Genomic DNA, 57,671 nt, shown 5'->3' with positions numbered 1-57,671 from the left:
AGGAAAACCGAGAAAAGTCACTTTGGAAAAGAAGTTATTGATCGAATAATCCATAGAATGGATTAGCCCTATCGCGGCTTGGTACCCTCCTAAAGCATTAGGATCACTGGCCACCACGGAATGACCAGCAAGATCTTCTACACTAAACAAATGGCTGTCTTTACGGACGATAATAGTCGCACCTATCGCAAAGGTGCTGCCATTATGTTGATTGCTCTTCATGGTTGCCAACCAAGAAATAGGATAGTCGCCACTCATATTAAAGTAATGGCCAGGATTGGTGACAACAAACTGTATGTCGCCACTGATTAGCTTTTGATTCATGTTGTTGAAGTCTAACGGCACAACTTCAAAGCTGGCATTGGCAACATTTTGGCTTAAATAGTCCATTAATGGCTGCCAGCGTTCAATACTTTTAGCCACACCATAATTGGCAAGCACTGCAACTCGGTAATGTACTTCAGCTTGAGTCGTAATGGGTTTTTCAATGTCCGCAACTGGCATTACAGGCTGCGCACTTGCTTGAGTTAAATATCCAGCAAGAATTAATGAAAGTGCTCCAATCAGCAAAGTTTCAATTCGCATCCGTAACCTTTTAGCCATCTAACAATATTTAGTTAATCGGTACTTAGTAATAAACAAAGCAACCCGTTTTTATGCAACAAACTCAGTGTAGTGCAACTTAATTAACAAAACAGATGCATACAGCACAAAAGCAACCGAACAACTTGATCCACAATCAACAATGCTTACACTGTATTAACATTTAATGAATTGATACTACATATGCACATGCTTAAAGATATTTATATGGTGGATGATGACCTAGCAATTCTTGATTCTATGCAATTTATGCTATTGCAATATGAATACAACTTACAGGTATTCAATAGTGCCATTTCGTTTATTAATACCATTGATATTACCCTACCAGGTTGTCTTATTGTGGACAGCAAAATGCCAGAAATTACAGGCCAAGAACTACAACAAAAATTAATTGCCGCGAACAGTCCGTTAGGCATCATTTTTTTAACAGGTCACGGTGATCTGCCGATGGCGGTAAATGCATTTAGACAAGGGGCCTGTGATTTTTTTCAAAAACCTGTGAACGGTAAAGAGCTGGTTGTCGCTATAGAAAAGGCCTTTACGTGTAGTCATAAGATGTTTGAATCTATTCTACTAAAACAACGATATAACACGTTAACAGAGCGTGAAATCCAAGTATTGCATCTATTAATTGAAGGTAAAACTAACAAACAAATGGCAGATGAATTATACCTTTCTCTGCGCACAATTGAGGTGCACCGCTCTAAAATTATTAAAAAACTAGCTGTGCATAATGCTGCTGAACTGGCTAAATTCAGCCCTTTATTAGCCTAGTTTTTACTAGCTTATGACATGTTCAATTGTGTTTACACTGCCCATAGCCCTATGTTTTTCAAGCAAATTGCAACGCAATTTATATGATACCTTTTATAAATGTTGTCCCCGGTTATGAATTCCAACTTTTGAGTGGTATTAACAGTTATTAAGTTTGCTATCACTTTTATTTAGCTTATTAAGCACTGTACATTTTAGTGACCCTTGATTGATACCCTTCTTAAGTTGATTTTATAAAGCCGTACACTGTTAATCCTCACAGCAAGCTAACCCTCAATCAGTCTGTTCATAATCTTTCATATATTGTCTACGTTCATTCATCCACGGTCTGAGTGCCATTAACAATTGTTATCTAATATAGCTGTCATCAGCAAAGGTAATTTTTAAGCGAGCAAGCTATGACAACAAAAAACGTAGTAGATCCCCAAAGTAATGTGAAGTCTAAGGAGCTGAAAGCTCTTGGATTTATCATTTTTTTATTCTTTCCCATTATCACCGTAACCAGCATTAGTGCGTACGGTTTTGTCATTTGGATGATCCAAGCATTTGGTGGCGTTGTTGCGCACTAATCCTCAAACAAATTATGAGTCAATCTTATAAAGGATGCTGTTATGAAATGGTTTATTAATACCTGGCGGACGCTAAACCAGCCTGCCAAATACCTTACTTTAGGCACAATTAGCCTATCGGCTTTTTTAATGGGGATTATATTCTGGGGTGGTTTTAATACCGCACTGGAAATGACCAACACTGAAGAGTTCTGTATTAGCTGTCACAGTATGGAAAGCAAGCCCTACCAAGAGCTACAGCAAACGGTGCATTGGTCTAATCACTCTGGCGTTCGGGCCACTTGCCCTGATTGTCACGTGCCTCATAACTGGAGTCGTAAAATTGGGCGCAAGATTGAAGCATCACATGATATGTGGGGCTGGTTGATGCAAACTGTTAATACTGAAGAAAAATTTGAATCAAAACGTCTAGAGATGGCTAGCCGTGAGTGGAAACGCTTCGACCGTGATAACTCTTTGGCGTGTAAAAACTGCCATAACTATGACTCGATGAAATGGGATGACATGTCAAAGTTGGCGCAAAAACAAATGAAGCGTGCAGCAGAGATAGACCAAAGCTGTGTTGATTGCCATAAAGGTATTGCTCACAAACTTCCTGATATGGGGACTTCTCGTGCACCAGAACTCATTGCACAAGTAGGATCTGGCGAAACTGGTCTTGTGGTTGGTGCTCAGTACTTTACTGCCTTGACTAAACCCCTTTATTTTAATCAAAAAACAGATGTTGAAGCTGGCACGTTAAACATTGCCACTAAAGTGACGGTACTTGAAATCAATGGCAGTCGTGTACTAGTTGGTATTAATGGTTGGCGTAAAAAAATTGGTGCTGGTCGTGTTATCTATTTCGATTTTGGTCTTAACATTCTGTCGGCTCAGTTGTCAAAAGATGCTGCGTTAGAAGAAGGCGTAATGAATGTTTTTGAACAGAAAGAAGACCCCATGACCGGATTAACATGGCAGCGTGTTGAAGCCAAAATTTGGACAGATGCTGACTACCTAATTAACGATTTACAGCCACTTTGGGATTATGCCCGCACCACTTATACCAGAAGTTGTAGTGTGTGCCATACCCAACCAGCAGAAGCACACTTTGACGCTAACAGCTGGCCTGGAATGTTTAAAGGCATGATTGCATTCGTCAACATGGACCAAGACACTCAAGCGCTTGTACAAAAGTACTTACAAGAGCATTCATCTACTTTCGATAAGTCGGCGCATTAATAGGACATCATCATGAACAGAAGACATTTTCTTAAAGGCTTAGTGGCGACTTCTTATGTTGGACTAAGCAGTACATCAGTTTTGGCACCATTCAATGCCCTTGCAGCTGCGGGCACTAAAGCAAATGACGACTGGTTGACTACCGGTTCGCACTTTGGTGCATTCAAGATGAAACGTAAGAATGGCGTGATTGACCAGGTGATTCCATTTGAGTTGGACAAATACCCTACCGATATGATTAATGGCGTTAAAGGCTTAGTCTACAACCCATCACGGGTTCGCTACCCTATGGTACGCCTAGATTTTTTATTGAAAGGTCATAAAAGCGATACCAGTCAACGCGGTGATTTTCGCTTTGTCCGTGTCACTTGGGACAAAGCATTGACCCTGTTTAAAGATTCACTTGATGAGGTGCAAACTCAATATGGCCCATCAGGACTGCACGCGGGTCAAACTGGCTGGCGCGCCACTGGACAACTGCATTCGAGTACCAGTCACATGCAACGCGCTGTTGGTATGCACGGTAATTTTGTCAAAAAAATTGGTGACTACTCAACGGGTGCTGGCCAAACTATTTTGCCTTATATTTTAGGTTCTACTGAAGTTTATGCCCAAGGTACTTCATGGCCGTTGATCCTTGAGCAATCTAAAACCATCATTTTGTGGTCAAATGATCCCTATAAAAACCTGCAAGTGGGTTGGAATGCCGAAACCCATGAATCGTTCGCTTATCTAGCGGAGCTTAAAGAAAAAGTAAAACAAGGTAAGATCCGGGTGATCAGTATCGACCCGGTGGTCACTAAAACCCAAAAATACTTAGGCTGTGAGCAACTTTACGTCAACCCACAAACTGACGTTGCGTTAATGCTGGGCATTGCCCATGAAATGATCACCAGTAAGTTACACGATGAAAAATTTATTGAGGGCTACAGCCTAGGTTTCGACAGATTCGTACCTTATATTTTAGGCGAGTCAGATAGCGTAGCTAAAACACCAGAGTGGGCCAGTAAAATTACTGGTGTTAGCCCTGAAATTATACGTGATTTAGCTAAAGTGATGACCAAAGGTCGTACTCAAATCATGATGGGTTGGTGTATTCAACGTCAACAACACGGTGAACAACCTTATTGGATGGCAGCTGTACTTGCCACTATGATTGGCCAAATTGGTTTACCTGGTGGTGGTATCAGCTATGGCCATCATTACTCAAGTATTGGTGTTCCTTCATCGGGCGCAGCTGCACCGGGCGCGTTTCCTCGTAATCTTGATGAAGGCCAAAAGCCATTATTCGACAGTAATGATTTTAAAGGCGCGAGCAGCACCATTCCGATTGCACGTTGGATTGATGCCATTTTAGAACCGGGTAAAACCATCGATGCCAACGGGGCTAAGGTCACTTATCCTGATATTAAGATGATGGTATTTTCAGGTAATAATCCATGGAGTCATCACCAAGATAGAAATAAGATGAAGCAAGCATTTCAAAAGCTTGAATGTGTGGTCACTGTCGACATTAACTGGACAGCAACGTGCCGTTTCTCAGACATCGTTTTACCCGCTTGTACTACATTTGAACGTAATGACATTGACGTTTATGGCAGCTACGCTAACCGTGGTGTTTTAGCGATGCAAAAAATGGTTGAACCATTATTTGATAGCTTGTCTGATTTTGATATCTTTACCCGCTTTGCCAAAATAATGGGTAAAGAGACAGAATATACCCGTGGTATGTCTGAATTTGACTGGATTAAGAAACTTTATAACGACTGTAAAGCCGATAATGCCGGTAAGTTCGATATGCCAAATTTCGACACGTTCTGGAAACAAGGTTATGTACATTTTGGTGAAGGCCAACCTTGGACTCGCCATGCCGACTTTAGGGATGATCCTGAAATGAATCCATTGGGTACACCATCGGGCTTAATTGAAATTTTCAGCCGTAAAATCGCCCAATTCAATTACGATGACTGTCCTGGCCATCCTACTTGGATAGAAAAGTCAGAGCGCAGCCATGGTGGTCCTGGTTCAGATAAATACCCAATGTGGATGCAATCTTGCCACCCAGATAAACGCTTACATTCACAAATGTGTGAGTCGCAGCAATATCGGGAAACCTATACGGTACAAGGTCGTGAACCCGTGTACTTGAATCCTACCGATGCAAAACAGCGCGGCATTAAAGATGGCGATGTTGTTCGTGTGTTTAACGACCGAGGTCAACTGTTAGCGGGTGCAGTGGTATCCGACAGCTTCCCTACTGGGGTTATCCGAATTCATGAAGGGGCTTGGTATGGCCCAGTCGGTAAAGATGGGGCTAAACAAGGCGGTAGTGAAATTGGGGCGTTGTGCAGCTATGGTGACCCTAATACGTTAACGCAAGATATTGGTACATCAAAGCTTGCCCAGGCTTGCTCCGCATACACTTGCTTGGTCGATTTCGAAAAGTATCAAGGTAAGTTACCTGACGTCAGTTCTTTTAATGGCCCAATAGAAACGCAGCTATAACGTGTAAGTATTATCACTGTGCGCCAAGCGATTTAATTCTTGGCGCTTAAGTTAACAGCCATAATAGGGTCAGGAGATAACATAGATGAATGACAAGATATTGTATAACACGCCAATGAACCAGGGTCGTTCGATGGTGTATAAGCTGCTCTCATCACTGTTTGCAAAAGAGCTAGACCAACAGCTATTACAAGAGCTAACGGCAAGTCAGGCTCAGGCATTCTTTGCTCAACTGGCCAGTGACCCGTTATTGAGTCAAGACATTGAAACCATAAACTCAGAGCTTAATTCAACCCTTACCAGCGTCAATACTGATCATGCTTTATTAGAGCTTGCTGCCGATTATTGTGGCCTATTTTTAGTAGGTACAAAGCATAGCGCCAGCCCTTATGCCAGTTTCTATCTTAACGATAATGCAGTTGCCAAGGACGATGTACTCTTATTTGGTGAACAGCATCAGCAAATGCAAACATATCTAAAACAAAACCAATTAACGGTTCAAAGTGAATTTCCTGAACCGTCTGACCATATTGCCGTTATTTTGGCTTATGTCGCTCACCAAGCTTGTGCTTGTGACGATAGCGCTCAGCTCAGCTTTATTAGGCAATATCTCCACGCTTGGTTACCCCGTTTTGTAGATAGGCTTACCTCTGTGGATACTGGTCAGTTTTATTCAGCCATTGCTCACCTCACTCTGGCTTGGGTTGAAAGCGATTGTGAAGGACTAAAAGGTGCTCAGTAACAGGATATCTATCTGACTAAGCGATAATTCATCCATATAAAAACACCGAGCAAGCTCGGTGTTTTTATCTAATCCGTCGAGAAAACCCCGTGATCCGAGCATAGCGAAAGTCGCGGATTAGTTCACAAGTAATGTTTGAACTTAGGATAAATAGAGTGACTGTTATCCACACTGAACTACATTCCAGGACCATGATTTATAACAACTTAGCTGACTAGTTTTAACTCAAGTGCGTTAATAGATGCTTGACACATTTGTTTAAGCAGCTGATATGAACCATCACTAATGCCATCTTTTTCTAATTGTTTGCACAACTGACTCAACTGAATAAAGCCAATACTGGCACTACTGCCTTTAAGAGCGTGTAACGCTTTTGCCCTATCAGCAGGTAAAGCTGCCAGTGCATTGATATGTTGTGTACTACTGACTTTAAATAGCGCCAACATCTCTTTAACAGCTTCTGTACCAAGATATTGTAAGTCTTCATTAATTTGCTTTTCATCGAGTAAAGGCTGATTGTCTTCATTACAAACTGAAAATTTTTGATCTATGGTCGTTTGTGTAAAGCCTTTGTGTTTATCCATCTTAGTTAACTTATTCGTGTTGTCGCTGTTGATTGCTGACTTGTCACTTGCATCACCAATCCAATTGGCTAAAAACTTCATATTAAGCGGTTTGGCTAATACGTCGTCAAAGCCCGCTGCTCGATACTCGTTTATGTCATCATGTTGAATTTGTGCCGTAAAAGCGGCTATGCTGATGTTTTTTTGGGCTGCATTAGCAATATTCTTCAACTCTACCAATAACTCAATTCCTGAGCCATCACCTAATTGAATATCAAGCATAATGCCGTCAAACTGCAACGCACTATCGACGTTAAACAACGCTCTTGCTTGAGTACAACTAGCAGCCAGTACGGAATGATGTCCAAGATGTGCTAAAAACCCTTGGGCCACCATGGAATTGACTTTGTTGTCTTCGATAACGAGTACACATTTAGGATCAACTTTAGGTAATGTTGCACAGATAACCTCATGTTCTTGCTCACAGATGTGCAATGGCAAACTAAAACCAAAGGTGGAACCCTCACCCACTTTACTATTGACCCAAATAGAATCATTGGCAGTATTAACCTCATTCATTAACGAGACTAATTCTTTACAAATTGCGAGCCCGAGTCCTGTGCCTCTGGTTCTGCCTTGATTAGGCTGTGCACCATAGGCGATAAACAATTGATCCATGGCCTTTTTACTTATGCCAACGCCAGTATCTGCCACTTCAAAGGTTAATTGTTTTTCGACCACATTTACCCGTAATGTAACCTCTCCTGCTGGAGTGAATTTAATGGCATTGCCGAGCAAATTAAACAACACTTGGCGCAATTTGGGGCCATCTACCGTTATCCATTTAGGTAAATTACCGCGAACTAAATATAACGAGATACCTGACAATCCCGCACCAGCTAACATGATTGCCATCACTTCATCGAGCAGCTCATTAAGCGCAACAGCCCGTGGTTCGTTAGTTAATTTACCTTGCTCCAAACGGGAAAAGTCCAAAATATCATTAAGTACATTTTGCAGTAAGGTGCCGCTGTATTGCGATAATGCCAACATTTGTTTTTGTGCTGGAGGTAATGGCGAGTGACTCAGTAAAGTCAGGGTGCCTAAAAGACCATTTAGCGGAGTACGGATTTCATGGCTCATGGTCGCTAAAAATAGCGATTTTGCCTTGTTAGCTTGTTCTGCCATCACTCTAGCCGTCGAATGCCCTTTTGCTTCAGCGTCTAGTTGACGGTTGGTTTCAGCCAGTTCGAGTGTACGTGCCTGCACGGTACTTTCAAGTGAGGCTTTATGGGCAAATAATTCTGATGCCGTTTGTTGTAATTCAGATTGCAGTGCTTGATTGTGCGCGGTTTTTTGTTTAAAAGCTTCAATGGCAGAAGCCATCGCGGTGAGTTCATCGTCTCCGTGAGGATCAAGTACTACTTCGGTATTGCCCTGACTTAATTGAGATAATGCTGCAGTTGCTTCACTTAGGCGTAAAGCGATACCTTTATAAATAACTCGATAAACCACCAACAGCATAATGATTAACATCAAAATACCTGTCGCCCACAGTCCTGATTTAGCCCACAGTAATTGCTGTAAAAAATTACTTCGGGCATGTTCTGCCTGTAGCTGTTGTGCTTTCATTGCGCTATCGACTGACTTATTCAGTTGGCCTAATTTATCCGTCAGCGTTAACAGCTGCGCATTTTGTTTCGTTAGCAATTGAGCATATTGCTGCTGCAAACTTAAGCCAACATTCACCTCCCTTAACATTATCAATTGGTGCTCAAGCTCTGTCGCTCTAACCGGATCTCGAATTAAGCCTTTAAGTAATTCTAGAGGCATTAAATCAATTTGCCCACTCGTGCCTGAAGCAGTATAAGGGCTCGGTATTTCATTACCGTTTTGGGAGTTATCGCGAGTAGAATTAATGGTATAAGTCGTTGGAGACAGTACTCGAGCCATATTGTCGAGTACGTTATTTAATCCAAGTTGTTGTTCTGGAGACTGTAATAACTGCCCTACTAACTCAATGTGATGGATCAATCCCAAAGCTCGATTTAAACGTTCACGGACATCCAAGTCTTGTTCTATGATGGAGTCCAAAAGTTGGGCACTTTGTTCAGCACCAACCACTTGAGGGTAAGCTAAACTCAACTTGGCCAGAATGGTTGAATCGACCACAGCTTGTTCTGCTTCAAGTAAAACACTACTCTTACTGGCTGCTTCCGCGAGTGCGCTTCCTTTATTATTCAATTGAGCCGCCAACACTAAACGTTTACCCACTTGGCGGCCGAATACCGATAAGTCATGGATAATTTCACCAGCTAATAGCGCTAATTGCTTATCTTTATCGACACCATGATTTTGTAGATTTAACGAATTGAGTCGTTCAATAGCGGAAAGTAAATTAGTGCTTTCGAGTGACAACTTACGCCCAAGGAAAACGCGTTGTGCCTCTTGTTCCACTCGTTCCAGCGCTTGGGCATTGTCGAGCAAGCCATTAGAAGACTGCATCAATTGCCTTGCAGCCTCAGATGCGGGTAACGCCTCTTCATATAAATATTGGTCAGCAAGCTTTACCCAATAAAGCGAAATGCTGCCAAGGCTAACTAACATTAACAATAACAATCCGAGCAGACAAAATGCCAACATAAGGCGACCCACTAAGCTCTTGCCTGATAGTGATAAAGTGCTCACAGTCATTCCTTAAAATGTTATAATTACAAAAAATCTTAGTGTTCTGTTTAGAAACCTTAATCGAGACAATATAATGCGCCGACTTATTTATTTGCTCATAGCTTGCTTAGGGACAATACCATTACTTGCTGAGGCTACATTAGATTCTAGCTGGACATTACAACAGCGGACGCCATTTAATGCCAAAATTCAAACAGTAAAAGCGATACAATATAATCAACTGACTTCGGCCAAAAAGCCTTGGCAGATCTGTGCCTTAGTACCTCACCTCAAAGATGCTTATTGGATCGGCATTGATTACGGTTTGGTGTCAAAAGCCAGCCAATTAGGCATTAATTTAGAATTATTTGAAGCCGGCAGTTATTACAGAAAAGAGCAACAACTAAAACAACTTGAATACTGCCTTAATCAGCCGTTCGATGCCATCTTACTCGGTGCCGTGGCCCCTAATTTACTTGATAACTATCCGGGACAGATTAATAAACCCATCATAGCGTTAGTGAATAGACTCGATAACCCCATGATAACGACTCGTGTAGGCGTTAATTGGTATCAAATGGGCTGGGAAGCTGGCCACTTTATTGCTAAAGCTGTTAAAAAAATACCGCCATCATCTCCAGTAACACTCGCACTACTAACTGGTCCAGAAAGTGTTGGTGGCAGCGATTGGGTTGAGCTCGGTATTCAAGATGCTATTGCCAATAGTCATATTGAGATTACATCAATTCGCCATACCGATAATAATCGTGACCTTTATCGTGACCAACTTCATAATCTGCTTAATGATCATATTCCTAGCTATATTATAGGCAGTGCTGTTGCTATCGAAGCAGCAATTGGAACATTGCAACATAAACAATTAACTGGCCAAGTAAAGCTTGTGAGCAGTTATCTATCGCCAGCGACATTGCGAGGACTGCATCGTAATAAAGTCGCTTTCAGCAGTGATGATCAAGTGGTGTTACAAGGTAAGTTGGCAATAGACATCATGGTAAAACTACTTGAGGGAGCACAATCATTTGGTGATATTGGCCCACAAATACAGGCGTTAGAACAAGGAAAGGTGCAACTCGATATGTTTAATAACAGCTTAGCCCCTGCAAGTTTTTACCCTATTTACCGCGTGACGCCAAAAACTAATCTTTAATCTTTGTCGCAAACAAATAGCCTTCGCCATGAACCGTTACAAACAGGTCAGCCTGTAGCTTGTTTCGTAATCGACGAATAATGACATCAATGGTTCTATCATTTACATCTTCATTACGGTGGCTTGTTTGCTGCATTAGTCGCTCACGAGATAGTACTTGCTGCGGATGCAATGCAAAGGCGGTAAGTAATTCGAACTCTGCTTTAGTCAGCTTTATCACCTCGTCACCACGACTCAGTTTTCGGCTGTTTAACTCAAGAATATATTTATCGAACGCAATGATATCGTCACACTGTTCAAATTGTTCTACAACGTCTTGCTGTGCTTTTTTAACTAATGAAATTCGCCACAACAAATTTTTAACTCTTACTAATAGTTCTCTTAATTCAAATGGCTTAGTCACATAATCATCAGCGCCCATTTCAAGACCAACGATTTTATCAATGGTTTCATCACGACCTGTGACTAAAATAATGCCAACGTCCGAACGACTTCTCAGTTCACGTGCCAAGCTCAAACCATCGGTACCGGGTAAGTTAATATCTAACATCACCAAATCGATATGTTGATTTGTAAACTGTTGCCACATCTGTTCGCCGTCTCCAGCTTCAAGCACCCGATAACCTTCACGCTCAAAATAACCTTTTAATCGAGCTCGGATCACTGCTTCATCGTCAACGACGAGTACTGTATTTGTTAAACCAGGATGTGCCATCGTCCAATCCAGATAGTGTTGCTAATAATGGTCGTTATTATTCATAACTTTTCATATTTTCCTATAAAGATATACAAGGAATGAGTGGCAGCTAGCAAAATTGGTTTATAAAAAAGGACCTAGATCACATAATGGGGATATGTAAAACAAGATCCAATTATATTTGTCGTTTAGCAATAAAAGACGTTATGTTTTTATATTAGAAACTTTTGCTGATGCCGACAACCACTCGGTCATCAAAGATTTTTGTTTGAGTGCCATAGACCTTATGATCGCTATCCATGGTACTTCCATGATAACGAACATCAAAATTGAGGCCGGCATAGGCTTTACTCACTCCCAAATTCCAGTGTCCCCAACCTTCTGCTCCATTACCATCTAAATCTTGGTAGCCGATACTTGCTGAAACATGTAAACCATTGTCAAACTGATAGCTCGGATGAACGGCATAGTTAACACCTTGCCAGCCCTCTACGCCAAACCAATCGTCGATTGTTGGAGTCACTTCTAATTGCACATTTGCATGACCAAATTGTTTACCGACTTTTATCCACAGTTCGGTATAATTTGAATATGAGGCACCTGGATACAGGTAAGAAAAAACCATAACGTCGTAACTGATACCACTATCGCCAAACTCACCTGCTTTACCTATATAAGGTGCAGTAACAATTTCTAAATTTGGGTCTGCAAATTTGATATTGGAAGCAAATACACCGGCATACCAGCCCAGATCATTACTCCACCCTAGAGTACCTTGTACCACTGGTACTTCTGCATCCATCGTTTCTGATTCGCCGCGGAAAACATAATCTGAAGCAAAGGTTAATTTACCAGTTATGGCTCCATCGAAGACATTATCATCTGCAGCATTGGCAAAAGAGGTAGCCGATAAGATTAGACTGCCTAACAAAATTGACTGAGCTAGTTGAGTTTTTCTAATGTTCATATTCATTACCCTAAAATATATGTTCTTGTTGATAGGGTGACTATATTCAAAACTTATGAATGGCTGTTGAGTGGGTTATGAACTGATGGGAAACAAATATGAAAAAATATGAACACTAAGATTTAACATCACTCAAGCCTTGTGGGTAACTCTATTAAACGATCTGTATAATCAAAAGTGTCCAGATGGCAAAGCTGGATTTCGATGTGCTTCACAAGGTTAAATCGATAAATACTCACATTTATGTAACGCTCAACTTTTACAACATTTGAGCTATTGTGCTTATCAGTTTTTAAACAACAGGGTTACAATTGAGTCTGCTGTTGCTGGAAGGGCTGTTGATAAAACTGCAGGGTTTTGCCTACCGTCAACTTGTCTTTGTCCGTCATTTTGTTCCAAGCGATAATTTGTTCAACACTGACCTTATACACTTTGGCAATACTCCAAAGAGTATCGCCATATTTTACCGTGTGATCGCTCCGAACTGCTGGCTGATTAGATGTGGTGATGGTCCTTGGTTGTTTGTTTGGTGCAGCTTGCTTTTTGCTTGATACTTGAGCTGTGTTTGTTGAAGCGAGTTCGACCTCTGGTGTCATGCCCGATACGCCTTGTGGCATATACAAAAATTGACCCGCAACGATCTTATCGCCATTAATGTCATTCATCGCTTTTATTTCAGACACCGTTGTAAGGTGATGTTTTGCAATGACACTAATATTATCGCCAGATCTAATCTGATATTTAAACCATTTCACTCTAGCGCTAATATCAGTATCCGCAAGAGCTTGTTTAAACTCACTGACTTTACTCACTGGTACTATCAATTGATGCGGTCCATCGGGTGATGTTGCCCAGCGATTAAACCCTGGATTCAATTTTTGTAACCGAGCAATGGATATATTGGCTAGATCGGCAGCAACTGCGATGTCAATTTGGCTACCGACATCAATTACTTCAACTAGTGGTTTATTAGGAATGGATTTAAGACTGATGCCGTAGCTTTCAGAATGTTTAATCACGTCTGCTATTGCCAGCAATTGTGGTACATATTGCCGAGTTTCTTTAGGTAAGGGTAAAGACCAAAAGTCGGTGCTTAGCCCTCTGGCTTCATTATATCTAATCGCCTCACGCAAGCGCCCTTCACCGGCGTTGTATGCAGCTAATGCATATAACCAGTTGTCAGTTTTTTTATACAGGTATTCGAGCATATCTAATGCAGCGGTAGTTGCAGCAGGCACATCCCTTCTGCCGTCATACCACCAATTCATCTCTAGGCCAAAATGGCTGGCCATTGGGGAGGTAAATTGCCACAGGCCTGATGCGTCGGCACTGGAATAAGCGAAAGGATTAAATGAACTTTCTACCATAGGGAGTAAGGCGAGTTCGATGGGTAAATCTCGATGTTCAAACTCTTGGACGATTAAATATAAAAACGGCTTGGCGCGCTGAGATATCTGCTCAAGATGCTGTGGGTTATTAATATACCAATCACGGTATTGGTTAACTAATTGTTGGTCTGGAATGGGCATGTCCATTGAATAACGAATGCGTTCCCACACATCACCGCTGTCTTGATAATTGCGCCGAGCTAACAATTTGGGAACTTTCAATGATGTTAGTTTATTCACACCATTAAGACTTTTTTCTGCTTCGGCGTCTTCTACAGCAACAGTTTGGCAACCACTCAACAGGATAAAACCTGTCGCAATAAGGAAGATTGATGCTCTCAATTAAAGGTGTTCCTCAGTGATTACGCTGCTTTGTTAGTGTTATAGCGCGAGTTATTTCAGAAAAAGTTGTACATTGTAATTTAGTTTTATTTTTCTATCCATCTGTTTTAAAGCGTCTGTTTGATCAACTCATGGTGCTAACTTCTTTTATTAAGCCGTTATTAGACAACGCTAGCCTACTTCACGCCCTTTTAGGGATATATAGGTATAGCAGTGTTCATTGTGTATACTTCAACCGTGGTGTTAACATTGTTGTAACTATTGGGATCCAATCAGGTTTACCCACATAAGAGATTATGCTCTTTTGTTGTGACTCATAACGAGCAGGTTAACAATTTGCTTTTACCTTAACAAATTGTGCTCAGGCTATTAAAAAGTTTATTCTGATTTTCAGAGTGTCGGTATTTTACTTTTATCCGTTAAACATCTACTGTTTAGCCAATAAATCCAGCAGGTAGTCATTATTGGTCACCTGATAAAAATGGAAAAATTATGTCTCATTCAAATGCTGTTCTTGTTAAAAATAATGTTAAATTAATCGGTAATGGTAGCAAAACCTTAGTTCTCGCACATGGGTTTGGTTGCGATCAAAATATGTGGCGTTTTTTAACCCCAGAACTGATGAAGCACTTTACTATTGTTCTATTTGATTATGTTGGTTCAGGTGCTTCCGATATCTCTCAATATAGTAAAAAACGTTATGGTCAACTTGAAGGATATGCAGAAGACATCATCGAAATATGTGATGCTTTACATTTATCTGACGCCATTTTTATAGGACATTCCGTTAGTAGTATCATTGGTGCGATTGCTGCAATTCAAAAACCTAAATTATTTTCTAAGTTGGTAATGGTGTGTCCTTCACCCTGTTTTTTAAACTTCCCTCCTGATTACTTTGGCGGATTTGATAAGGAAGACTTACTCGAATTGTTAAATCTAATGGACAAAAATTATATTGGCTGGGCAAATTATTTAGCCCCGTTAGTAATGGGAACAACCAATTCGGATGAACTTATTGGTGAGTTATCAGGCAGCTTTTGTTCTACCGACCCTGTTATAGCGAAGAGCTTTGCTGAAGCGACTTTTTTATCTGATTACCGTTACCTGCTAAAAGAGATTACACAACCGTGTTTAATTTTACAAAGTGAAAATGATGCCCTGGCAGCAACATCTGTTGGTGAGTTTATTGCTAGCGAAATAGCCCATAGTGAACTTAACATTATCGCTGCCCATGGCCATTGTCTGCATATGACTCACCCTGAAGCAATCTTAAAATCGATAATGAAATTCGCTAAATGATCACCACGCTAAAGAGTAAACTCAACAGTCATACAGCATTCGATTACTCTCCGGATAATTTTCAGTGCGGTGCTTTAGTCACCAATGCATCAAACATTATTATTTATGTAAACACATACTTTACCGACGAACTATTGTGGAAGCCGGGGCAACTTATTGGCAAAAATGCTGATATCATTTTCACCCAATCTTCCAGAATATTTTTTCAAAGTTATTTAATTCCAACACTTTTACACGAACAAATTTGTGAAGAAATGCAGCTGATTATTTTTAATGCTGAAGGCTTACGAATTCCGATAACGGTAAATGCTCGTTTAAGCGATGACGGCTGTATTTATTGGAGTTTTTTCAATGCCTCCAAAAGAGACCAACTTTATGATGAGTTAATAAAAACAAGAGAAAAACTTGAGGAGCAAGCTGAAAAATTAAAATTGCTTGCTTCAACTGACGAGTTAACACAGTTATTAAATAGAAGAGAAATGAAATATCGTAGTACGTTAGCACTTGAACAAGCGACTCGATCGGAACAATCTGTTGGTTTATTACTGTTAGATATCGATCATTTTAAAATTATTAATGACAGCTTTGGTCATTTAGAAGGCGATCGAGTACTGAAAGAGCTCGGGCATATTTTGAAGAATTTTTGTAGACAAACCGATCTTGTCTCTCGCTTTGGCGGCGAAGAATTTTTGATATTGCTACCCGATACGAACAAAAGTGATACTTTATTATTTTGTAACAGACTCCAAGACAGCATCTCGCAAATTAAAGTGGGTGACGACGCACTAACTGTCAGTATTGGGGTCAGCATTTGTGATGATAAAAGACAATTTACAGATTTATTTACTCAAGCGGATAAAGCTATGTATAAAGCAAAAGCACTTGGAAGAAATAGAACTGAAATTTATTGTTTGGATTAAGCCTGTTAGTTTTGCTACAAAACCAGTAACACCCTACTTAAAAAGCGTTCGTCACACTATCCCAACAATTTCAAGTTTGCCCGCTCAGCGCACAGCAACGTAATAACGAAGTAATGTAATAATCTAATAACGTTGCTCTTTATCGATTGCGATTTTTCTGCCTCTCATTGTTTATTGGGTTCATTACTCACTAGTCCACATGTTCTGTCATTTGGGATGTGATCTTCATCATCGGATTTCGATTTTATCAATGCCAACGTTGACTATTTTCACTGTTTAAACCTCCTACCTTTCAGTAGATTAGTTGTTATCAAGCATTCATCTATAAAAAGTGAGTTTCATCATGACATTACAAGATAACATTGAGAAAATTGTCACCCACCCTCACCTTTCTCCAAAGCAAAAATCGAATTATTTAGCATTAGAAGCTGAAAACAGTCTGCCTTATGTGGCGGTGTCTGAACGGTTAAATAATGCCATGAAACAAGGTATTATCTGCGATATGTTTGAAGGTCATGCGCCATTTAAACCGCGTTATGTGTTGCCAGATTATGCCAAATACCTGCAGCAAGGATCTGAGTATTTGGAGCTGTCGCCCGCCGAAGACTTTGATGACGCCTTAAATGCATTAACCATTCTTTATTTTCATGTGCCATCGGTGACGAATATCCCAGTTTACTTAGGCCAATTAGATACGTTATTAATGCCTTTTACACAGGGGCTTGATGCTGAAGCCATCTATCGTAAGCTCAAGCGGTTTTGGATATTACTCGACCGCACGTTACCCGATGCGTTTATGCATGTGAATATTGGCCCAACTGATAACATTATTTGCCGAACCATTTTGCGTATAGATGCAGAATTACAACAAATTGCCCCCAATCTAACCTTCATGTATGACCCTGCCGTAACGCCAGATGATTTATTATTTCAGGCCACCAGCAATATTTGTCAATGCGGTAAACCTCATATTGCCAACTATCCGCTACATGCCGACGCCTTCGATGCTCGTGGTTTTGGGATTGTAAGTTGTTATAACGCATTACCGTTAGCTGGCGGAGCCAATACCTTGGTGCGCGTTAACCTCAAAGAAGTCGCTCTAAACGCTAACAGTATTGATGATTTTTTTGCCCAAACGCTGCCATATTACAGCCAACTCGCATTTGAGCTTATTGAAGCTCGTTCGGCATTTTTACACCAACAATCTCATTTCTTTGACAGTTTTTTAGTTAAGGAACAGTTGATCGATGAATCTCGCTTTGCACCTATGTTCGGTATTTATGGTATGGCTGAAGCGGTCAATATTTTACAAGCCTTACTACCTAATGCTGCTGAGATTACAACTACCAATGTCGCAAGCAAACCCAATACAGGCTACGGCCATAACCCAGATGCAAATGAACTTGGACTCAGAGTATCTGCAGCTTTAGACAACATAGTAAAGTCGACACTGGTCACTTATGGTTATAACGGTCGCGCCTTATTGCATTCTCAAAGTGGCATTAGTTTGGATAAAAATGTCACCCCTGGCGTGCGTATTCCCTATGGCTCAGAACCAGACCCTATTAGTCATATTCAAGCACTAGCTAAACATCATCAATATTATACTGCCGGAATAAGCGATATTTTAACCATAGATGAAACCGTTAAAGCTAATCCTCAAGCGATGTTCCAACTCTGTAAAGGCGCTCTTAGTTCAGGTTTTAGAGAGTTTAGTGCCAATGTTGCTAATAACGATTTAGTCCGTGTTACTGGTTATATGGTTAAACGCTCGGACATTGAAACTTTTAAGCAATGCGGTTCACGCACCAACACCACAGGACTAGCTGCTGAAGCCGCAATCAATACGGGGATATTTCAACGTCAAGCTCGGGTAATTGCTCACGAACAAGCTCCTTTTATTCATGAGTAAACATGCCGTTGTCAGTCAAATACTGCCATTTTCCTGTGTCGACGGGCCTGGCAGTCGTTTGGTGATATTTTTGCAAGGCTGCAACTATCAATGCAAAAATTGTCATAATCCTCACACGATCAGTTTGTGTGATGCTTGTGGTGACTGCATTGATAGCTGCCCTGAACAGGCGTTGAGTCTTATTCATTCACAAGCTTTGCCGTTACCCCAAATGCGGTCACAAGAAATGTCGTTACATGGAGATCCAATACCAGTTAATCATTCACCATGTAGTTCGCCATGTAGTTCTCCAAGTAAGCCCCATATTGTCTGGGACAGCACCAAATGCAGCCAATGCGATACTTGCCTTGCGGTATGCCCTAGACAATCGACGCCTAAAACGTCTCATTACACCGTTGAGCAAATGCTAGAGGTTATCTACGGACAACGTCATTTTATCAATGGCATTACACTCAGTGGCGGCGAAGCGAGCTTACAATTGCCTTTTATTATTGAGCTTTTTAGTGCGATAAAGTCCTCAGAACATTTATCGCATCTAAGTTGTATGCTCGACACCAATGGCAGCTTGAGCTCAACAGGTTGGCATAAGCTACTGCCATTTTTAGATGGCGCAATGGTTGATTTAAAAGCATGGCAACAAGATACCCATCATTACATCACAGGGCGTGATAACCAGCCGGTATTTACGTCAATCGAGTTACTGACTCAGCACAATAAATTGTATGAAGTAAGACTGTTACACATTCCCGGCATCACGGATTATGAGCATGATGTTGACGCCCTGGTCGGGTATTTATCCAACCTCCCCACAGAGACTCGGGTGAAGTTAAATGCGTTTCATCATCATGGTGTTAAAGGCATAGGCTCTACATGGCCACAATGTACTCAAGCGGATATAGCGCGTTTAGCAAATCAACTTACTCAGCGAGGAGTAACCAATATCGTCTTACCGTCGCTGTACATCTAATCTCTGTATTTAGCACCTATATTTAGCGTCTATAAGTAACGTCTATATGTAACTGAGGTTGAATAAATGACTAAGAAGGGTTTTCTTGGATTTAATGCCGAATCAATCCAATGATAAAGTACCATTTAATCAATACATAAAATCACTACATAAAATCGTATTGGTGCGGTTAACGACTGCAAAGCAATATTTGTTCATACAGCCAACGATGAGCAGGATCGTTCATACTTTGCCGATGCCACACAAGGCTATAAGCAACTTTGCCATAATCGATCGGTAACGGTTTGATCAGTAATCCTTTGGCTTGCTTGGCTATTGAGGCCCAGTGGCGCGAACAGGTAAATAGCAGTTCACTGTGATGGCACATTAACGCTGCGCTGCCAAAGTCAGGTACCGAAATCGGTATCGCCCGTTTCTTTGATTGCTGTGCTAGTAAAATATCAAAAAACGGTGTGCTCAAATCAGTATCAGTTATGCCGATATGGCTGAAATTTAAGTAGTCATCAAGGCTAATAGTCTGCTGTAACGCCAGTGGATGGCTAGCACTCATTAGGCAGACCATTTCATCGTTGATTAAGGTTTCCCAGACTAAGTCTTCATCGATATTGGTTGGTTGGCTTAAGTCATGTGGCAAAAGAATAAAATCCAACGAGCCCTTTACTAAGCCGTCAAAGCCGATGTTGTCTTTATTGTAAATATCGATATGGATATTGGGCGCTAAGTTGAGAATATGTGCCGTTAATGTGGCGGCTAACAACTCAAATGTACTTTCGCGCATCGCCAGCGAAAAGCTACCTTGATAATGTTGTGGCTTGAACACATCCTGGTTCATGATCTGATTCATATCATTAATCATCTGCTTAACACTTGGGCCTAGTCGTCGTGCTAATGCAGTGGCGATGAGTGAATTGCCATGACGATAGAATAATTCATCATGCAAACTTTCTCTTAGCTGACTTAAGGTTTTACTCACCGACGATGGGCTTAGACATAACCGTTCAGCACAGGCTGTGACACTGAGGGTTTCAAGCATCACATGCAAAGTGATCAAGTGTTTCATACTGATACGTGAAAGCTTGGCCAATTCCATTGCGATTTACTCTTTATAAGTCATGTATTTGTTTACGAAAATATAAACCTAAATCACTTTGCGGTATACGCTTCACAAGCATAATCAAGACCCGCTTCACATTGCTAACGGTTAAATATAATTTCTTCCGAAATCAGCTCTATTTTTTAATCCATATAATGTGGCTTTATGCACAGACTTGTTGATTACACGCTCAAAAACCTTACTAGTAACACCAATATTGCTTAGTCGGTTTAGTGATTGTGACAGTTAACGTGGTCATTTTTGTCTTTTGCGCCATTTATGACACGGTTAAAACATGACTTATAGTGTGGCTAATGTAAATAATCATCTAGCAACTAATCACGCCTTAAACTTTTACACATAAAATCAAACACTTATGATTACTTATGTTGTTTGCTATCATCTAACCGATATTGGCCTAGCTATTGCTATTACTAAGTATGCTTGCAATCTATTTTACAGATTAACGCTAACTTAACTTAATCATTATTGGAGTAATAACATGACTGACTCTATTGTTTCTTTCCCGCAATTAAACCGCCCAGCCCCTGCGTTTAATGCAAAAACAACACATGGCATGCGTTCACTTACAGATTATAAAGGCAAGTGGCTAGTGTTGTTCTCTCATCCTGCAGATTTTACCCCTGTTTGTACTACTGAGTTTATTGGGTTTGCTAAACGAGCTGAAGAATTTGCTCACATCAACACAGAATTATTAGGTTTATCCATCGACAGTGTTCATTCTCACATCGCTTGGGTACGTAACATTGAAGAAAACTTTGGCGTTGACATTACCTTCCCGATTATTTCCGACTTATCAATGGAAGTGGCTAAAGCTTACGGCATGATCCAACCTGGTGCGAGCGACACATCTGCCGTTCGCGCAACCTTTATTATCGATCCCGAAGGTGTGTTACGTGCCATGGTGTATTACCCAATGAGTAATGGTCGTTCTATAGATGAATTTGTTCGATTAGTAAAAGCGCTGCAAACCAGTGATGCAAATGGCATTGCGACTCCAGAAAACTGGCAACCTGGCGATGACGTTATAGTGCCACCGCCAGCAACTACTGCTGACGCTAAAGTACGATTATCCCAAGGCTACGATTACGTAGATTGGTATTTCAGTAAGAAGTCTCTTTAACACGTGGCAAGCTCAGGGACGCTTAGTCCCTGTGCACTATTTAACAGGAGCTTGTGATGATTTCAACATTTAGTGTCCATGAATTTTTAGATGAAGACAGTGAAACGTTCACTTATGTCGTTGCTGATAATACAACATCGTTTGCTGTCATTATTGACCCTGTTTTAGATTTTGATTATAAATCAGGTCGAACAGACACACGAAATGCTAATCGGGTTTTACATTGGATTGAACGTCAAGAGTTAACCGTAAAATGGATACTTGAAACCCATGCTCATGCCGATCATTTATCTGCAGCCAGTTATTTACGTGACAAAATTGGTGGCCAAATTGGTATTGGCGAGCACATCACCAAAGTACAACAGACCTTTAAAAAAGTTTTTAACCTAGACGCTAGCTTCTTGCCTAACGGCAGCCAATTTGACCATCTATTTAAACATAATGAGCTGTTACAAGTCGGTAATATGACCATTCGTGTTATGCACACACCGGGTCACACTCCGGCTGATCTTGCTTATATTATTAATGAGCAGGCCGCCTTTGTTGGAGACACCATTTTTATGCCCGACGTGGGTACCGCCAGATGCGATTTCCCTGGCGGGGATGCCAATACTTTGTACGATTCAATTCAAACATTATTTACCCTACCAGAAAGCACTGATCTCTATGTGTGTCATGACTACCCTACTGAAGGGCGCGGACATCAATTTAAAACTCAAGTCATCCAACAGAAACAGCACAATATCCATGTGAATGACACAATGACCAAATCTGCTTTTGTGACGCTTCGTCAACAACGAGACGCCACATTGCCCATGCCCAGGCTGATATTGCCCGCGATTCAAATCAATATTCGCGCGGGGCAAATGCCTGCACCTGAAGACAACGGCACTGTGTATTTAAAAATCCCGATTAACCTGCTTTAAGTTTAAGAGTAATCATGATGATACAAGCAATCATTGGCGCATTATTAATTGGTTTAGTGCTGAGTGTATTAGGGTCTGGTGGCTCCATTCTTACTGTTCCGGTGTTGCTTTACCTTATTGGAATGCAACCCCAATTAGCTATCGCTTCGTCATTGTGCATTGTGGGTGCCATCAGTTTAATCAGCAGTATGGGCTTTATTAAGCATAAAAAGGTCTCTTGGCCTCATGTGCTTTTGTTTGGTTTACCGGGCATGGCAGGCACCTATTTAGGCGCATGGTTAAGCAGCTTTTTTAGTAGCGACATACAACTCACTGTGTTTGTCATTTTGATGCTCATTGGCGCGGTGATGATGTGGCGAAATCAATCTAGCCGCTACCAAGCTGGCAAACTGAATATTGCTAAAATCTTGTCGCAAGGATTAGCGGTTGGTGTTGTCACCGGTTTTGTGGGTGTAGGTGGTGGTTTTTTAATTGTGCCTGCACTGGTGTTACTTGGCGGCATTGAAATGTCGCTGGCGATTGGTACCAGCTTACTGATTATTTCAATGAACTCACTGGTCGGTTTTGCTAAATATTACTCATTACTTTCAAGTAAAGGGTTTGAGTTCGATTGGTCGATTATTGCCATCATGATTGCTGGCGGACTTGTCGGCAGTATTGCCGGCCAATGGATAAACCAATATTTACCCAAAGCGGTTTTACAAAAAATATTTGCCGTTTTTTTAGTGCTAATGGCGCTATTCATTGTAACTAAATCCATTATTTGACATCACGAGGTACACATGAAAACTGCCCAGGAATACATAAGTGAGATTAAAACCCACATTATTGAAGTGAGTACCCAAGAATTGCTGACGGCAATGCTTAACCCTGATGTGATCATTATCGATGTTCGTGAGCATGATGAGTTTACGACGGGCCATATAGAAGGCGCAGTGAATTTTCCTCGTGGCGTATTAGAGATGAAAATACACGAACATCCTTTAGTCAGTCATCACTGTGAGTGGGTATTGGCATTAAATGAATTAGCTGATAAAGACATATACCTTATTTGTCGAACCGGTGGCCGTTCTGCACTGGCTGCTGCATCATTACAGGATATGGGCTTTAGCAAACCTATGTCTGTCGCCGGTGGCATGATGCAATGGCAACAAGATGGCTTTCCATTGGTGCCTCATAAGAAATAAATTAACTTAACATGAGTCAGCGTTATGTGGCTCATGGCTTATTATTTACTGATGGCTGCGGTTAATGGCTAACGGTATTAATTGTTAACGGTGCTAATTGCTAACAGTGCTAATGGCTGATTGTGTATTCACTTTTAGAGTTGGTTAAGCGGGATTTTAAGATAGTAGTTATCCCTACCTTCAGCTATTGGCATATTACCCGCACGAATATTAATTTGAATTGCGGCTAATAATAGTTGTTGTATCTCAGAGCCAATATGGCGTTGTTGATGCCGTTTAATAAACTCTGCTAGAGTGACTTTCCCCCCTACCACACTGTTATAGCGTTTTTGCGCAATCACCGATGTTTCTAACCCATTATCTGCACGTTTTTGTGCATGTGGATCATGGCCAACAAACACCCTAGTGCAATTTGGTAATGCCAATATTCGTTGAATTGAATGGTACAAGGTTATTGCGCTGCTATTAGGGAAATCAGCATTAACGGTGCCTAACTCCGGCGTAGACAAAGTGTCGCCTACAAACACAGCATCTTCAATAAGATAACTCACGCAGATTGGTGTATGACCCGGTGTATGCATAATGTGAATATCTAAATGCCCCAGTTTAATGAGTTCTTCATCCACAAATAATTGTTCAAATTGCTCGCCATTACATTTAAAACTATCATCAAGATTCAGTAATCGCTTAAAGGTATGTTGAACTTTGGTGATGTGCTCGCCAATTCCGGTCATCCCTCCGCGTTTTTTCTTGATATAACAGGCCGCAGAAATATGGTCGCTGTGGGCATGGGTTTCTAAAATCCATTCAACTTCAAATCCATGTTCATCGATATGCTCAATGATGCTATCAGCAAAACTCGTGCTTATGGTGCCAGACGCCATGTCAAAATCTAAAACAGGATCAATAATCGCACATTGACGGGTAGCAATATCTGTCACCACGTACGTAATCGTATGGCTAGCTTGATGATAAAAAGGATCGATACGGATTCTACTCATGACACATTAACTCCCAACACAATACACAGGTATTTGTCAGATAAAGCCTCAGATTAATATTGGTAATATTATCAACATCATTGAGTCAATGACTGAGGAGGGTTAATCACTACAGCATGATGTTAAATTAAACCATCAATGTAAACTGCGGATTAAGTCGCAACAAACAGCGAATTAATAAGCATTATTTGATTTAAGCTCCGAAGAATAAGGCTTAATGATAAAGCCCTATTCACGCGGTGGTCTGCTAGTGTTCATTTTCGGCTATGGCTTAGCGGTAACCGATGATGCAGGTGTTTCGATATCTTTTTTCAGTGAAAATGCGCCACGAATATCACCAAGGGCAAAGTTAACCGCTTTATCATCTGGATAGGTTTTGCTAAGCAATGCACTCACTTGCGGTTCAATATTACTTCCATGGCAACCTAAACATAATTGTTGCGCTGGTATGGCCTTCATATAACGAAACTGAGTGTTGCCATCATTGACGATAAACTCACTCGCCACGATTGGCTTATCTGCAGGTTGTTGTCCGGAGGCATTCACCAGCTCAAATTGCTGTAATTGCGATAACTCCCATTCATCTGGCGTATTGTCTGAATTACGCACACGCAAACTTGTTCGAGTCAGTGTCCAGCCCTCTTTCGAGTTTTCAGCGGCAATGGCTGGTGCAACCGATTTACACACCGACACCGCATTGATTAAGCCACCTTGTTTAATTGCGGCCTGTAACTGACCTTTTAACGCTTGGCTAAATTCGGCAATACGTTGATTAGCCTGTTGCTCAAGCACCTGCTGTTGCGTGAGTGATTCAGCATGGCAAAGGCTGCTCATGCCAGCAATCACTAATAACGCACTGATGTTACGTGCATTTAAAACCGTTTTTTTGTGCTTTGATGTTAATTTCATTATTTGTCATCCTCGTCTTCAAGTCGGGCAATTCCCATTAACTTCAGGGCATAATTTTCGTACATGGGTTCACTACTGCCAGTGCATCGTTCGGTCGTAAGCGCTATAACACAATCAATACAAAGCTTGTGCCATATCACGCTAGTAAGGTTTAATCGCTCAAAATCATTAGCTTAAACAATATTGAAATTAACAGGATACCCATGCTAGGTTGTTGAGTGACAAATGAGTGACAAATGAGTGACAAATATGACACCGTAATGACATTTATCGTGCTATTAATGTCATTATAAAGGTTGGCCGATTAATATAAATTGCAAGCGAGAGTAACCAATGAACAACACCACCGTTGTACAATCTATGATAAACGCCATTGATAAACCGGCGATTTTTATTACTCCCGATTATGTGATCCATGCGGTTAACCAAGCCTATAGAGAAACCTATGATGCCGACGTCATTTTAGGCCAAAGTAAATGCCATCAAATATCTCATCACAGTGACCAATCTTGCGATAAACACGGTGAGGAATGCCCGTTATTACAATGCCAGAGTACTAACCGAGCTGCCAGTGCAGTGCATATTCACAGCACGGTGCAAGGTAAGTCTTACTGCGACATTTTAATGAAACCCATAAAAGATAACAGTGGCATGGTATTGGGGTTCCTAGAGATTTTAGATGCTATAGATTACGCATCGACGGAATCAAAAAAAGGCACTATGGTCGGTCAGTCAGCGCCATTTAAGCTGATGCTCAACAGGATTAATCGAGCATCTCAATCCAATATAGCGGTACTGTTACAAGGTGAAACTGGTTCAGGTAAAGAATTAGTCGCTAAAGCGGTACATCAGGCCAGCAACCGAAATGATAAACCATTTGTGGTGATTGAATGTACTGGGCTGAGTGAAAACCTGTTCGAAAGTGAGCTGTTCGGTTATGAAAAAGGTGCATTTACAGGGGCGACAAGCAGTAAAAAAGGCTTGATTGAAATAGCGCACGGTGGAACGGTGTTTTTTGATGAAATTGGCGATGTACCGATGAACATGCAAGTGAAGTTACTCAGGTTACTTGAAACCCAGTGTTATCGTGCCGTCGGCGGATTAAAACAGAAACGTTCTGACTTTAGGCTAGTCAGTGCCAGCCATAAGAATTTACTCGATTTAGTTGAAAAAGGTGAATTTAGGCGCGACCTGTATTACCGCATTGCAGGATTTCCGATTTACTTACCCTCGTTACGTGAGCGCTATGATGACATTCCAACGCTGGTGAATCACTTTATTAAATATTCTGATTACAAACATAAAAAGTTTTCGAGCAATGCATTAACTCTTTTGAGTCGTTATGCATTTCCGGGAAATATTCGCGAATTGAAAAATATTATTGAGCAATCGGCACTTATCGCCAATGAGGATGTTATACACAGCAGTGATTTGCCTGAAAGCGTTCAACTTAGTCGCACATCTACGGATGAAAAAATTGCTGTAAAACTTAACACCGAACTGATGACGTTAGATGACATGGAATGTGCGTACCTTTCGCAGGTATGTGAGCAATATGCAGGATCGCCAGCCGAACTAGCGCTCACGCTTAATATCAGTGTGCGTACCTTATATCGAAAATTACAACGCTATGGTTTAAAGCTTAGCTAGCCACCACAACGCTGTGACAAAACATGCCTAGTGATCATTAATGAGCAATTAGTGGATGTTTTTTATTACAGCAACGTTTCATTGTAGCTGTTTCATTCGCCAATTCAGATTTAGACTCGCAGCAACGTTTATGTACCCCCGAGTCAGATTGGTTATGACAGTCTTCTTCACCATGAGCGTGTTGATGATCATGTTCATGGTTACAGCAACCACCATTGGCTTTCTTAGCAATATTATTGATTGATGGTCGCCCCTGACTTGCCTCGGTAAATGGCTCACAGTCCGCTAAATGACCACTAGCAAAATACTCTATTGCTGTGCGACCATTTTTTGCGTGAAATACACTCAACTGTTGGCTTAATAACTTAGATAAAAGCTGTTGGCCAATGTTGCGTACGATGACGCGATCCGCTCCATTTGCCAGTATCATACTGACCAATTGTTGTTTACCTTCACATCCTTCTGTTAATGCTGGGTTTGCAAAGCGCCCTTTTACTTGGCCTTGCTCATCAATGAATAGCATCTCATCGGCACGGCTAAAGTGGTTGGCAATATGTTGGTCTTTCATAGGTATGGCAGTAATCATCATGTCTCCTCATGTGCATTTTTAACAAATCGATTAAACGCAGTTGTTCCAACTTGGTTTATCGACATGCCACTGGGCTTAAAACAGCTTTTGCCGAGAGCGTCCTAGAATCTTCGTTTATTTTTGGAGGCTTGACATTATCTGCTTAAATTAATCGAATAATAGTAATTGGCATATGCAATATATACTCTTATTATTAGCATATGCCAATAATAATTTCGATTCTGGTTTGAGTTTTGTGACGCGTGACATTATTTATGATGACAAGTATTTTACCTGTCATAAGGCGTGCGAGGATTAAACAAAACGATGAAGGATGGTGAATGGATTGACTTAAAAAAGAGGAAATCCTTTTCCATAAAATATCATGTTATTACATGATATGAGTCTTTGTGGTTTTCTTGGGAGCACCTACAAAGTGGCTCGAGATAATCCTTTATCTACATGATGAACTTGTTATGTTTACGACCAGTGCACGTGGGTTATTTTCCAATGACCATCCGCTTGTTTAATTAACACAAGCGTTTCCATGGTCATTGAGTCAATACTTTTACCTTTATATTCACCTTGGGCGTGACTTATTGACGTTGAAATAGCAATGTCACCTGTAATCGTTATTTGGTGTTCTTTTGGCGTTATGGTTAACCCTTTTAAGTAGGCCATATCCGCAAGCATGTGATGATTGGCATACTCCGTAAGTGAACGTTCTACTTTTCCACCTTCATAAATTTGCACATTGGCTGCTAATGACTGCCTAACAATAGCCTCATTGCCCATTTGTAATGCAGCATGAAATTGTTTGACGACATTACCCGCGGCGGAATCAACACCGATAAACGCTTTTTGTTCTATAGGGTGAGTTTCATCACCATGGGCGAAGCTCAATGAGCTTTGTCCTGCGGACATCAGTAATATCCCGGTTGTTATGAGTATTGTTAAAGGTCTATTTTTCATTTTTATCTCTCTGTTAATTTATAGTGATTATCCAAGGCTCATAGGACCTAGCACGCTCGAAAGTACCGCTGTTGTCGCTAATATCAGTACTGCTATTAATGCTTCTAATCCAATCGATTTTTGTAGTTTTTGTTTTGCGAGTGATGGGTTCGCAATCGTTAATTTCGGTACTAAAACCAATTTATGCCATGCTGCTATAAGCAAAATGATAGCCACCAAACAGAGCTTGATGGTGACCGCAATACCATAATCGGAACTGAATAATTCAGTGGGACTATCAAACAACATCCACACCATTCCCATGCCTGAAAGCAACACTAGAATGACAATCACTATGCCTAAACGACCAAATGTATCCATGACATTTTTTATGACGATGTTGTCATCACTGTGGTCATCGGTGCTGCATAATTTCCATAATGGATAAAAAGCCCCTATCCAACTGCCAATGATCAACACGTGTATCAATATTAAGCCTTGAGCAAGCAATCCCAGTTCAGTGCTATGGCCAATAAAAGTAAACGTGACAGCAATTAACAGACAGCTGATAATCGCTAATACAGCTGAAAACGTTTTGATATAACGGTTCTTATGTAACAGTAAACCACTAGCCACTAGCATTAACCCAAAACCGATTAAGCGCCAAAGCACCGTTTGCCCTACCTGGGTTGGCCACAGAAAAGCATGCATCTGCGCATCAAATATTCCCATCAAGCCGTTTTCTGCAAAAGCCCCTACTTGCGCAAAATAATTGATACTGACGGCAATCAACCCCAAAACAGCACCTAGGCCGGTATATTTTGTAACGCTAATGCTCAGATTAAGTTGACCCTTAATGAGGTATTGCATCAATGTGCCGCCAATAACGGCGGCAACACTCAGATAGATAACCCATTTAGATATCAACACCGATATTTCAAATACGGTTAATATCATGTTTACTCATCCACTTATTGATGTGCAGTGTGCTCGCTAGTCTCATGCTCCATTGTCATAGGCGGTGCACTGCGAGTGTTCATGCCAGAGTCGTGAAGCATAAAGCTCATGTTGCCTTTCATCTTATGACCGTCGTCACCCATGATCATCCAGTTAACCGTGTAATTAGCTGCGCTTAATGCTGGTAGAGCGAATGAAAATGCTGCTTGGCTGGTCGCACTTGAAGGTAATGTTAGCGGTACGCTTTGTTGCTTCTCATCTTGCATTGTTAATTTGACCAAACGTACCGGAGCCGTAAAGGTCAGTTCAAGCGTTGTTGGGGCTTGACTTAGCATGGCACCGTTAGCGGGCATAGAACTGCCCAGTCCGACATGAGCAAATGCTGAAGCACTAAGGAATAGACTTGTTACGACTAAAACGCGGTTAAATAATTTCATGATATTTCCTTTTATATTGTTTTTAACGATCGAAAAACGGTTTACATAAATGATTAAATATTGGCTTAGCTAACATCTTGGCGCCAAGCTTATAACTCAGTGTACGAACGAGGACTTAGAACCACGCGCTAAAACCAATAACAAACTGGGTTTCTTGTGTATCTTCCCCTTCACTTCGGGCGTAATCGGCGGTATTACCGAGTTTCTGACGCCAATCAACACCGATATAGGGTGCGAACTCTCGAACAATCTCGTATCTCAATCGCAGCCCTGCACTGACGTCAGATAAGCCTGAGCCTATTCCAAGTTCAGCATCGTCTTTACCAAATAAATTAACTTCTACTTCAGGTGTGAGTATCAATTTTTGAGTGATTAACAGTTCATATTCCGCACTCACACGCATAGCCGTACGGCCTTGTTCACCGATGAATAAGGCCGCATCAATATCAAAGAAATATGGCGCTAACCCTTGAACCCCAATCACAGCCCAATTACGGTTCGGCGTCGGTTTGATATCGGTTTTAATACCGAATTGTACATCCCAGTATGGTGCGATGGGCTTACTGTAAAGAGCCTGAATTTCAAGGTCTTGCTTATCACTATTTGAATATTCACCTTCGGTTTTAAGCCACAACTTATTCAAATCGTAACCTAACCATGCTTGTGCACTAAACTGGGTAGGATCTTGCGGATCGACGCCTTTTTCAAATTGATCCAGCATGACTTTTGTTAATAGAGGGTCATCATTACCGCCGGCAAACACAGCTGAGCTAGTCAATGTGGCGCTCAGACTCAACAGTCCCAAGGCCATTAAATTCGTTTTATTCATCTGTATTCCCCTTATTTCACCACGACTTTTCTGAACATGCCTGGCATGTGGAATAACAAGTGGCAATGATATGCCCATTGCCCTTTTGCATCGGCGGTGACTAAGTAACTGATCTTAGAACCCGGCTGAACTAATACCGTGTGCTTACGGGGAATAAAATCAGCATCGCCTGTCTCTAACTCACTCCACATACCATGCAAATGCATAGGGTGAGTCATCATCGTGTCGTTCACTAAGGTGATCCGCAGTCTTTCTCCGTATACAAACTCTAATGGCGCGGCGTCCATAAATTTCACCCCATTCACAGACCACATATATCGGTTCATATTGCCGGTTAAATGCAGTTGAATTTCGCGGCTAGGTTGGCGTGTGTCGTAGGTAGGATGTAAGCCTTTAATATCGCCATAGGTTAATACTTTGCGATTGAATTGTTGTTGATGGTCACGCAATCCAATCCCAGGATCGTGTAAGCCACTTTTTGGCGCATCGGCACGCATATCCACTTGTGGGCCGAACTCGGTGTCAATGTGTTTAATTTCATTGTTACTGCCAAAGCCTGCAAGCCCTAGTCCTGAGACTGTCGCTTTCGCAGCGTCCATGGCCATTTTGCTGTGATCCATGCCTGACATATCACCGCCACCCATAGCCATCTTGCTGTGACCCATGCCAGGCATATCACCGCCGCCCATAGCCATTTTGCTATGATCCATGCCAGGCATATCACCGCCGCCCATAGCCATCTTGCTGTGGTCCATGCTTGGCATATCACCGCCACCCATGTCCATTTTGCTATGATCCATGCTAGGCATATCACCAGCGCCCATAGCCATTTTGCTATGATCCATACCGCTCATATCCATACCACTCATATCCATACCACTCATATCCATGCCCATATCACTGTGGCCAAGGACTGGCCTTGGATCCATTGGGGGAATAGGAGCATGTAAACTGGCATCTGAAGTAAGGTTACCTACCGTAAAGCCGGTACGGTCAATACTTTGAGCGAAAATACAGTAGGCATTATCAACCTCTGGCTCAATAACCACATCATAGGTTTCAGCAACACCTATTCGAAATTCATCCACAGAAACCGGTTGAATGTTCTGACCATCACTGGCGACAACACTCATCTTAAGGCCCGGTATACGCACATCAAATATGGTCATAGCAGAACTATTTATAAAGCGTAAGCGCACCTTCTCACCTTGTTTAAACAACCCTTGCCAGCCCTGTTGCGGTGGATTGCCATTCATTAAATAGGTGTAAGTTGAACCCGTAACATCAGATATGTCGCTGTCACTCATGCGCGCGTTATTCCACATCGAACGAGCGTTCCACGTATTGGCTAAGCCATTTTTATCTACGTCAGAGAAAAAATCCATTACCGTACGCTCACGGTAATTATAGTAATCGGCTTGTTTTTTTAATTTGGCATAAATATTTTCAGGGGCTTCGTCAGACCAATCAGACAGCATGATCACATAGTCACGGTCATATATGACCGGATCGGGGGTCGCTGGATCAATCACAATAGCGCCGAATAAACCGATTTGTTCTTGATAGCCTGAATGACTGTGATACCAATATGTGCCACTTTGCTGGACGGTAAATTGATACTCAAATGTTTCACCGGGTTTAATACCATCAAAGCTAAAGCCAGGCACACCGTCCATTTCGGTGGGTAAAATAATACCGTGCCAGTGAATAGAGCTATCATGGTCGAGATTGTTTTTTACTCTTAAGGTGACTGTTTCACCTTCTTTCCAACGTAATAACGGCGCGGGCAGTAATTGGTTTACCACAGTGGCCCGAGCAGATTTTCCGGTAAAATTAACCATTTTATAATCAATTGATAAGTCGAACACTTTGCCAGAAAGCTGGCTCAACGATTGGCTTAACGCATTGGCAACGGCATTTTTAGGGAAAGGGATCGACATCAATGCCAACATGGCGGATGCACCAAACACAAACCGGCGTCGGCTGTTGTTGAGTTCACTGTTTGTCGTTTGAATCATCGGTTTTATCATGTATTGAGATTTCATTGCACAGACTCCTCAAGCGAGTTCACTTGGGCGTAAACCTGGCTACTGCCATCATTTTTCAACAGTAAGACTTGGTATGGCATAAATTTATCTTGGTACTCCATACCTGGGCTGCCCACAGGCATAGCCGGAACGGTTAGGCCGATAGCATCTTTAGGGGGGGAGGCTAAAAAACGACTAATGAATTTTGCAGGGATATGCCCTTCAAACACATAACCTTGAGATGACACTGCGGTATGACAAGATTGCATTGAAGCAGGAATACCCTTTGACTGTTTAAACTCATAAAGGTTGTTAATATTGTGGGCATCAACATTAAATCCACGCTCACTAATATGAGTAAGCCATTTCTCACAACAGCCACAATTGGCATCTTTATAAACAGTGAGTAATGGCGCCGTAGTGCCGGGCTCCGCTGCATGGGCAGGTAACATCCCTCCCATAATTTGCAGAATAAAAATAGTACCTATGACACGAAAAAAACGAATAGAATTGCGATATAGAGCAGACATAATATTGCCTCCAAATCAAATTTCGTCACATTAAACAACGCAGTTTAATGTCAGTTTATTAACCGAAAAAAAGTTAAAAAATTGAAACTACATGATTGGCTAGGACAGTTAGCAAAAAAAAGGCGTAACTGTGCCTATGTTAGGCAAATATTGGAGGACGGTATAAAGATGAAAAATACTGAGGCATTAGTGCTGAGGTAAACATTGTTGCAGAATTAACTAAGCTGACTTCTGATTTAAGCGTTGGCATTGCCATCGTTAAAGCGACTGATAAACATGAGCCGACAGGACAATGGCAAGTTTGAGCACAACAATTATCACTCTCATTATCACTCATTTCACTCATGTCACTCATATTATTCATGGCATTCTTTTGCATATTCATGTCATGACAAGCATTGTTATTATCTGTCGATAATGTTGACTTTGTCATTGAGCTCATTGGCATATTAGCTGACATAATCACAGACGAAAAAGCCTGACCGACAAACGTCAGTAAGACAAACATCATGATTAAGTGGGCTTTACGCAAAATATACTCTCCAAAAACAACAGCAAACAGAATAGTGAAATGTATTATCTTAAACAAGGGTTATTTTAACTTGTTTTACTTAGTATTGACTATAAACCCACGTGCAGCACATAGGTCAAGCAGGTTTTTATAACGATAGAGCGCTATGTAAGCGCCCTATCAATTTTACTATTGTTGCATCATTTGACTGTGTTGTTTCATGATAATAGCCATTAACTCTTCGTGATTAACTAATTTCACGTTTTCACCTTTTACGCTGGCGCGGTCTAAGGTTATCACCGGTGATGCAATAAATTTCTTTGCATTGGTTGAAGAGAAAATCTCTTTGCTACGCACTTGAATATCTTCATCTTTGGTTAGATGTAGACTCCAATATAACGCATCGGACTTAATAAAATTCGTATCATCTGCTCCTGATGAAAACACATCATAAAACTGTAATTCTATTAAATGTTGACCAGGAGACACCTCCATTTCACTTTTATTTGATGTCGATTTGCCATCGACCGCAGTAAAGATTAAATAGTCAGGTAATGAAATAGTGGCAGCCATTGCTGCTGAGCTGGCTAAAGATAATAGTGTGATCGCAATGAATTTTTTCATAATAAACTCCGTTAACTTTTGATACTTATAGTTTTTGATGCTTATAGTTGAAGCAACAAAAATCTTTATAAATTAATGTGGGTAACTAATAAAAATAAAGAATTAAGCTATCGGAGGTGGATTTTGGCTTACTAGAATGGTGGGAGTTGATGCCCATAAAGACGAACTCGCTTTAGCACTTGTTAGTGGAGCATCGGTGAGATTTGTTGCTGATATCAAAAATGCATTCGCGACAGCATGACAATGGCTAATGCATTGACTCATATCGTTTAAACAACAGTCACCGTTAGTGCCGCAGTCACCTTGCATCATCGTTGATTGCTGCATGCTACTCGACTGCATATCTGACATAGTCATTTCATTAGACATAGCAAAACTTGGAACAAGTAATTGTCCAAGTAGTGAAATTATCATTGCTATGTTTAACAGCGTATTTCGCATTATGTCGGCCATATGATGAGTACGATTTAACATTAACAATTTAACTAGAGTGATAATCAGAGCTGAATCACATTTTAAGGTTTAGCCATAGTTGAATGCCCCAACCTTGCATGTGTTATGGCAGAGCAATACCATTGTTATAATAAACCTTAGTAATAAACCTTAGTAATATAAAACCTTAGCATTTAATGCTGGGTAAGCATTTCCATTGGGTTGAATATTGAGGTGTGAGTAAATCACGGCGCATGGCCCATTTTTGTTCTATTCCTTGTGCAGCCAAAAACACTGTATCGCGGCCATATCGTTGATTGATGCCGTCAAGCGTATCCATCAAGGCATAATTGACCTTAGCGGTATTAAATAAATCAAATTGAAAATGTTTCTCGCTGGTTAAATCAACTAGGCCTACACCAATTTTGTAATAACGAACACCATTGCTAAATAATCTCGGGGCGGCGTCGGTCATGGCTTTGGTGAGTTCAATGGTGCAATTGGTTGGACATGGAAAATGGACGATAACTTTATAACTCACAGGCCGTTCGTCGTGGGGCGAATTACTGGCAAATAACAACATGGTTTTACAATGTGAGCCTTGTTGACGAGCTTTACTTGCTGCGATGCCAACATGTTTACTCAATGCCTGTAATAGTGATTCAAAATCGCAAATACGTTCGCCCACACTGCGGGTGGAGAAAATTTGTTTTTTATCTGCCCTAGCCTCATCCCATTGTTTACACGCTTCGCCGTTAAGTTCGCGTACCGTGCGTTCAATTTCAATACTAAATTGTTTTCTGGCCAAACTGGGTGGCATAGAGGCGAGATCGTATGCACTGCGAATATTCATCAATTCAAGCTTTTTACTGATGCGCCTGCCAATCCCCCACACCTCTTTTACGGCAAGTTGGCGTAAAATATCATTGCGTTGATGCGCAGTGTCGATAACGCACACTCCTTTGTATCCCGGGATTTTTTTAGCGGCGTGATTGGCTATTTTAGCTAAGGTTAACGTTTGCCCCATGCCCACACAAACCGCCAGGCGGGCTTCTTTCCAAACTGCGCGACGAATTAACTGACCCTGGGTATACAGGCATTTGATAGCAGGATAACTGTGTTTAAAAGACAGAAAGCTTTCATCGATGGAGTACACATGTTGTTCTGGCGCAAAACGGCCTATTATTGCCATCATCTTTGCCGATAAATCGGCATACAATTCATAATTAGATGAGCACACAATGACATTGCGCTGAACGCATAATGCTTTAGCTTGAAAGTAAGGCAAAAACTTCTCAATACCCGCCTCTTTTGCTTGCCGATTAGCAGCAACAATACAGCCATCGTTATTGCTCAGCACAATAATCGGTCTGCCGCGCCAGTCAGGGCGAAAAACCTGTTCTGCACTGCAATAAAAAGCATTGGCATCGACTAAGGCAAACATTGTTACCTAACCTTTTTTGCTGATAAGCAGTGGGCTTTGACGATGACAACGAATCGAGCGAATCACCACACCTTCAATACTAAAGTCATCATAGTCGCAGATGGTCACAGGTAAATGTTGCTCATTAGACGACATCAGCATTCGCCGATGCATGTCGAGAATTTTACACACAAATTCACCATTAAAATTAGCCACTATCACGTCGCCATTTCTAGCCGTTTCATGGCGGTCGACAATCAATAAGTCACCATCATATATTCCCACTCCTTGCATCGACTCACCTTGGGCTAAGCCGATAAAAGTGGAACTTGGATGCTGGATTAATATCTCATCAAGGCTGAGGCCTAACTGAAGATACTCAGCGGCAGGTGATTCGAAACCGGTAATGCCGGCGCTGGCTGCAATGGGAATAACGCGCATATGACAACCTCTAATATAATATATACTGTATAAAAAAGAACTGTATAAATAAACAGTATATATTAGCGTTAAATTTTGTCAGCGCAAGTTTATTTGCTTTAAATCGCGACAAGCGGCAGTTATTTTCAATTGTTAGCGTCATTTTTATTGCCTCTGCACAACAACATCGGTCCATAACTAAAGCTTCTTCAATGTAGCAAAGCGTCAATACATCAAAGTGATAGCTTCATTATTGATGAAATAATATGTCCAAGGTCAAAATATAATCAGTAAGCTTGGTCTACACTGTTAACAGGAGCAAAAATCAAGCTAACCTGTTTATAAAACAAACGAATATACTTATTTCATATTGGCTCGGGGGTCTAGCATGACACTCGCAACATTCCATATCGACATGCACGATGATAACTGCATACTGAACCTTGCTGGTGATTGGCAATTAGGCCAAGCACCGCTAGGCGCAGATATTTGTGCTGAGCTGCCATCCAATTGCCAATCTATCACCTTAATCACCACAGAATTATCCCACTGGGATTCAAGCCTCGCCATTGCCTTATTACAATTATCTCGTTGGTGTGAGCGGAAAAAAATACCACTAGACACTCAACAAACACCTCAAGGATTGCAGCAATTACTGCAACTGGCTACCGATGTTCCTGTTTATCAACCCACTAATGAAGGTGCTATTGGCGGATTGTGGCCGACCTTACGTCGAGGATTGATTAGCCAAGGTTTACAGGTGCACGATGGATTAGTATTCGTTGGCGACTGCACTTTGGCATTAGGGCGTTGGTTGGGTGGCAGAGCGAGAACTCGCCGAAGTGATATCGTTTTTTTTATCGAACAGGCGGGGCCTAAGGGGCTTGCGATTGTTACCTTAATTAGCCTGCTCGTGGGAATGATTTTGGCTTATTTAGGTTCTGTACAACTGCGTCAATTAGGTGCCCAGGTATATGTGGCTAATTTAGTGGCTATCGGAATGGTGCGTGAAATGGGTGCTCTAATGACAGGCGTTATTATGGCTGGCCGAACCGGAGCCGCTTATGCGGCGCAGTTAGGCACCATGCAGGTTAATGAAGAAATTGATGCGCTGCGAGTAATGGGCATTCCTACCATGGAGTTTCTGGTTTTACCGCGGTTATTAGCATTAATTTTTATTATGCCGCTAATGTGTATTTATTCGGATGTAATAGGCATGATTGGCGGTGCGTTAGTTGCTAACGGTATGGGCGTGAGTTATACCCAATATATTTTGCAAACCCAGGTTGCGATTGATTGGGTAGATATTTCCACTGGTTTAATAAAGAGTTTAATTTTTGGATTTTTAATTGCGATTGCGGGTTGTCAGGCGGGACTGCTTTGCGGACGTGACTCGAATGCCGTTGGTTTAGCGACGACCCACGCTGTGGTTAAGGCCATTGTTTTTTTGGTTGTCTCCGATGCAGCGCTTAATATCTTATACGATAAATTAGGGATCTAACCATGGTTGATGATGCCTTTATCAGTGTACGTAATCTATCAGTCGGCTACGGCAGTACCGAGGTGCAAAAAAAACTCAACTTCGACATTAACAAGAATGATATCTTTTTTGTCATTGGCGGCAGTGGTTGTGGCAAAACAACCTTGCTGAAATCGATGGTGGGATTACTCACGCCACTACAAGGCGAAGTACTCTATCAAGGCAAAAACTTTTATGAAGCAAATGAGCCCGAGCAGGTAGCAATGCTCAAAGATTGGGGGATTACCTTCCAAACAGGCGCATTGTTTTCGAGCATGTCGCTTGGCGAGAATGTGGCGTTACCCCTGCAGCTCTATACCGACCTTTCGGAGCGACAAATTGCCGAAGCCGTCGCCTATAAACTGGCACTTGTCGGCTTAGCGGGCTTCGAGAAATTTTATCCTGCCGAGTTAAGCGGCGGTATGCACAAACGCGCAGGACTAGCACGGGCGCTGGCATTAGACCCTCAATTGTTATTTTTTGATGAACCCTCTGCAGGTTTAGACCCTATTAGCTCGATGCGTTTAGATCAATTGATCGTGCAAATATGCCAGGCCCTAGACTCTACCGTGATCATTGTGTCCCACGAGCTGCCCAGTATATTGTCAATCGGCACTCGTTGTGTATTTCTGGATAATGAGACCAATACTATGCTCGATTGTGGTGACCCACGAGAATTAAAAATACACAGTAGCCAGCCTAGGGTTCGTCAATTTCTCAATCGTACCGAAAAATCGGAGATCTCATGAGTAAAAGCCAACGACTTCCGCTCGCGATTGGTGCCTTTATATTTGGCGCAATTATCTTAGTGTTTATTGCATTACTGTTCTTTTCCGGTGGGCGTATATTTGCAGAGAAAGCCCCGGTAGTGATGTTTTTTAACAGTTCTGTGCAAGGGTTACAGGTAGGCGCACCGGTAAAATTAAAAGGGGTCATAATCGGTGAAATAAGCGATATCAGTATCGATTTCCCCAACGACAGTAGCCAGGGTGTCACGGCTGCGGTTCATGCCGACTTATTGTTGAAACGTATCAATATAAAAGGGATTCAAGTAGGTGAAGAGTTTTTTTCACACGCCATCGATAACGGCTTACGCGCCCAGCTGAATTATCTGAGTTTACTCACCGGACTACTGTATGTTGAGCTGGATTTCTTCCCCAACACCTCGCCAGTATTCCATGGAGAAAAAGACCAATTATTAGAATTGCCGACCATCGCGACTGATTTCGAATCGTTGTCCAAAGACCTGCAATCGTTAAACTTAAAAAGTTTAGTCAACAATGTCGATAATTTAGCCCAGCAGCTCAGTGACATTGCTGCCAGCGGAAAAATACAGCAAGCACTGGATAATTTTGATAATGCAGCCAAAGCAGTTAAAAGCACCGCGATTAACTTAGACAACACTCAGGCAGCATTAGGTAAAAATGGGCTTGAAGTGCTGCTAAAACTCGATAATTTACTGGTGCAATTAAATCATGATGAACCCAAGCTCGTTGAATCGCTAAACCATAGTTTAACTGAATTACGCAGTACACTATTAAGCATTAATCAGCTTGCAAACCAAGCAGGAAACACACTCGACCAAAACTCACCATTGTTGATAGAACTCACCAATACATTGGAAGAAATCCGCCGCACAGCTCGATCGCTACGAAGCTTGAGCGAAACCTTAGATGAACAACCTGAGGCCATCATACGTGGCAAAAAAGCCCTACCTTTAGGAGAATAATGTCATGGAAAAATATGGAGTTTGGAGCATTAACTGGGGGATCGGTTTACTGCTATTGAGTTTAGTGAGTGGCTGCCAAAGCTCTCCCGAAAAACAATACTTTGTGTTAACGGCAATGCCCAGCCAAATGGTATCTGGCAGTACTGCGTTAGAGCATGACATTGGTATCGGGCCAATTGACGTAGCCGAATACCTACATTTTACGCAACTGATGTATCAACTGGATGATGGTAGCCTGCAACGATTTGCCAATAGTTATTGGGCTGAACCGCTTGAGCAAGGTATCAGCCGAGTCATGAGTATCAATCTAAGCCAAGGAGATCGCCGTCGTAATCTGGTGTTATTTTCTTGGCGAGCAAACAACACTCCCCAGTACAGCATTAAAATCAAGGTTACTTCCCTCAACCGAGATGGCAATAACGCCAGACTCAATGCCAACTGGGAGCTAACAAACAATTCATTACACCAAACGTTGGCAAAACAAAATTTCATCGCGGTCACTAACGCTGGTTCGACGGCTGCGGAGTTGGTCAGCGCGTACAGCAACTTATTGACTCAGTTGGCTAAGGAAATTGAAAAATCATTACCACAAAATTCAGATTAAACACTCCAGCCTACTGTCAGCATTCTCGCGTCAGAGTTGTTGTGCAAGCTTTGTTTTATGAGCGGTGGTGTAAATCATAAACCTAACGATTAAGCTGATTTACAGGGTATTGAGTAAACAAACTCAAACAATAGCGCTATCAATACAGATGCCAGTCCCAAGAAAAGTAACAATCAAAAATGGTTGGGTAGCTTAAGCACTGGCAGCGTTAATATTACAAAGCCTAACTCACTTTTATTCCACGTTTTGGTTAATTATGCTGATGATAATCAACTGCCCTTATCTGTGCCTCTCAAATAAACAATACATCTAAATAAAATCAAACCAGCGCATATTCTGCCGATCATTTCATTGATTAACTCAGCGTTGGTTAAATTTGCTAACAATTCGAACGTTGACATTTTTTGTCAGTCTTTCAATATGGCTAGGCAAATAATTCTGTAAAAATAGACCAAGGAACACGATAACAATGAATAAATCCTTAATTGCGATTGGATTAACCACAGCACTATTAAGTGGTTGCGGCGTATCTGATACAAATAACACTAAACTTGCAACCGTGACCTCACCAGCCCCCGCTAAAGCAGAGTTAGGTACTTTTGGGGTGGATTTAGCTGCACGTAATGAAGCCGTTAAGCCTGGTGATGACTTTTTTATGTATTCAAGTGGCACTTGGTACGACAACTTTGTCATGCCTGCCGACAAAACTCGTTATGGCGCATTTAATGCTTTAGCTGAGCGCAGTGAAAATCAAGTGAAAGCCATTATCGACGATATTGCCAGCCGCAGCGACTTAACTGCCGAAGAACAATTAATTGCTGATTTTTATCATGCCTATATGGATACCGACACCATTAATAAGTTGGGTATCACGCCAATTAAAGGCACCTTAGATCAAATTTCTGCGATTAGCTCAACACAAGATTTAACCAAAGTATTCGGTGAAGCATGGCTTACTGGTGCATCATCACCTATTTGGGGTGGTATGTGGTTTAATCGCCTAGATCCAGATCAATATGAAATGACTATTGGTGCTGGTGGTTTAGGTCTGCCCGATCGCTCGTATTACCTCGAAGACAGCGAGCGTTTCGTTAACATCCGTAAAGCGTATGTCGACCATATCGCTAAAATGCTGGCCTTTGCTGGTATAAACGACGGTGCAAAACGTGCCCAAACTATTTTGGCACTCGAAACAAAAATTGCACAGGCACAATGGCCTAGAGAAAAGCGTCGTGACCGTGATTTAACCTTAAACCAACTCAAACGTGAAGAATTGGTTAAGCAATATCCTGGATTTGATTGGGATATCTATTTTGCACAAACCGGTTACCAAGTGCCGAAACTAAATATTTCGCAGCCAGAACCCGTTAAAGCAATGATTGACTTAATTAACCAACAACCACTCACTGTGTGGCAAGACTATTTAACCTTCCACACCATTAGTAATAATGCAGGGTTATTGTCAGAAGACATTTTTAATACCAATTTTGCTTTTTTTGGCAAAGAACTCACTGGGCAAGAGCAACCTCGTCCACGCTGGAAACGTGCAGTTGAAGAGATGTCAGGCACTCAATCTCTAGGTTTCGCTATTGGTAAAGTGTATGTGTCGCGTTATTTCCCTGAGTCGTCTAAACAAAAAATGGCTGAGTTAGTTAACAATCTGCGCACAGCATTAGGTCAACGCATTGATGGTTTAGATTGGATGGGCGCAGAAACCAAGGTGAATGCCCATGCTAAGTTAGCAGCATTTAATCCAAAAATTGGTTATCCCGATGTATGGCAACAATTTGATGGCTTAACCCTCACTAAAAATGATTTAGTGGGTGATATTAAGAATCTACGCAAATACTTCCAAGCCGATAGCGTAGCAAAAGAACTGGAAAAAACGGACCGTAATCGTTGGGGGATGACACCGCAAACGGTCAATGCCTATTACAACAGCTCGTTTAATGAAATTGTGTTCCCTGCGGCAATTTTACAACCGCCGTTTTTTGATCCAAACGCAGATGCAGCGGTTAACTATGGCAGTATCGGTGCCGTAATTGGTCACGAAATGGGCCATGGTTTTGATGATCAAGGTTCTAAATCAGACGCCAATGGCGTTCAGCGTAACTGGTGGACAGATGAAGATCGTGCCGCATTTGATGCTAAAGCCGATAAGCTCGCGGCACAATATAACCAATATGAACCTATTCCTGAAAACTTTGTTAACGGCCGCAACAGTCTCGGAGAAAACATTGGCGATGTTGGCGGTTTATCAATGGCATACCACGCTTACAAATTAAGCTTAAACGGTAAAGAGGCCCCGGTGATAGATGGCGTTACTGGCGATCAACGTTTCTTTTTAGCTTGGGCTCAAGTGTGGAAAGAAAAACGTACCGAACAAAGTATGTTAACTCAGTTACGTGCAGGCACTCATGCACCAGGTCGTTACCGTGCCCTCGCCCCGCGTAACCACGATGCTTGGTATAAAGCCTTTGATGTTAAACCAGGTGATAAGTTGTACTTGCCAGAAGATCAGCGCGTACGTATTTGGTAATTTAGTGCGTAAATAGCTGCAATAATGTGCCGCGATAGCAACAAGCATCCGACACAAAAATGCCCGTCAGTTAACTGCCGGGCATTTTTTATCACTATATGCGCGAATGCCTAAAATAATATCGGAAACCTTGTGGTTAATAGCAGAGGCGAGTAAAGACCTAGACAAACATTCGGATTGATTAATCAATTATTGGTAATATCGTTTGAACTCTTTTCAAGTCAGTTAACAATTTTCTCTTGATAAGCTTTTACCGTAGAGAAACTGTGTATATTCATAAATACGTCCGAAGCAGTTTCTTTAGATGCACAGGCCGTCCATGGCCAGCTCACGTATTCTTTTATAAAGAGTCTCCAACGGCCTCAAGTTCAGAGTTGAATTTATCAATTTTCAAGTAAAGCATCTAACTCATATATGAACAGATGATTGCTAACAGCCTTCTCGTCGCCCCAACTCTCACGTCGTCCCGGTAATGCTTTTGAGCCGGGATCCAGGTGTTTTTTTGTTTTGTACTTATGGCCTTTATGTATTTATGACCTGCGGCCACTAACGTCGTGGCGCGTCGCCCACACCAGACTAACATCGCAAGGGTCCACCCTGCACGGGCCAAAAGGGGATCAACAGCAATCCCCTCTTGGATCACCCCTGCCGTTCCGGCAACATTTTAGCTTTTTAACCAAACAACAGCTTTGAATCTCGTTTGTAATCGGCCTCGGCCCCTCTTGTAATAAAGAGTGAAAATGCTAACGCTTCAGATGGGAGTCTGATGTGAATGGATTCACGAATGTCGTGATGGCAGGATGCCAAGGAACGACCTGTACAGCGAAAGCTAGCCTGACGTCCTGTCAGGCTCACGCTATTTTCTTCAACGGCCTCATTATCCATTTCCAATCATGGCTTCTGACTCATTTATGGACAGAAACCTGTCAGCTGGCTCACTAATTTAGTGATAAATGAATCAACCCATTTATCTATCATAGAACGTTTAGATGTCTGATAGACATCTATGTGGTGGACCAAATTAGCTAACCCACTACAGTGATGTCAAATTGAAGATTAACTTCTCTTCTGCTACAGGTTTTCCAAAAAAGAAGCCCTGATACTGATCGCATTTTTCGTTGACTAAAAAATCAAGCTCTTCCTGACACTCAACCCCTTCGGCAATCGTTTTCATTCCCAGCGCTTGAGCCATACTGATGATTGCTCTAACAAGACTTTGCTTTTTTTCGTCCAGATGTACATCTTTAACAAAGGTAATGTCAATTTTCAGAACGTCAACCGGGTATAATCTCAAATAAGCTAAATTAGAATAACCAGTACCAAAATCATCAATTGAAAGCCCAATACCTATTTTTTTTAATTCCTTAAGAGTATTTAAGGTGTATTCGACATCCAACATTGCCACTCTTTCGGTGATCTCTAATTCCAATAGTGCCGGTGGTAAACCAAAATGTGCGATTGTCTTTGTCAACATCGACACAAACTCTCGATCGGCAAATAAAGAAGCTGAAACATTGACGGCTACTGGTAACACACATCCTGGGTAACGTACTAACCAGTCACTTATTTTTGTGATTGCATTTTTGAGTACCCATTGATCGATGTCGGATATGAGGCCAATTTTCTCAGCTAAAGGAATAAAGTTGGCTGGTGAAATCATGCCACCATCTTGTTGAGGCCATCGAATAAGAGCTTCATAGGCAACTATCTGCACGTTTCCTTTAGTGACAGTAACTTTAGGTTGAAAATATAAGGTCAGTTCATTATTAGTAATGGCTTTATCAAGGTTACTTCTCATTGCCATCTGTTCTTGCACTTCTTTTTGCATAGAGACATTAAAAAATACCGATTCGTTTCCTCCAAGTGCCTTGGCTTTGTACATTGCTGTATCTGCTGCTTGAATTAAATCTTCTAAGTTAATACCGTCCTGTGGGAACATGGCAATACCGATACTTGCACCGATATGGACATCTAATTCTTCGATTAAAAACTCTTGTTTAATCTCTTCTATATATCTCAACGCCATTTGGCTGGCTTCATCCATGTTGCATTGTGCAATAATGATGAACTCGTCCCCACCGAAACGGCTGAATAAGTCTGTTTCTCGAATGTGTGAACTTAATCGTGCTGTAACGAGTCGTAACAGTTCATCACCATAATGGTGACCAAAGGCATCATTGATTTCTTTAAACTTATCCAAGTCAATGAATAATAAAGCCCATGTTAGACCAGAACGCTGCGATTCCGCTGATGCTCGTAGAAAATATTCATTGAGTAAAATACGATTGGGAAGACCTGTTAATTGATCGTAGTTGGCTAAATGCAGAATAGTAGTTTCGTCTTGTTGCCTTTGGGTGACATCTTCCATGATAGAGATGATGTGAAGAATTGTGCCATCAGAATCTAAAACAGTAGTTAAACTTCCGCGCTGTAAATAGAGTTCACCATTTTTCCTTTTATTCCAAAATTCACCACTCCAGATCCCATGTTTTTGCAGCTGCCGAAAAAGGCTTCCATAAAATGCACTATCTTGTTTATCGGACTTTAGCATTCTAGGGTTTTGACCAATAGTCTCTTCACGGCTGTAGCCAGTGATAATAGAGAAGGCTGGATTGACATCTAAAATAGTACCTTCACCATCGGTGATAATAATAGACTCACAACTGTAGTCGAATACTTCTGTGGTTTGTTTCAGCCGCTTTTGAGAATCATGCATGGAAATAGCAAAACCAGTATCATCGGCCAATTCCTGAAACAATCGCAACATTTCTGGTGTGAAAATAAATTCCCTTTTAGAAAAAATCAGTAAACATCCAACACAGTTTAATTTTTGGTTTATAGGAAACGCTGCTACTGAGTTATAGCCAAAAAATGATGATTCGTCATGCACGTGTTTGTTTGATTGGAACAACTCATATGCTTGGCTTACCAGTACCCGCTTCACGAGATCGCAATTCTTGTCTACGAAAGGGGGCGTAGTAATGATATCGCTGTCGGTTCGGGCCAAAGCACAGTTAACTACATTTTCATTAGATGCAGTGTTGTCAAAATGAATGATAGAAACGCGATCAAACTTAGTTTCTTCAAGAATGATTTTGCAAGCCGATTCAAAAAGTTGAGGTTTTTCTAAAGGCTGCTTGATGAGCAATTGATTAAAACGACTCAACATTTCATAAAGGTGATGTAGTGACGTTTCTTTTTCTAGATGTTGATCACGGTCGTGAAGCATCATCCCGACCAACCACGCCACCAGTGCATTGAAACTGATAAATACAGATAACGCAATCAGGCTATTGATAACTTGTTGTGATTGACCTGCATAGCGTGAGTCTGCCCAAAAAGAGACCACACCAATACATAATACAACCAACAGGCTTTGTAGCAATGGTAAACGGATAGCAGCAAACAACGTAAATGGCATCAGTAAAGAACTGTATGTAGCAAGAGCTCTACCTTCGGGGTTTGCTATTGAAAAAACCGTTACTGCGATGATTAGTCCTGCTAACAACGTCCAAACAAATGTTGAAGTTTTTGCCAACGAGCTAAACAAATGAGATTGCTGACAGTCGTGCTGCCAGAGCAGTAAGGGAGTAATTATTACCATAGAGGTGAAACGAAGTGCAGCCCAGTATAAGAATTCCTGCTCAATTCCATTGAAAGTAAAAGGCAGTGGTGAAACCAATCGCTCCAGTAGAGGTTGTATAATTGATGATGCTAATACTGGCAGTGTCACAGCAAATATAAGAAAATTTATGGATTTTTTTAATGTGTTAGGGAACTGAGCATCGGGTGTAAACCGCCTTAACAAGAACCAGCCAAGAAAAGCCTGAAAAATTAAGGTTAAACTAGTAATTGCTGATGGAAGTGGGGATATTCCAAGTAACACATTTTCTATCAAGTAATTGGCTGCAAAAATGCCTAATGACATTGTTGCTATATGATGTACCCGATACGTTGATTGTGTGAGATATATGAGTGCGGCTAAAATAACTGGTCCGCCGATACGATACGACGCTTGCCCATAAAAAGAGTATGTTAGCCAATGCCAAACTGATACGGATAAACAATAAATTAAAAGCCAAGCAAACCAGGGAAATCGGTTCAATGCATTCATGATGTACATCTCAAATTGGTACCCTCTGTTAGTGTTTATATCTTATCTACATCTTAGCCGTTCCAATTTAAATTGATAGAGTTTGATTTTTATATTAGGGACTATTGATCTTTCACATTGGGAGCTAAATTATCGAGCAAGCGAGAGCCCGTATACTTTCAAAATTAATTTTAAATTTGCCATAACAGGTTGCTATAACTGTAAAATGCTTGAGCCGAGCAAAAGCATTTTCAACTAAATGCCGATATTTGTATAAACACCCATCATATCGTCATTTCCTTGCTTCGAATTTTGTCTTATAGGGATCACTGGCTCTGAGCCACATTCACGAACTTTATCTCTAATCGCTTCACTGTCGTAGCCTTTGTCCGCATTGTAGTGGTAAATGAATACTGGCCACCGTTTTAGATTCATTATTACAAAGAATGTGACATTAGAAAATTCATGGCAAACTGAAATGTATATGTTTCGATTAAGCAATAGCACCAACTCATATTGGGGCAAAAACGAGTTAGTTTTCTTGACTTGGAAATGGTGTGATTTAACTCTGAACTTGAGACCGTTGAAGAAAATAGCGTGAAGCTCACATGGCCTTTCTCGCACATCCATGTGCTACAAGGCATTCAGGCATCCTGCCTATCAGATGTGAGCTTAGCTTTGGCGGTACAGGTCGTTCTTTGGCGTCCTGCCATCACGACATTCGTGAATCCATTCACATCAGATGTACCATCGGAAGCGTTAGCATTTTCACTCTTTATTACAAGATGGACCGAAGCAGGCTTCAAATGACGTTAAAAGCTGGATAAATCGCCATGGCGACTTTTCGCATCTAATATTTAAGTCAATTGGGAAAATGTTGCCGGGTGGCTGGGCTAATTCTTTTATAAAGAATAAAGAGCGAACAGCCGTTGGTTTCCTTTTGCTCTGGTGTGGGTGAAGCGCCACGACGTTAGTGGCCGCAGGCCATATTCCAAACTAACTTAGGCCATACATGACTCTGAGTGATAAGACAGATAAACAATAATGCCTACAGCGACTAAAGCCGGATAAAATACGGTATCGCCACTAAGATTACTCCCATAATCAGCAAAGTGGTCACGCTGGCAACAAAATAAGGAAACACGATTAATGCCATTCCTACACACAAGGGAACAATCGCCCTTTGGCGCTTACCATAAACAAAATACCCCATGCCTATAGCGCCAAATAGCACACTCCACATGATCATTGATGAACTGCCCATCTGTATTCCTCTTATCTAATCATCTTGGTATTTGAATCTTTAAATAAGGTTATAGCATGATTACTGTTTTTCTATCATGTCTCTATGATGAATCCAGATCATCGTTGGTGACATCATTCAGACTGTAGAGTGAATCAAACTGCCCTCCTCAGTACTTAATAATCAATCCTCAATCCTTGAACACTGGAACGCTGGAACGCTGGAACGCTGGAACGCTTAGCAGAATACATAACCCATATGCATAACATTAATACATATAATTAATCCATAACATTAGTCGGTGAGAAATAAGGCTGTGATTGTATAGTGACATACAAAAAATGTTGGTGAAGATTTGTCTAAAACAAACAGGTTTAATCAATATACCTTCCTCCATGTGCTAACAACTCCATCGTTAATAATTCAATATAGGGATTATGATGGCCAAGCAATATGTGCACGAGTTAGGGTGTTTGGCGAGCAGAATTTCCATATTTAAATGATGCTTTATCAGCCAAAACGCCAATAATAACTGCAGCTGTAATGATTTGATGTAAAATCTCTTCGTTTTTTACAACAAACCACTAACCACAACAAAGTAAAAATTAAACCATTAAAAACAACGTCTTAATTTTTTAAGACTGTTTCATACCTCATTATGCTGCTGTAATGTTGTGATCTATATCAAGTTATAACTTGATAATTACAGCACTAATCATTAGTATCGTTATTAATTGAGCGTTCAATTAACAACACTTAATACAGATAACGGACCCCTTTTATGCCAAGACCTACAGTGAAAAACGTCAGACAACAACAGCTAATAGATGCCACGTTAATGTCAATCGAACGTCATGGGTTACAAAACACTACTATTAATACCATTAGTGGATTGGCGGGAATGTCATCAGGGATCATCAGCCACTATTTTGGTGGTAAACAAGGGTTAATTGAAGCCACGCAGAAATTTCTATTAGAGGAATTGAAGCAAGCATTACTGACAAGAACGTCAGGCAAAACATTAACCCCAATAGATAGGCTTTCAATGATCGTGGAAGCAAACTTTACCGAATTACAACGTTCAACAGCCGCGACAAAAACATGGTTAAGCTTCTGGTCCCAAGCGATGCACGATCCTGGGTTAGCAAGATTACAAAACATTAATAGTCAGCGGTTATACAGCAACCTGCTTTTTTCGTTTAAACAATTATTACCCAATGCAGCCGCTGTAAGTGCAGCCAAGCAAACAGCGGCAGTAATTGATGGTTTTTGGTTACGCAGTGCGTTGAGTGCGACCCCAATAGAAGATTTTAAACAAGCCCAAATTTTATCTAAAGCCTTTATCAAGGCTGTGATCGTGCACAACGGAGTAGAATAATGTCATCGTTAGTTATTTATCAAAATTATATTCATGGAAAATACCAATCAAACGGTACTGGCGAAACATTTGAAGTGATCAATCCTGCTACTGGAGATGTCAGCTATTTAGTTGAAGTAGCCACCGAGTCTGTGCAAAAAGCCGCAATAGAGAGTGCCAAAGCAGGTTTTGCTGTTTGGTCAGCGATGATGCCGATAGAACGTAGCCGCATTTTATTAAAAGCTGTTGCCCTACTACGTGAGCAAAATGATGAACTTGCTGCTGGCGAAGTATTGGATACGGGTAAGCCGTGGCAAGAAGCCTCGGTTGTCGATATCGTTACTGGCGCCGACTCTATTGAGTTCTTTGCCGGTCTCGCCCCAAGTATTGAAGGCAATCAACAACCTGTTGGAGCGGACTTTTATTATACTCGCCGTGAGCCATTAGGTATTTGTGCCGGTATTGGCGCATGGAACTACCCGTTACAAATTGCTTGTTGGAAAGCAGCCCCTGCACTTGCTTGCGGCAACGTAATGATTTTTAAACCTTCAGAAGAAACACCTCGTGGCGCAATGCGTTTGGCTGAAATATTCTCTCAAGCGGGTGTGCCAGATGGCGTGTTTAACGTTGTTCAAGGTGACGGTAGAGTTGGCGCATGGCTAACCACCAATGAAGATATCGCTAAAGTGTCATTTACGGGTGAAGTCGGAACAGGTAAAAAAGTCATGGCCGCTGCAGCGGGTTCGCTAAAAGAAGTGACCATGGAGTTAGGCGGAAAGTCGCCATTGATTATCTTTAACGATGCCGATGTAGAAAATGCGGTATCAGCCGCGATGTTAGCTAATTTCTATACTCAAGGTGAAGTGTGTACCAACGGTACTCGCGTATTTGTGCAGCAAGATATTTATCCGCGCTTTATCCAACGTTTAAAAGAACGTACTGAGCAAAACATCGTTTGTGGCGACCCAATGCACCCTGACACCAATTTTGGTGCATTGATATCACGCGACCATCAACAAAAAGTACTCGACTACATTGAAATCGGTAAAAAAGAAGGCGCCACCTTATTAACAGGCGGAACAGCATTAACGCCTGACAATGCACCTAATGGTTTCTTTGTAGCACCGACTGTATTTACAGATTGCACTGATGAGATGACGATTTCGAAAGAAGAAATATTTGGCCCTGTGATGTCAGTATTTACCTTTATTGATGAAGATGAAGTTGTTAAGCGTGCCAATAGTACTCACCTTGGCTTAGCGGCAGGTGTATTTACGCAAGACATTACCCGTGCACATCGCGTTATTCATCAAATGCAAGCCGGTATTTGTTGGATAAATGCTTATGGTGCCTCTCCTGCAGAAATGCCGGTTGGTGGTTACAAGATGTCTGGTATTGGTCGTGAGAATGGCTCTGAAACATTAAAAGCATACACCCAAATAAAAGCTGTTTACGTTGGTATGCAGTCACTTGAAAGCCCATTTTAGGAGTGACCCAATTAATGTCTACGCAAATGTCTCATGAATACGATTATATTATTGTTGGTGCCGGTAGCGCAGGTTGTGTATTAGCCAACCGCTTAACGGAAAATCCAGACAATAAAGTCCTGATACTTGAAACCGGTGGCAGCGACAAGAGCATTTTTATCCAAATGCCAACCGCCCTTTCAATTCCCATGAATACTAAAAAGTATGCATGGCAGTTTGAAACCGAAGCCGAACCACATTTGGACAATCGCCGTATGCATTGCCCGCGTGGCAAAGTGTTAGGCGGTTCATCATCAATCAATGGCATGGTCTACGTACGTGGTCATGCACGTGATTTTGACGAGTGGCAGCAAGAAGGTGCAAAAGACTGGGATTACGCTCACTGTCTGCCTTACTTTAAAAAAGCTGAAACATGGTCTTTTGGCGGTAATGTTTATCGCGGTGATAAAGGTCCATTAGCGGTTAATAACGGTAATGAAATGAAAAACCCGTTATATCAAGCTTTTGTTGATGCAGGTGTCGATGCCGGCTACCTAGCCACTGATGATTACAATGCCAGTCAGCAAGAAGGCTTTGGCCCAATGCACATGACCGTAAAAAACGGCGTACGTTGGTCTACGGCAAATGCGTACCTTCGCCCTGCAATGAAACGCCCTAATTTAACCGTGGTTACTCATGCGCTTGTGCATAAAGTGATTATGCAAGGTAAAACGGCTGTCGGCGTTCGTTACGAACGTAAAGGCGAGTTAATTGATGTTAACTGCAATAAAGAAGTGATTTTATCTGCAGGTTCAATTGGTTCACCGCATATTTTACAACTGTCGGGTATTGGTGATTCAAGCACATTAGCTAACGCTGGAATTGAGCAAGTACATCAATTACCTGGTGTTGGTCAGAATCTGCAAGACCACTTAGAGTTTTACTTCCAATTTAAGTGCTTAAAGCCGATATCACTTAATGGCAAAATTGATCCGTTAAACAAATTGTTTATTGGTGCTCGCTGGATTTTAAATAAGTCAGGTTTGGGTGCAACTAACCATTTTGAATCGTGTGGTTTTATCCGCTCAAAAGCGGGCTTAGAGTGGCCTGATTTACAGTACCACTTCTTACCTGCTGCAATGCGTTACGACGGAAAAGAAGCGTTTGCTGGCCATGGTTTCCAAGTTCATATTGGCCACAATAAACCTAAAAGCCGTGGCGCGGTAACGGTTGTATCAAATGATGCCAAGGTTGCCCCACAAATTCAGTTCAATTATTTATCGCATCAAGATGATATTGAAGGCTTTAGAGCGTGTGTTCGTTTAACCCGTGAAATTATTAATCAACCGGGTTTAGATGAATATCGTGGTGAAGAAATTCAACCAGGCTTAGCAATACAGACCGATGAAGAAATAGACCGTTTTGTTAGAAGTTCAGTAGAAAGCGCTTACCACCCTTCTTGCTCATGCAAAATGGGTGAAGATGAGATGGCGGTTGTCGACTCTGAAACAAAAGTACATGGTATTAATGGTTTACGAGTAGTTGATTCGTCAATTTTTCCGACCATTCCAAATGGCAATTTGAACTCCCCGACGATTATGGTCGCCGAGCGCGCTGCCGATATTATTTTAGGCAACAAACCTCTTGCTCCAAGTTTGGCAAAAGTGACTATTGCTAAGCAATGGCAAACATCACAACGATTACAAGCGCCTAAACGACAAATTGATTAACACCCATTCGTTGATGTGTATTCATTTATGCACATCAGCAACAGGTTGATGGCCAACCTACGTTTTTGTAAATGGCCAATTTAGCCAAGTTCAATCTATCAGGGTTTAACTATCGTAAACACGATACTTAAGGCTTGAGGGCATTTTGCCTTTAAAAATTGTTCTATGGCATAAAAAACATACAACAAGGAGCCAACATTATGTTCGCACACACTATTCACCCAGGAGTTAAATAATGACGACTTGGTTATCAATAGGCATTTTATTCACTTTTGCCGCTATCGCATTTGTTATTTATCGTTGGGGTAACATGCAGTGCATTGGTGTCACACCGGTGCGTAAATTTACCTTTATTGCCATTTTGTTCACTTCAGGGCTTGATGTTGGCTTAATCATGTTTCCGTTAACGGAATTTGCTGGTTATGCAGATTTGGCAACCAGTCCAGAATATGGATTTAGTAATCCGTTAGCCATAGAGTTTGGTTTTTGGGCCTGCTTAATTTGGGCTTTTTACTTTTTAACGTGCTTCTACTTCTGTGTGATTGAACCAAGAGTTAAGTACTTTGAAATTCCATTGATAAAGTTTATTAATAACGTGGTCATTATTGGTACCTGTGCCTTTACTGCTTATTTATTATTAACTAACTTACCGTGGTATTTACCGCAATTAGGTGATGGTGAAACCGTTGTCAGCAGCTTCTACTTAATCGTATTTATGGTTATTGCCGCCGCAGTGTATTCAAGTACCAGTATTCGCTATGTTCGTTACCTGAGTTTAGGCAGTACCTGGTTGTTCTTTGGTTTAATCGCTGTTATGTGGTCTGGTGCATTTTTATCAGACGATTCAAGTGTGGGTGAGTTCTTTACTACATTTGCGTTAATCGGTGACTACTTTGGCAACATCCATAACTTTGTGCTTCCAATAAACGATTACCACGAATTTTACCTATTCTGGTGGTTTGCATGGAGCATTATGATTGGTCAATTTACCGCACGTTTTGTTGGCGGAATGAAAACCTATCAAGTATTACTAGCCATGATGGTATTCCCTTCAATTCCAATCGCGATTTGGTTCACGGTTCTGTACTACTACAGTGCAAATGGTATTGATACATCTGGTTTTTATAATCTAGCAATGGTGATTGTAGGGGTAACGTTTGTTATTAACTCACTCGATTCACTGGTCCGTTTATATACAGATAACTTAAACCTTACGGTTGAACGTTTTGGTAAAGTACCTTATATCGTCGGTAATGTTGTGGTACTGAGTGGCTTAACATTGTTATTCAAACTAGACTTTTTACAAATTCAATGGGTCGGTGCACTGGCTATTGCCTTGATATTAAGTTGTTTCGCATACATTTTAAAATCGCATTACCGTAAAGTGAGATCTATTGAACTCTCTCCAAAAGAAAATGAAATCGATTTCACTAAAATCGAATTAGCAGACTAAACAATAATAATGATCCAAGGAAAAATGATGAACACAACAATGAAAAAGTTAGCCCTACTAAGCTTATTTGCTTTACCGACTTCAGTAATGGCTGGTGAGTTAAGCACAACTGTTAATGCAACCTCTGACTATACCTTTAATGGTGTTAGCCAAACAGATAATGACCCTGCATTACAGGCTAGCCTAGACTACGCTGCCGATGACGGTTGGTATGTGGGTGCTTGGGCATCTAATGTTGATTTTGGAAGCGGTGATGACACTTGGTTAGAACTTGATTTTTACGCAGGTAAATATTTTGAACTAACAGACAGAGTGTCTGTAGATGCAGGTATTGCATATTACACTTACCATGGTGATGATGCCTCTGATGAGTATTACTACCCAGAGCTTTACACCAAGTTTGGCTATGCTTCATCGCTTGGTCAGAGTGAATTGAACTTTTGGTATTCATGGGATTACTTTGGTGTTGATGCCGATCATTACATCATGATGGCTGCTCATACCTTTACTGTCGCAGAAGGTCATGACATCCGTGTTAGCTTTGACCGTTCAACCTCACTAGACGAAGACAAGTGGGCATGGGACAGCGATAAGTCTTACAACCATTATCGCGCAGAATACATGACAAGCTGGGAAGGTTTTGACTTCAACATTGCCGTTGAAGATACCAGTATGGACACTGAGACTAGCGATACCCGTGCAGTATTATCGGTATCACGTACTTTCAGTCTATAAGTCAAAAATTGCTAATAAATTAGCTAAGCAGAATAATGTCTTTGACATTATTCTGCTTTTTTTGATATTGGACATGAGTAATAAGCCGAATTCTGCTAAGGTGCATGGTGAATTATGAGGGGATTATGGAAAAATACGAACAACTATTAATTTCATTGCGCCGGGTGATCAGAGCTATTGATATACACTCACGTCAATTAAATAAACTATCGGGTCTAACTGGACCACAATTAATGGTCATACAGAAAATTGATCAACTTGACGCTCCACTAGCTAAACAAATAGCTCAAGAAATTAATTTGAGTGCAGCGACAGTGACGACCATTATTGATCGATTAGAAAATCGTGGCATGGTGATTAGAAAGCGCAGTGAAACCGACAAACGTAAAGTTCACCTGTCATTAAGTGACGCTGGTAAAACATTATTAAATAGCGCACCTAAACCACTGCAAGAACATTTTATTATGCGTTATCAAAATCTTGAAGAGTGGGAACAAAGTCAATTATTGTCTGCCGTTGAACGAATAGCTACCATGATGGATGCCAATGAAATTGATGCAGCCCCAGTTTTATATGTAGGCCAAATTCAAGTAGAAGAGCAATCTCAATAAGTCCCCTTCTATATTCATAACGTGATGAGTCATAAATTATTAATTCTCTCACGTTATGTTTCATTCTAAACAAGCCTAGCTTCAAGCTAACATTTTATCCCAAAGTGTAACCTGCTATCCAAAAATCTTATTATCAACACCCACTTCTATCGTATTTCCTCATACATCCAATAAAATTAATATTCATCTCAATTTTCTGAGGATTGCTATTAATAAAGCGAGGCAAGCCTGATGTTCAATAAGAGTCCGAGGGATTTTATTCTTTCGATTTAATTCACAAATTTCAGGCGTAAAAAAGCCCCAACTAATGTTGAGGATTTTTTACACCATTCTTCATTACAAAGAGTTACGTATGTAATTTCTTACTATAAATAATGGTACCCGAGGCCGGACTACTCTTATTAGCAAAGAATGGCACGCCTGATGTTCAACCAGAGTGCGAGGGATTTTAATCTTTCAATCTAATTCACAAATTTCAGATGTAAAAAAGCCCCAACTAGTGTTGAGGCTTTTTTACACCATACTTACGTATGTAAATGATGGTACCCGAGGCCGGACTTGAACCGGCACGCTTATTCAGCGAGGGATTTTAAATCCCTTGTGTCTACCGATTCCACCACTCGGGCAAAGTGTTGTTTTAACCGTTACTAGAAGTAACCATCAAACTCAATTTCGTGGAGGCGCGACCCGGAGTCGAACCGAGATCGACGGATTTGCAATCCGTAGCATAGCCATTCTGCCATCGCGCCATGCTTTAACCAAATTCTAATCCATCGGATAAGATAAGAAATTGGAGCGACATATCGGGTTCGAACCGATGACCTATACCTTGGCAAGGTATCGCTCTACCAACTGAGCTAATGTCGCATTTGTACCGCTTTATAATCGTTACTAAATTTGTCAGAACGATATCGCCTTTCAAATTTAACAGTAGAAGAAGTTTCCCCTGACTGCGGAATGGCATTCTACCGTTTTAGCCCCGATAGTCAATCAATAAAAACACATTTATTGCAACATAATGACTGTTTGATGCATAAATCATCATTATGATTAAATAAATTACAACGCGCATAAAAAAGCACCTCTAAGGAGATGCTTTATCATTAACATGACGGTAAGTACTCAATAAACAGCGAAATTAAGCTTGTTCAGCTTTAGAGTATTCACCACCATGTATGATTAGCTTTTATAACACATCAGCTTTTTGGTAACGATAATGTGGTTAAACCAAGCATTTTTTGCATAACGCCAACAACCTGGCAGCTATAGCCAAATTCGTTGTCATACCATACATATAAAATGGCCCGTTTGCCTTCTGCAATCGTTGCTTGCGAATCAACAACTCCTGCATAACGTGAACCAACTAAGTCGCTAGATACAATTTCGGTCGATTCGGTAAAATCGATTTGATTTTGTAATCCAGACTGTAATGCGACATCTTTTAAGTATTCATTCAGTTCATCGCGATTAGTTTCATGTTGTAAATTAACACTAATAATCGCCATTGATACGTTAGGAGTTGGCACACGGATAGCGTTACCGGTTAGCTTACCCGCTAAAACAGGTAATGCTTTAGCAACAGCTTTAGCGGCACCCGTTTCAGTAATCACCATGTTTAACGGTGCACTGCGACCACGACGGTCGGCACTGTGATAGTTATCGATTA

The 57,671-nt window shown here is 41.2% G+C and carries 49 protein-coding genes, 3 tRNA genes and 1 pseudogene (2 of these 53 cut by a window edge); 26 read left to right on the top strand and 27 right to left on the bottom strand.

What is annotated here, in order from left to right; genetic code table 11:
- Nucleotides 1–585, bottom strand: partial view of a sensor histidine kinase gene (locus EGC86_RS10035; protein WP_123777439.1) — the 5' portion only. It extends 1,269 nt beyond the left edge of the window; the window shows 585 of its 1,854 coding nt (coding positions 1–585); the start codon lies at nt 583–585; the stop codon falls past the left edge of the window.
- Between the two features lie 201 nt (nt 586–786).
- On the opposite strand from EGC86_RS10035, the gene EGC86_RS10030 reads away from it, so the two are divergent.
- The 5 genes from EGC86_RS10030 (at nt 787) to torD (ending at nt 6,417) form a co-directional block, all read left to right on the top strand.
- Complete coding sequence (locus EGC86_RS10030; RefSeq protein WP_123777438.1) at nt 787–1,380, top strand: response regulator transcription factor; 594 nt, start codon at nt 787–789, stop codon at nt 1,378–1,380.
- 398 nt (nt 1,381–1,778) lie between these two features.
- Nucleotides 1,779–1,949 (top strand): nitrate reductase, encoded by a 171-nt coding sequence (locus EGC86_RS10025; protein ID WP_011637457.1) that lies wholly within the window; start codon nt 1,779–1,781, stop codon nt 1,947–1,949.
- 42 nt (nt 1,950–1,991) lie between these two features.
- Nucleotides 1,992–3,170, top strand: coding sequence for a pentaheme c-type cytochrome TorC (torC, locus tag EGC86_RS10020; protein WP_123777437.1), 1,179 nt, complete (start codon nt 1,992–1,994; stop codon nt 3,168–3,170).
- Nucleotides 3,171–3,182: 12 nt separating this feature from the next.
- Complete coding sequence (gene torA / locus EGC86_RS10015; RefSeq protein ID WP_123777436.1) at nt 3,183–5,675, top strand: trimethylamine-N-oxide reductase TorA; 2,493 nt, start codon at nt 3,183–3,185, stop codon at nt 5,673–5,675.
- A 100-nt stretch (nt 5,676–5,775) separates the two neighbouring features.
- Nucleotides 5,776–6,417, top strand: coding sequence for a molecular chaperone TorD (torD, locus tag EGC86_RS10010; protein ID WP_425376037.1), 642 nt, complete (start codon nt 5,776–5,778; stop codon nt 6,415–6,417).
- Between the two features lie 206 nt (nt 6,418–6,623).
- On the opposite strand, the gene torS is transcribed toward torD, so the two are convergent.
- Complete coding sequence (gene torS / locus EGC86_RS10005) at nt 6,624–9,674, bottom strand: TMAO reductase system sensor histidine kinase/response regulator TorS (RefSeq protein WP_123777434.1); 3,051 nt, start codon at nt 9,672–9,674, stop codon at nt 6,624–6,626.
- 67 nt (nt 9,675–9,741) lie between these two features.
- Here torS and torT point away from each other — a divergent pair, with 67 nt between their 5' ends.
- Entirely contained in the window at nt 9,742–10,815 is a 1,074-nt protein-coding gene (torT, locus tag EGC86_RS10000; RefSeq protein WP_123777433.1) for a TMAO reductase system periplasmic protein TorT, read from the top strand.
- On the opposite strand, the gene torR is transcribed toward torT, so the two are convergent.
- From torR to EGC86_RS09985, 3 genes are all read right to left on the bottom strand, one after another.
- Nucleotides 10,805–11,530 (bottom strand): two-component system response regulator TorR, encoded by a 726-nt coding sequence (gene torR / locus EGC86_RS09995; RefSeq protein ID WP_011637451.1) that lies wholly within the window; start codon nt 11,528–11,530, stop codon nt 10,805–10,807. The genes torT and torR overlap by 11 nt on opposite strands.
- 199 nt (nt 11,531–11,729) lie before the next feature.
- Nucleotides 11,730–12,479 carry a TorF family putative porin gene (locus EGC86_RS09990; RefSeq protein WP_123777432.1) on the bottom strand — a complete coding sequence of 250 codons (750 nt, stop codon included), beginning with the start codon at nt 12,477–12,479 and terminating at the stop codon, nt 11,730–11,732.
- A 305-nt stretch (nt 12,480–12,784) separates the two neighbouring features.
- Nucleotides 12,785–14,209: a LysM peptidoglycan-binding domain-containing protein gene (locus tag EGC86_RS09985; RefSeq protein WP_123777431.1), complete on the bottom strand. Its 1,425-nt coding sequence runs from the start codon at nt 14,207–14,209 to the stop codon at nt 12,785–12,787.
- Between the two features lie 492 nt (nt 14,210–14,701).
- On the opposite strand from EGC86_RS09985, the gene EGC86_RS09980 reads away from it, so the two are divergent.
- The 4 genes from EGC86_RS09980 (at nt 14,702) to EGC86_RS09965 (ending at nt 19,307) form a co-directional block, all read left to right on the top strand.
- Nucleotides 14,702–15,508, top strand: a complete 807-nt coding sequence (locus EGC86_RS09980) for an alpha/beta fold hydrolase (RefSeq protein ID WP_123777430.1) — start codon at nt 14,702–14,704, stop codon at nt 15,506–15,508.
- Nucleotides 15,505–16,428 (top strand): GGDEF domain-containing protein, encoded by a 924-nt coding sequence (locus EGC86_RS09975; RefSeq protein WP_123777429.1) that lies wholly within the window; start codon nt 15,505–15,507, stop codon nt 16,426–16,428. Before EGC86_RS09980 ends, EGC86_RS09975 begins: the two co-directional genes overlap by 4 nt.
- A 343-nt stretch (nt 16,429–16,771) precedes the next feature.
- Nucleotides 16,772–18,340, top strand: coding sequence for a YjjI family glycine radical enzyme (locus EGC86_RS09970; RefSeq protein ID WP_123777428.1), 1,569 nt, complete (start codon nt 16,772–16,774; stop codon nt 18,338–18,340).
- Complete coding sequence (locus tag EGC86_RS09965) at nt 18,333–19,307, top strand: YjjW family glycine radical enzyme activase (RefSeq protein WP_123777427.1); 975 nt, start codon at nt 18,333–18,335, stop codon at nt 19,305–19,307. The genes EGC86_RS09970 and EGC86_RS09965 overlap by 8 nt, the downstream gene beginning before the upstream one ends.
- 169 nt (nt 19,308–19,476) lie before the next feature.
- Here the strand turns inward: EGC86_RS09965 and EGC86_RS09960 are convergent, their stop codons facing one another.
- Nucleotides 19,477–20,397, bottom strand: coding sequence for a LysR family transcriptional regulator (locus EGC86_RS09960; protein WP_123777426.1), 921 nt, complete (start codon nt 20,395–20,397; stop codon nt 19,477–19,479).
- 505 nt (nt 20,398–20,902) lie between these two features.
- Here EGC86_RS09960 and EGC86_RS09955 point away from each other — a divergent pair.
- From EGC86_RS09955 to EGC86_RS09940, 4 genes are read left to right on the top strand one after another with little or no spacing between them, the layout of a single operon-like run.
- Nucleotides 20,903–21,544: a peroxiredoxin gene (locus tag EGC86_RS09955; protein WP_123777425.1), complete on the top strand. Its 642-nt coding sequence runs from the start codon at nt 20,903–20,905 to the stop codon at nt 21,542–21,544.
- 56 nt (nt 21,545–21,600) lie between these two features.
- Entirely contained in the window at nt 21,601–22,470 is an 870-nt protein-coding gene (locus EGC86_RS09950; protein WP_123777424.1) for an MBL fold metallo-hydrolase, read from the top strand.
- A 14-nt stretch (nt 22,471–22,484) separates the two neighbouring features.
- Nucleotides 22,485–23,237, top strand: a complete 753-nt coding sequence (locus EGC86_RS09945; RefSeq protein WP_011637441.1) for a sulfite exporter TauE/SafE family protein — start codon at nt 22,485–22,487, stop codon at nt 23,235–23,237.
- A gap of 15 nt (nt 23,238–23,252) precedes the next feature.
- A complete protein-coding gene (locus EGC86_RS09940) occupies nt 23,253–23,657 on the top strand; it encodes a rhodanese-like domain-containing protein (RefSeq protein ID WP_011637440.1) in 405 nt (134 codons plus the stop codon).
- A gap of 134 nt (nt 23,658–23,791) precedes the next feature.
- Here the strand turns inward: EGC86_RS09940 and EGC86_RS09935 are convergent, their stop codons facing one another.
- On the bottom strand, nt 23,792–24,658 hold the full coding sequence (locus EGC86_RS09935) for an MBL fold metallo-hydrolase (RefSeq protein WP_123777423.1): 867 nt from the start codon (nt 24,656–24,658) through the stop codon (nt 23,792–23,794).
- 264 nt (nt 24,659–24,922) lie between these two features.
- Nucleotides 24,923–25,567, bottom strand: coding sequence for a Tll0287-like domain-containing protein (locus tag EGC86_RS09930; protein ID WP_245423135.1), 645 nt, complete (start codon nt 25,565–25,567; stop codon nt 24,923–24,925).
- Between the two features lie 333 nt (nt 25,568–25,900).
- On the opposite strand from EGC86_RS09930, the gene EGC86_RS09925 reads away from it, so the two are divergent.
- The gene (locus EGC86_RS09925) at nt 25,901–27,217 is read left to right on the top strand and encodes a sigma-54 interaction domain-containing protein (RefSeq protein ID WP_123777422.1); all 1,317 of its coding nucleotides are present in this window, start codon (nt 25,901–25,903) and stop codon (nt 27,215–27,217) included.
- Nucleotides 27,218–27,254: 37 nt separating this feature from the next.
- On the opposite strand, the gene EGC86_RS09920 is transcribed toward EGC86_RS09925, so the two are convergent.
- From EGC86_RS09920 to EGC86_RS09865, 12 genes are all read right to left on the bottom strand, one after another.
- Nucleotides 27,255–27,803, bottom strand: coding sequence for a NifB/NifX family molybdenum-iron cluster-binding protein (locus tag EGC86_RS09920; RefSeq protein ID WP_165872399.1), 549 nt, complete (start codon nt 27,801–27,803; stop codon nt 27,255–27,257).
- A gap of 462 nt (nt 27,804–28,265) precedes the next feature.
- Nucleotides 28,266–28,709 (bottom strand): YybH family protein, encoded by a 444-nt coding sequence (locus tag EGC86_RS09915; protein ID WP_123777916.1) that lies wholly within the window; start codon nt 28,707–28,709, stop codon nt 28,266–28,268.
- Nucleotides 28,710–28,784: 75 nt separating this feature from the next.
- Nucleotides 28,785–29,693, bottom strand: coding sequence for a copper resistance D family protein (locus EGC86_RS09910; RefSeq protein WP_123777420.1), 909 nt, complete (start codon nt 29,691–29,693; stop codon nt 28,785–28,787).
- A gap of 14 nt (nt 29,694–29,707) precedes the next feature.
- Entirely contained in the window at nt 29,708–30,130 is a 423-nt protein-coding gene (locus tag EGC86_RS09905; RefSeq protein ID WP_123777419.1) for a copper resistance CopC family protein, read from the bottom strand.
- A gap of 115 nt (nt 30,131–30,245) precedes the next feature.
- Nucleotides 30,246–30,959 carry a copper resistance protein B gene (locus EGC86_RS09900; protein WP_123777418.1) on the bottom strand — a complete coding sequence of 238 codons (714 nt, stop codon included), beginning with the start codon at nt 30,957–30,959 and terminating at the stop codon, nt 30,246–30,248.
- Nucleotides 30,960–30,970: 11 nt separating this feature from the next.
- A complete protein-coding gene (locus tag EGC86_RS09895) occupies nt 30,971–33,004 on the bottom strand; it encodes a copper resistance system multicopper oxidase (RefSeq protein ID WP_123777417.1) in 2,034 nt (677 codons plus the stop codon).
- A complete protein-coding gene (locus tag EGC86_RS09890; RefSeq protein WP_123777416.1) occupies nt 33,001–33,516 on the bottom strand; it encodes a DUF411 domain-containing protein in 516 nt (171 codons plus the stop codon). The genes EGC86_RS09895 and EGC86_RS09890 overlap by 4 nt, the downstream gene beginning before the upstream one ends.
- Nucleotides 33,517–33,655: 139 nt before the next feature.
- The gene (locus tag EGC86_RS09885; RefSeq protein ID WP_245423133.1) at nt 33,656–34,048 is read right to left on the bottom strand and encodes a hypothetical protein; all 393 of its coding nucleotides are present in this window, start codon (nt 34,046–34,048) and stop codon (nt 33,656–33,658) included.
- Between the two features lie 168 nt (nt 34,049–34,216).
- Entirely contained in the window at nt 34,217–34,651 is a 435-nt protein-coding gene (locus tag EGC86_RS09880) for a DUF2057 family protein (protein ID WP_123777414.1), read from the bottom strand.
- A gap of 102 nt (nt 34,652–34,753) precedes the next feature.
- Nucleotides 34,754–35,065, bottom strand: a complete 312-nt coding sequence (locus EGC86_RS09875) for a hypothetical protein (protein WP_245423132.1) — start codon at nt 35,063–35,065, stop codon at nt 34,754–34,756.
- 205 nt (nt 35,066–35,270) lie between these two features.
- Nucleotides 35,271–36,527, bottom strand: a complete 1,257-nt coding sequence (locus EGC86_RS09870; protein ID WP_123777412.1) for a Y-family DNA polymerase — start codon at nt 36,525–36,527, stop codon at nt 35,271–35,273.
- Nucleotides 36,528–36,533: 6 nt separating this feature from the next.
- Complete coding sequence (locus EGC86_RS09865; protein WP_011637424.1) at nt 36,534–36,947, bottom strand: LexA family protein; 414 nt, start codon at nt 36,945–36,947, stop codon at nt 36,534–36,536.
- 367 nt (nt 36,948–37,314) lie between these two features.
- Between EGC86_RS09865 and EGC86_RS09860 the strand changes: the two genes are divergently transcribed.
- The 5 genes from EGC86_RS09860 to EGC86_RS09840 all read left to right on the top strand — a co-directional run bounded on the left by EGC86_RS09860 (nt 37,315) and on the right by EGC86_RS09840 (nt 43,317).
- Nucleotides 37,315–38,427, top strand: a complete 1,113-nt coding sequence (locus EGC86_RS09860) for an MlaE family ABC transporter permease (RefSeq protein ID WP_123777411.1) — start codon at nt 37,315–37,317, stop codon at nt 38,425–38,427.
- A gap of 2 nt (nt 38,428–38,429) precedes the next feature.
- Nucleotides 38,430–39,194, top strand: a complete 765-nt coding sequence (locus EGC86_RS09855) for an ABC transporter ATP-binding protein (protein WP_123777410.1) — start codon at nt 38,430–38,432, stop codon at nt 39,192–39,194.
- Entirely contained in the window at nt 39,191–40,174 is a 984-nt protein-coding gene (locus tag EGC86_RS09850) for an MlaD family protein (RefSeq protein ID WP_123777409.1), read from the top strand. The genes EGC86_RS09855 and EGC86_RS09850 overlap by 4 nt, the downstream gene beginning before the upstream one ends.
- Nucleotides 40,175–40,178: 4 nt before the next feature.
- Nucleotides 40,179–40,778 (top strand): PqiC family protein, encoded by a 600-nt coding sequence (locus EGC86_RS09845; protein ID WP_123777408.1) that lies wholly within the window; start codon nt 40,179–40,181, stop codon nt 40,776–40,778.
- A gap of 469 nt (nt 40,779–41,247) precedes the next feature.
- Entirely contained in the window at nt 41,248–43,317 is a 2,070-nt protein-coding gene (locus EGC86_RS09840) for a M13 family metallopeptidase (RefSeq protein WP_123777407.1), read from the top strand.
- Nucleotides 43,318–44,350: 1,033 nt separating this feature from the next.
- Here EGC86_RS09840 and EGC86_RS09835 read toward each other — a convergent pair.
- From EGC86_RS09835 to EGC86_RS09825, 3 genes and pseudogenes are all read right to left on the bottom strand, one after another.
- Nucleotides 44,351–47,431 (bottom strand): bifunctional diguanylate cyclase/phosphodiesterase, encoded by a 3,081-nt coding sequence (locus EGC86_RS09835; RefSeq protein ID WP_165872398.1) that lies wholly within the window; start codon nt 47,429–47,431, stop codon nt 44,351–44,353.
- 124 nt (nt 47,432–47,555) lie between these two features.
- Nucleotides 47,556–47,812, bottom strand: a pseudogene (locus tag EGC86_RS21045) (transposase); the annotation flags it as partial.
- Nucleotides 47,813–48,467: 655 nt separating this feature from the next.
- Nucleotides 48,468–48,674 carry a hypothetical protein gene (locus EGC86_RS09825; protein ID WP_059744957.1) on the bottom strand — a complete coding sequence of 69 codons (207 nt, stop codon included), beginning with the start codon at nt 48,672–48,674 and terminating at the stop codon, nt 48,468–48,470.
- 760 nt (nt 48,675–49,434) lie between these two features.
- On the opposite strand from EGC86_RS09825, the gene betI reads away from it, so the two are divergent.
- The 6 genes from betI to EGC86_RS09795 all read left to right on the top strand — a co-directional run bounded on the left by betI (nt 49,435) and on the right by EGC86_RS09795 (nt 56,005).
- A complete protein-coding gene (gene betI, locus EGC86_RS09820; RefSeq protein WP_059744955.1) occupies nt 49,435–50,031 on the top strand; it encodes a transcriptional regulator BetI in 597 nt (198 codons plus the stop codon).
- Nucleotides 50,031–51,497 (top strand): betaine-aldehyde dehydrogenase, encoded by a 1,467-nt coding sequence (betB, locus tag EGC86_RS09815; protein ID WP_123777405.1) that lies wholly within the window; start codon nt 50,031–50,033, stop codon nt 51,495–51,497. Before betI ends, betB begins: the two co-directional genes overlap by 1 nt.
- A gap of 26 nt (nt 51,498–51,523) precedes the next feature.
- On the top strand, nt 51,524–53,206 hold the full coding sequence (gene betA, locus EGC86_RS09810; protein WP_123777915.1) for a choline dehydrogenase: 1,683 nt from the start codon (nt 51,524–51,526) through the stop codon (nt 53,204–53,206).
- A 235-nt stretch (nt 53,207–53,441) separates the two neighbouring features.
- Nucleotides 53,442–54,659 carry a BCCT family transporter gene (locus EGC86_RS09805; protein ID WP_059744951.1) on the top strand — a complete coding sequence of 406 codons (1,218 nt, stop codon included), beginning with the start codon at nt 53,442–53,444 and terminating at the stop codon, nt 54,657–54,659.
- 27 nt (nt 54,660–54,686) lie between these two features.
- Entirely contained in the window at nt 54,687–55,394 is a 708-nt protein-coding gene (locus EGC86_RS09800) for a TorF family putative porin (protein ID WP_123777404.1), read from the top strand.
- Between the two features lie 125 nt (nt 55,395–55,519).
- Complete coding sequence (locus tag EGC86_RS09795; protein WP_123777403.1) at nt 55,520–56,005, top strand: MarR family winged helix-turn-helix transcriptional regulator; 486 nt, start codon at nt 55,520–55,522, stop codon at nt 56,003–56,005.
- Between the two features lie 540 nt (nt 56,006–56,545).
- On the opposite strand, the gene EGC86_RS09790 is transcribed toward EGC86_RS09795, so the two are convergent.
- From EGC86_RS09790 to EGC86_RS09775, 4 genes are all read right to left on the bottom strand, one after another.
- Nucleotides 56,546–56,631, bottom strand: a tRNA-Leu gene (locus EGC86_RS09790).
- 49 nt (nt 56,632–56,680) lie between these two features.
- Nucleotides 56,681–56,754 (bottom strand) — tRNA-Cys (locus EGC86_RS09785).
- Between the two features lie 42 nt (nt 56,755–56,796).
- Nucleotides 56,797–56,872 (bottom strand) — tRNA-Gly (locus tag EGC86_RS09780).
- Nucleotides 56,873–57,201: 329 nt separating this feature from the next.
- Nucleotides 57,202–57,671 carry the 3' portion of a glyceraldehyde-3-phosphate dehydrogenase gene (locus tag EGC86_RS09775; RefSeq protein ID WP_011637403.1) on the bottom strand. It continues 967 nt past the right edge of the window, so 470 of the gene's 1,437 nt are visible here — the last part of the coding sequence; its start codon lies off the right edge, out of view; it ends in the stop codon at nt 57,202–57,204.

Origin of the sequence: Shewanella frigidimarina (assembly GCF_003797125.1) — a bacterium.
Classification (GTDB): Bacteria; Pseudomonadota; Gammaproteobacteria; order Enterobacterales; family Shewanellaceae; genus Shewanella; species Shewanella frigidimarina.
The sequence above is the reverse complement of the archived record's forward strand: the minus strand, read 5'-3'. Positions and strand labels throughout refer to the sequence as shown.

Bases quoted from the DNA above. Each gene is read 5' to 3' on its own strand.
- EGC86_RS10030 (WP_123777438.1), top strand. From the start codon at position 787: ATGCACATGCTTAAAGATATTTATATGGTGGATGATGACCTAGCAATT.
- EGC86_RS10025 (WP_011637457.1), top strand. From the start codon at position 1,779: ATGACAACAAAAAACGTAGTAGATCCCCAAAGTAATGTGAAGTCTAAG.
- torC (WP_123777437.1), top strand. From the start codon at position 1,992: ATGAAATGGTTTATTAATACCTGGCGGACGCTAAACCAGCCTGCCAAA.
- torA (WP_123777436.1), top strand. From the start codon at position 3,183: ATGAACAGAAGACATTTTCTTAAAGGCTTAGTGGCGACTTCTTATGTT.
- torS (WP_123777434.1), bottom strand. From the start codon at position 9,674: ATGACTGTGAGCACTTTATCACTATCAGGCAAGAGCTTAGTGGGTCGC.
- torT (WP_123777433.1), top strand. From the start codon at position 9,742: ATGCGCCGACTTATTTATTTGCTCATAGCTTGCTTAGGGACAATACCA.
- torR (WP_011637451.1), bottom strand. From the start codon at position 11,530: ATGGCACATCCTGGTTTAACAAATACAGTACTCGTCGTTGACGATGAA.
- EGC86_RS09990 (WP_123777432.1), bottom strand. From the start codon at position 12,479: ATGAACATTAGAAAAACTCAACTAGCTCAGTCAATTTTGTTAGGCAGT.
- EGC86_RS09980 (WP_123777430.1), top strand. From the start codon at position 14,702: ATGTCTCATTCAAATGCTGTTCTTGTTAAAAATAATGTTAAATTAATC.
- EGC86_RS09975 (WP_123777429.1), top strand. From the start codon at position 15,505: ATGATCACCACGCTAAAGAGTAAACTCAACAGTCATACAGCATTCGAT.
- EGC86_RS09970 (WP_123777428.1), top strand. From the start codon at position 16,772: ATGACATTACAAGATAACATTGAGAAAATTGTCACCCACCCTCACCTT.
- EGC86_RS09965 (WP_123777427.1), top strand. From the start codon at position 18,333: ATGAGTAAACATGCCGTTGTCAGTCAAATACTGCCATTTTCCTGTGTC.
- EGC86_RS09960 (WP_123777426.1), bottom strand. From the start codon at position 20,397: ATGGAATTGGCCAAGCTTTCACGTATCAGTATGAAACACTTGATCACT.
- EGC86_RS09955 (WP_123777425.1), top strand. From the start codon at position 20,903: ATGACTGACTCTATTGTTTCTTTCCCGCAATTAAACCGCCCAGCCCCT.
- EGC86_RS09950 (WP_123777424.1), top strand. From the start codon at position 21,601: ATGATTTCAACATTTAGTGTCCATGAATTTTTAGATGAAGACAGTGAA.
- EGC86_RS09945 (WP_011637441.1), top strand. From the start codon at position 22,485: ATGATGATACAAGCAATCATTGGCGCATTATTAATTGGTTTAGTGCTG.
- EGC86_RS09940 (WP_011637440.1), top strand. From the start codon at position 23,253: ATGAAAACTGCCCAGGAATACATAAGTGAGATTAAAACCCACATTATT.
- EGC86_RS09935 (WP_123777423.1), bottom strand. From the start codon at position 24,658: ATGAGTAGAATCCGTATCGATCCTTTTTATCATCAAGCTAGCCATACG.
- EGC86_RS09930 (WP_245423135.1), bottom strand. From the start codon at position 25,567: ATGAAATTAACATCAAAGCACAAAAAAACGGTTTTAAATGCACGTAAC.
- EGC86_RS09925 (WP_123777422.1), top strand. From the start codon at position 25,901: ATGAACAACACCACCGTTGTACAATCTATGATAAACGCCATTGATAAA.
- EGC86_RS09920 (WP_165872399.1), bottom strand. From the start codon at position 27,803: ATGATTACTGCCATACCTATGAAAGACCAACATATTGCCAACCACTTT.
- EGC86_RS09915 (WP_123777916.1), bottom strand. From the start codon at position 28,709: ATGTCCGCAGGACAAAGCTCATTGAGCTTCGCCCATGGTGATGAAACT.
- EGC86_RS09910 (WP_123777420.1), bottom strand. From the start codon at position 29,693: ATGATATTAACCGTATTTGAAATATCGGTGTTGATATCTAAATGGGTT.
- EGC86_RS09905 (WP_123777419.1), bottom strand. From the start codon at position 30,130: ATGAAATTATTTAACCGCGTTTTAGTCGTAACAAGTCTATTCCTTAGT.
- EGC86_RS09900 (WP_123777418.1), bottom strand. From the start codon at position 30,959: ATGAATAAAACGAATTTAATGGCCTTGGGACTGTTGAGTCTGAGCGCC.
- EGC86_RS09895 (WP_123777417.1), bottom strand. From the start codon at position 33,004: ATGAAATCTCAATACATGATAAAACCGATGATTCAAACGACAAACAGT.
- EGC86_RS09890 (WP_123777416.1), bottom strand. From the start codon at position 33,516: ATGTCTGCTCTATATCGCAATTCTATTCGTTTTTTTCGTGTCATAGGT.
- EGC86_RS09880 (WP_123777414.1), bottom strand. From the start codon at position 34,651: ATGAAAAAATTCATTGCGATCACACTATTATCTTTAGCCAGCTCAGCA.
- EGC86_RS09875 (WP_245423132.1), bottom strand. From the start codon at position 35,065: ATGATAATTTCACTACTTGGACAATTACTTGTTCCAAGTTTTGCTATG.
- EGC86_RS09870 (WP_123777412.1), bottom strand. From the start codon at position 36,527: ATGTTTGCCTTAGTCGATGCCAATGCTTTTTATTGCAGTGCAGAACAG.
- EGC86_RS09865 (WP_011637424.1), bottom strand. From the start codon at position 36,947: ATGCGCGTTATTCCCATTGCAGCCAGCGCCGGCATTACCGGTTTCGAA.
- EGC86_RS09860 (WP_123777411.1), top strand. From the start codon at position 37,315: ATGACACTCGCAACATTCCATATCGACATGCACGATGATAACTGCATA.
- EGC86_RS09855 (WP_123777410.1), top strand. From the start codon at position 38,430: ATGGTTGATGATGCCTTTATCAGTGTACGTAATCTATCAGTCGGCTAC.
- EGC86_RS09850 (WP_123777409.1), top strand. From the start codon at position 39,191: ATGAGTAAAAGCCAACGACTTCCGCTCGCGATTGGTGCCTTTATATTT.
- EGC86_RS09845 (WP_123777408.1), top strand. From the start codon at position 40,179: ATGGAAAAATATGGAGTTTGGAGCATTAACTGGGGGATCGGTTTACTG.
- EGC86_RS09840 (WP_123777407.1), top strand. From the start codon at position 41,248: ATGAATAAATCCTTAATTGCGATTGGATTAACCACAGCACTATTAAGT.
- EGC86_RS09835 (WP_165872398.1), bottom strand. From the start codon at position 47,431: ATGAATGCATTGAACCGATTTCCCTGGTTTGCTTGGCTTTTAATTTAT.
- EGC86_RS09825 (WP_059744957.1), bottom strand. From the start codon at position 48,674: ATGGGCAGTTCATCAATGATCATGTGGAGTGTGCTATTTGGCGCTATA.
- betI (WP_059744955.1), top strand. From the start codon at position 49,435: ATGCCAAGACCTACAGTGAAAAACGTCAGACAACAACAGCTAATAGAT.
- betB (WP_123777405.1), top strand. From the start codon at position 50,031: ATGTCATCGTTAGTTATTTATCAAAATTATATTCATGGAAAATACCAA.
- betA (WP_123777915.1), top strand. From the start codon at position 51,524: ATGTCTCATGAATACGATTATATTATTGTTGGTGCCGGTAGCGCAGGT.
- EGC86_RS09805 (WP_059744951.1), top strand. From the start codon at position 53,442: ATGACGACTTGGTTATCAATAGGCATTTTATTCACTTTTGCCGCTATC.
- EGC86_RS09800 (WP_123777404.1), top strand. From the start codon at position 54,687: ATGAACACAACAATGAAAAAGTTAGCCCTACTAAGCTTATTTGCTTTA.
- EGC86_RS09795 (WP_123777403.1), top strand. From the start codon at position 55,520: ATGGAAAAATACGAACAACTATTAATTTCATTGCGCCGGGTGATCAGA.